Source organism: Fodinibius saliphilus, assembly GCF_005869845.1.
GTDB lineage: Bacteria > Bacteroidota > Rhodothermia > Balneolales > Balneolaceae > Fodinibius > Fodinibius saliphilus.
Genome location: NZ_VAWF01000001.1, coordinates 1,441,786 through 1,499,456, shown reverse-complemented (window position 1 = coordinate 1,499,456; position 57,671 = coordinate 1,441,786). Strand labels below are relative to the sequence as shown.

Here is a 57,671-nt window from a genome sequence, read left to right as displayed (position 1 = left end):
ACATCTCGCCCGTGAATGTCATTTGAAAATGCCTTCCGCGTGGCAGAACTGGCCTTCAAATCTACCGGGGTTATTTCAGAACCATCATCCCATTTAGTTTTGTTTTTAAGAAAGATTCGGGATAGTTCTTTTTTCGATACAGACTCCGTCTCATTCGCTTTATTGACAATCACTTTAAATGATTGTGCTGTTGCTTCCGTTGCAAAAGCAAGCAGAAGTATACCTAAAGTTGCTATTAGATTTTTCATATTACTATAACCTTATACCTTTTAGAATGAGTAAATTAATGTACCAACAAAACCGTTTATATCACCACTGGAGTGTTCGTAACGCAAGTACTCAAGCTTAAATGTTTTTCTAAAGCTTGGTTTATAGTTAACCCCTGCAGTATATCGTTTATAGTCAACGTCTGCCGTCTTTTGGTCCTCATATCTAATGTAGGGAGTAACCTTATTAATGCGATGGTTCAGTTCTACAAATCCACCTTCTAAGTCAGTATCGCTGCCATCAATAACCAGATCGGCTTTCCAATATTCACCTACTAACTTAGTGTTTTGGTACTGCAACTTTACGTTAATACCGTAACTGAACTTTTCAAATCTGCTTTCTTGAACTATTTGAGTAGCTGGAGAACCGGGATATAAGCCATTAGCCGGGACATTTACCAGTAATGGTACATCCTGATCATTAGGTTTAAAGGCGCTAAAACCAACATCAATATTTGATTTGTAGGAAAAGCCTAATCTACCACCAACTCCAAAGTTATAAGTCTCATTATAGGACGGATCTAACGTCGCTGAACTGTTAATTTGCTTTTTGAAGTAATTGACTTCATCTCCGAAAAAACGTACAGCACCGGTTCTGAGCCAAGTAGAATTATTGAAACCACCTGCAAAGAAGTCATAGTTTACTTTAAATTCTGACCCTATGGATCCGTTTATCGAAGCTCCATCAATGGTAACGGGATAAAACTCATGATTTGTTACCAGTATAGGAAGAGTTGCACTAGTATTTACAGGGGCATAATAAAATGTATTACTGGGGCTTAATGGTAAAAGAAAGCGCCCTGCTTTGAACTTAGCTTCTTCAGATAAAGTAAGTTCACCAAAAGCTTCGTTCAACATTTGGTCAATTTCGAACTTGGGACGATAAACAAATACCCCTTTTATTCTAAAATTAGATTTTGGTTGGTATGAAATTAAAATACCTGCTTCAGAAACTGCTGCAGAATAATTTAAATCATATCCGTCTAGTTCATCAAAGTAATTAACTTCGGTCGAGATATATCCCGTAATATTTGTTTGAGGTTCCCAATTGCTCTGTGCGAATGTAACCTTTGCGCCGATTAAAAAAACAAAGATTAAAGTTAAGATTGGTATTCTTCTATTTACCATGGTTTTATATTTATGTAGTTATCCTTAAATGCGAAGTGTACTGTAATATTTTTTTCGTACCCAACTAGTCACAAGCTGTTATCGCCATTTTCCCTTTTTACTTAAGCCAGAATGAATTGAAAATGTATTAATAGGGAAGCCTGTGACGTTATTAGGGAAGGCCGGGAGGTAATTTTCCAAAAAGCCCTTATTAAGCTCTTAATGTCTCTTTTTATTTAAAAACAAACATACTTGCGACTAATAGAAGGTAGTAAGGAAGTGATTCATTGAAAAAAAAGGAGGATTATTTTTAAAACACTCGACTTTATCTGCAAAGGATCTTTTTCTGGTGCGAATTCCAAAAATGAATAGATATTTATTTAATAATATATCGTTTCTTTCATATTTAGCTGTTATTCTTACTTTTTAGAAAACTTTTTTTGTTACTTCTTTTTTAAAAATCGATTGCCTTATGAGTTTACGCATAATTGAATTGATTGCCGCTTCAGAATCATTATTAGAAGCACGCAAAACGGTTGAGGAAGAAAATATTCTGGGGGCATGGACTGACAGTGTTGATGGCGGGCGGGGTATACTCCGGGTACTGGTAAATGTAGATCAAACAGAAACCATTTCGGATATACTAAGCGAACAGTTTGGAACTGAAGAGGATTTTAGAATAATGCTGTTTTCAGTGGAGGCGACTTTACCCCAACCAGAAACAGAAGAGGACGAGCCATCAGCCGAAGTTGAAAAGGAAGGACCGGGGAGGGTTAGCCGCGAAGAGTTGTATGCTGATGTCACTTCAGATGCAGAGTTGAATTCTGTGTACTTGGCAATGGTCGTTCTATCTACTCTGGTTGCCGGCATCGGTTTAATACTTGATGATGTTGCCACCATTATTGGGGCGATGGTAATTGCCCCGCTACTAGCACCTAATGTTTCATTGGCACTAGCTGCTACCCTGGGGGATCTTGACCTGGGATGGCAATCGATTAAAGCAAATGCCACCGGCCTAATTGTTGCTTTGGGCGTGGCTTTCATAATGGGGCTTATATTCACAGTAGACCCACAGTCAGATGAGCTAATAAGCCGGACAATGGTTAATCTTAAACACATTATTATTGCTCTTGCGGCGGGTAGTGCAGGAGTATTGGCTTTTACGCGAGGAGTGCCGGCGACTATAGTGGGGGTAATGGTAGCAGTTGCATTACTACCGCCACTGGTGGTTGTGGGATTGTTGCTTGGCGCTGGCTATATGCAGCTCGCGATTGGGGCCGGCATTCTGACACTTACGAACCTTATTTGTATTAACCTGGCAGGTATATCCACTTTTCTTATTCAAGGTGTTCGTCCCCGGAGCTGGTGGGAGGAGAAGAAAGCCCAGAAAGCATCTCGCATAGCGCTTACAACGTGGTTCATTTTGTTGATTATTTTTGCAATTATTATCTGGTATTGGGGACAATTCAATGTAAAAGCGATGATTGTTTCATAAATTACCATTTTATTAACGCCAAAAAGGAGGGGGTAATGGTAAGGTTTCACGAAAGAACATTTCCGGGAGAAACAAAGGAATACCGTCAACAACGCGATCAGCTACTGGAAGCAGAAATAGCGTTGCGAAAGCAGCTTGAAGAAGTCGCCCGCCGCAGAAGGGTATTGCCCAGAGGGGGAGCAGTACCCGAAAGTTATATTTTTGAGGAAGGGGCTGCTGATTTAGCTGATTAAGAAACCATAAACAGGGTTCGATTCTCAGAATTATATGAGGAGGGAAAATCGAGTTTATTTATCTATAGCTTTATGTTTGCCCCTGAAGCAGATAAACCATGTACAAGTTGTACATCTATATTGGATGGGCTAAATGGGCAAGCAAGACATATTCGAGATAGGGTGAACTTTGTCGTTGTTGCCAAGGCGCCCATTACAAAGCTTAGAAATTGGGCGCGTCAAAGAGGATGGAACCAGTTGCGCTTGTTATCATCTCACAATAATTCATATAATAATGATTACCATGCAGAGACGGAGGAGGGGAGTCAACTGCCTGCAGTAAACATTTTTGAAAAAACTGCTGATGGGATTTATCATTTTTATAATACTGAGCTTTTATATTCGCCTACTGAGGGAGGACAAAATGCACGTCATGTTGATTTGATCTGGCCGCTTTGGAATATTTTTGATATGACTCCGGAAGGGCGGGGCTCTGAATGGTACCCCAAACATGAATATGAATAAGATTAATATATTTGGAAAAAGATCGGTGCAATAAAAAAAGCCCAACCATTTCTGGTTAGGCTTTATAAGTAATCTATCTCTTATCCTATAATTAAGCTAAGGAATAAGAGGGATTGATATTACGAATTTTTATCTTCTTCCGGGACGATAGAGATCTTATCCAAAGAAAGTCCGTGCATGATGGCATCGTAGTTTGTTACATCTTTAGGGATGATAACATCATTTTTATCATTAGCTAATTTAGAAAGCTGGCTAATATATTTTTCTGCTAGCCGCATCTGCATGGCTTCTTTCCCCTTTTCATGGGAGAGGGCATCCGCGATCTCTTCAATTGATATAGCTGTTGCTTCTGCCAGTGATTCAATCTCTTGAGCCACCCCCTCGGCTTCATTGATCTGACGCTGCATTTCACCTTCCGAAACGTTAATAATCTCTTCTTTTTCTCCTTCGGCATCGTTAATTGTCGATTGCATAATCCCTTCGGACTTTGCTATCGTTGCTCGGCGCTCACGTTCTGCGGTCATCTGGCGCTCCATAGCATTTTGGATCGTCTTAGGCGTGTAGATGTTTTTGATCTCATACCGCAGTACGCGAATGCCCCATGCTTTTTCCATTTCACTAAGTACCTCGACCACTTCTTTATTGATAATCGCTCGATCCTCGAAAGTATCATCCAGGTTCATAGTACCAATAATAGAACGGGTCGTTGTTTGGGCCAGTTGTACCGCAGCAAAACGGTAGTCAGTAACACCATAACTGGCATTGACCGGATCTATCACTGCTAAATAAATAACACCATCCACTTCCACCTTTACATTATCTTTGGTAAAACACTCTTGAGGTTGTACCTCAATGGTTTCTTCACGCAGATCTTGTCGGTATTTTACGCGATCAAAAAACGGAATAAGGGCATGGAAACCGGGTCCCAATGTTTTATGGTAGTTTCCAAGCCGTTCAACAATATAGGCCTTTTGGGTAGGTACCAACTGAATGGATTGTATGAATTTAAATAATACATAAATACTTAAAAGTCCGAGTACACCTTGGCTAATTAGTTCAATCATTGTGCGCCTCCCTTAGTATTGGTGGTTGAAGTGGGGGTATGGTCACTGACCTTTCCGACCCCTTCGAAAAATGTTTTTAAATTGGCAGTTTCTGTAGGCAGTACTGATACATTTGAACGTTCAATAACATTGCCCAACTGCCCGATAAATTGTTCTATAAGCTTAGTTTTAACGGCTAAATCACCGCCCGGTTTGGCAATAGCTTCAGAAACCCGCTTAATGCCTTTAGAAGTAGCTTTTGCAATAAGTTCTATCTCTTTAGCCTTCCCTTTAGCTTCGTTGATACGCTTTTGGCGTTTAGCTTCAGATAATAGAATTGCTTCCTGGCGTTCTCCTTGAGACTCATTAATTTTGAAATCACGCGTTCCGGTAGATTCGGTGATTTCTGCACGTTTATCCCGTTCGGCCTCCATCTGTTTTTCGAGCGTGTTAATGAGGTTGTCAGAAGGGCGAATGTTTCGTATTTCATATCGGAGCACTTTTATGCCCCACGGATCAGACGCCTTGTCAATTTCGCGGACGATATTTTCATTCATCTGTTCGCGTTCCGAGAAAGTATCATCCAGTGTAATTTTACCAATTTCGCTACGCATAGTTGTCTGTGCCAAGTTAATGGCTGCCAGTTTATAATTGCCGATTCCGTAGCTTGCTTTGTACGAGTCCATAACTTTAACATAGACCAATCCGTCAACCTCAACTTCAATATTGTCTTTGGTAATACAGGTTTGGCTGGGTACATCGATAACCTGTTCACGCATTTCTTGACGATAAGCTGGACGGTCTACGAATGGAATTAAGAAATGAAGACCCGGTGTAAGAGTTTTGATATATTTACCCAAACGCTCCTGAATGACTTCTTCGCGCATCTCTACGATGATAAACACCTTTGTAAAAACAAAGACGCCAAGGGCTATAATAATTAATAGGGTTGTCCACATGGCACTAATAGCTTGATTAAAAAGTTAATAATAAAGATGTGTGTTAAAATTTATTGTTCAATTTCGTCGAGTGGCTCTACAATCCAGGTTACATTATCTCGGTAGCGAATTTTCGCCTTTGATCCGGCGGGAATTTCTCCCTCTAGTGTTTTTGCCTTCCAAGAGATTCCTTGAAACCGTACTCTTCCTGACTGGCTTTCAGCATCTACTGTTTCAATAACTTCCACAACCTCATCCATCGCCTCAACGTCTTCATTAGCTAGTTTATAGCTACTTTCACCGCCCCAATACTTCATTAATATAGGACGCATTGCAAGAATGAGTGCTACTGAAGTGAAAAGCCAAGTGATGACCGAGGTAGCTGGACTGTCCAGAATCCCAAACCAGCGGAGTGCGCCTACAATAAGTCCGCTTACGCCCAAGAAAAAAGAAACGCCACCTGGGATCATGGCTTCTACAATCATGAGTAGAATTCCGCCAATGAAAAAAACCATTGTCAGTGTCTCTGCATCCATCTCAACTTTTTTTAATAAATATTTCTTTCTCGAATTATAGATAAAATTTTTACTACCACAAATTCTATCAATGCAGTAAGTAAGTTAAGTTAAATAATAAGGATATTACTCAAACAAATGTTTATAATTCCTGTTAATTATTTCTAATAGAGTTCAATTTGTTGTGGAAGGGTAAAAAAAAGTTAATCCCATTTTGTAACACCAAGCAGTTTTATTACTCTTGCAATCACAAACTGTTAACGAGAAATATTTGTTTGGACCGTTTTTCTGTATGGAAACAAAGAAAGTATTGATTGTAGAAGATGAGTTGATTATATCTATGCTTATAGAGCGCATGGTCGGTAATATGGGGCATGAGGTTGTAGATAAAGTCAGTTCTGGTGAAGAGGCTATTACCGCCGCTTTTGATTATGAACCTGATATCATTTTGATGGATATCCGACTCAAGGGAAATATCAATGGTATTGAAGCAATGACAAAAATACGTGAAAAATTAGATACCCCGGTTATATATATATCTGGCAATACTGATAAACTACATATGGATCAGATCGAGTCCAGTGATTATATTGATTTCTTGTCTAAACCGATTACTTTTTCAGAGCTTAATAGATCCTTTAATATGGCCTCATAGCTTTTGAATCTTTTTCTTTTGAGGGCCGTATATAGTAATTGCATGTTTATGTAATAAAAAACCAACTAATTATGGCCGCTAAGTTTCAAAAGCTTAAAGAAGAGCTCAAATCACTGGAGCAAGGAGAGGTTTTGTCTCGCCCGGTGGCAAAGAAAAATCGATCAAACGGATTATTTCAATTTGGATTATCTTCTCCGGGATGGATAAAAAAGATATTATTTGCCGGTTTTTTAGGTAGCTTTTTGCTTTATGCCGGGGCTAACTACCTCCAGTTCAGTGATTCTCCTTCGGTAGAGGATTCGGTAACAGCTTTTCAAAATTGGGTAAACCAGCCTAATGAAGAGTTGTTACAAGGTATGGGAGAATGGATGGAAGAGATGGGTTATACCGACTTAAGCAGAGAAGAGTTAATTGAGTTACGTGAACAGGGGGTGACAGCTACTTTTACTTCCAGGATACGTGACCTTGGCTATACCGACCTTAGCTTAGATGAGGTTGTAAAGCTACGCCAGAATGATGTTTCCAGTACTTTCACTGCTATGATGAAGGAGTTGGGGTATACTCTTACCGTGGATGAACTTATTGAATTGCGACAACATGATGTTACGGCTTACTTCACCAGTAATTTACATGATTTGGGGTATACTGATATAACAAAAGAAGAGCTAATCCGCTTGAAAGACACAGGGGTCTCTACTCGAGAAGCCAAAGCATTTATTGAACAAAAAGGGGGAGAACTCCCCTCCATAGAAGAGCTTATTCGATATCATATCAGTAATCAGTAACGTGTTCTGTTGTTAGTAATCTTGTTAGGTCTTCTTTTTAACTTTTATTCCGGTATTGTCTCTTTGATCTCAATTCCGCTTACCTTTGCTTGGAGGAATACGTGATAGAACCGCTGTCTCAATATTTGATAACGGCAGTATTGCATCTCTAATAAAAAGTCAGGTTTATTTGTGGTTGCCGAGTGGACGGATTCTAAAATCATATATCACAGGGACAGACTATAACCTAATTTGCTTTTCTAATTTGAATAAGAGGAAAACAAAATACAGTTTTTACTCTGCCAATCTTATATAGTATTAGGTGAATAGTATTGTTTCGATTACTTACAGAAATCCCCTATAGAACCCGTTAATTAGATTTCAAAAATATTTTACTTTGCGGTTGTTTATTTGGCTGAAGCTTTACAACTTCAAAGCCATTTAAATTAGTTCTAAATAAGATTTTATTTTTACGTTATGTCCGAGATTAAGCTTCCGGAAGTTGAATTGAATATATATACCCCCCGCGAACCTGTGGAAGTTCCAGTTGTGGAAAACAGAATATGTAGTAAGGCCAGTAGTCCTAATTACGTGCGTCACATGACTTTTGATATAGGGGGAACGGAGCTTGAAAATCATGTGCGGGTTGGGCAATCTATTGGTATTCTCCCTCCTGGTAAAAACGAAAAGGGTCGTGATTATAAGTTGCGATTGTATTCAGTTTCTTCTCCCACAGAAGGGGAAGGGGGAGAGTCGAACTTGGTCTCTACTACTGTAAAACGTACGATCGAAGAGTTGGACGATAACACACTATATTTAGGGGTCTGTTCTAACTATTTGGCTGATTTATCACCGGGAGATACCGTAAAAATGACCGGCCCCAGTGGACGACGGTTCTTGCTGCCCGAAAACAGCCAAGACTTCAACTATATATTTTTTGCAACGGGTACAGGGATCGCACCATACCGTGGTATGATTAAAGAGCTTATGGATGCAGGTTTTGAAAATGAAATTGTACTCGTTTTTGGATGTCCTTATCGAACAGATTTACTGTATCCTGATTACTTTGAGGAGCTGGATTTGGAAAAGGAAAACTTTCACTATCTTCCCCGTGTTTCTCGTGAAGATCGGCGCGAAGATGGTTCTAAAAAATATGTACAAACAGCTTTATGGGATGATACCGAATTGCTGGATCCCTTATTAGAGAAGGAAAACACATTAATGTATATATGTGGTCTGAAAGGTATGGAACGAGGAATTTATACCGCGTTGGCACAAAAGGGACTACATCAGTATCTGGATTTGAGAGAACCGGCAGCAGGCAAAGAACCTACTGATTGGGATGACAGAGACATGAAGCGTTATGTGAAACCTTCACCTCGTACTTTTGTAGAGGTCTACTAAACGGTCTTTCTACCTTGTTTTGTGTTTTTCAAAGGGAATAGATGCATAGTCTATTCCCTTTCCTATTATAATCCCATAGGAGTTACCTTCTATTTAACGGGTTATCCTACCTCTTCTTTTGAGTCTAGGTTTCCGCAACCATAATTGTACATTACTGCTTAAAAATAGGGCTAACCGCTTTTTTGAGGATCAAAATATTAACAGGCTTTTAAAGGTGAGTTCAACGGGAATTTTTGCTATTTTCAACCGTCCGAAGAATCCATAACTAAGAATTAATGTTTGATGTCCCACAAGAGTTCTGCTGAAATTCGACAGGAGTTTTTTGATTTTTTTAAAAAGAAAGAACATTTGCATGTTCCAAGTGCACCAGTTGTCCCTCAGAATGATCCAACACTATTGTTCACCAATGCAGGGATGAATCAGTTCAAGCCTATTTTTATGGGCGAACAAGCTGGTTATAAAGAGGACGGAGAAATATGGCAGCGAGCAGTAGATACCCAGCGTTGTATTCGCGTGAGTGGTAAGCATAATGACCTTGAGGAAGTTGGCCATGACACCTATCATCATACCCTGTTTGAGATGCTTGGGAACTGGTCGTTCGGTGACTACTTTAAACGCGAAGCGATTCGTTGGGCTTGGGAACTCTTAGTGGATGAGTGGGGACTGGAGCCTGACCGACTGTATGCAACTGTTTTTGAGGGAGATGAAAATGATGGAACCCCTGTAGATCAAGAGTCTATTGATCTGTGGAGAGAAGAAACTTCGATTAATCCCGAACATATCTTAAAGTTCGATAAAACAGATAACTTCTGGGAGATGGGCAATACCGGGCCTTGTGGACCTTGCTCAGAAGTACATGTGGATATTCGTCCTGATGAAGACCGAAAAGAGAAGGATGGGGCGGAGTTGGTGAATATGGATGACCCGCGCGTGATTGAGATCTGGAACCTGGTATTTATCCAATTTAACCGCCAAGCCGATGGGTCCCTTGAAAAGTTGCCCGCTCAGCACGTTGATACCGGAATGGGTTTTGAACGGATTTGTGCAGTTCTGCAGGATAAGAAATCGAACTATGATACCGATCTTTTTGAGCCCTTGCTTAGTAAAATTGGTGAACTGGCGGGTGTCAGATATGGGCAGGATGAGGAGACGGATATTGCAATGCGAGTGATTGCCGACCATATCAGGGCGGTAAGTTTTTCTATTGCTGATGGTGCTTCCCCCGGTAATGACGGACGCGGCTATGTAGTTCGTCGGATCTTACGACGTGCTATCCGCTATGGTTGGGATAAGTTGGATCTTAAAGCCCCCTTCTTCCATAAATTGGTACCTACTTTGGCCAAGCAGTTTCAGAATGTATTTCCCGTGCTGGTACAGCAGGAAGATTATGTAGAAAATGTTGTTCGTTCTGAAGAGAAAAGTTTCTTAAATACCTTGGGGCAGGGGATTGAACTCTTCAATGAGATGATTGAAGGTAAAGATGAAATCTCTGGTGAAGATGCCTTTAAGCTGCATGATACCTATGGTTTTCCTATTGACCTTACCCAGCTGATGGCCCGTGAGCGCGGTGTGGGTGTTGATGAAGAAGGATTTAATAAGCGGATGAAGGAACAGAAAGAACGAGCCCGTGCTGCTGGAAAGTTTGACATCGATCAGAGTGGAAATGCTGATTGGATTACCGTAACCGAAAGTAATGAGTTTGAATTTGTAGGATATGATTTAATATCTACTAAAAGTAGTATTAAAGCACTTCGGAAAGAGGAAGATAAAAATGCGATTATTTTGGATAAAACCCCATTCTATGCCGAAAGTGGGGGACAAGTTTCCGATACTGGAATTATCAGTAATGGAAATGAGCATCTGCGTGTTTTGGATGTTCAAAAATCGACTGACGGGTATATCCATTTTGTAGATCAACTCCCTGAGGACCCCAGCGGAGAATGGGAAGCAACTGTTGATGTTGAACGACGAAAGGAGATTAGAAAGCATCACTCAGCTACCCACTTGGTGCATGCCGCACTAAAAGAGGTGCTGGGAGATCATGTGCAGCAGAAAGGGTCACTGGTCGATGAGAATCACCTGCGATTTGACTTCTCTCATTTTGAGCAAATTACGTCGAAAGAGTTACACAGAATTGAAGAGATCGTAAACGATCGTATTCAGCAAAATATCCGTAAACAAGAAGATCGTAATGTGCCTATTGATGAGGCTAAAGAGCGCGGCGCGACTATGCTATTTGGTGAAAAGTATGGTGATAAGGTACGAGTGATTACCTTTGATTCTGATTATTCTATGGAGCTTTGTGGTGGTACACATGTGGATGCTACCGGTGAGATCGGTTACTTTCGATTCCTTGGTGAATCATCGGCCGCTGCCGGAATTCGTCGTATTGAAGGGATAGTGGGTAAAAGTGTAGATAAATATCTGCGTTCCGAACAAGAGCTGGTTCAAAATATTCGAGCCGAGCTGGGGCAGAGTCAAGACCTGGTACGAGATATTCACCAGCTTGTTGAAGAACGTAAAGAGTTGGAGAAAGAAGTTGAACGACTGCAGCATCAACAGAGTGCTTCTAAGCTACAAGAACTTTTAAGTAATGCCACTGAACTGGATAATGGTATTAAATTGGTAGCCGGTACTGTTTCTAATGCTGATATGGACCTGTTGAAACAACTCGGTTATGAATCCCTGGAAAAAAGTAAGAAAGAGACCATTACTGTTCTTGGTGCTAAGGATATGGATGAAGGAAAGGTGTATGTAATGGCTGCTATTACAGATGATTTAATCCAGAAGAAAGATATTCAAGCCGGGGCATTAGTCGGTGATCTTGGACAAATGCTCGGCGGCGGAGGCGGTGGACAGCCTAACCTTGCTACAGCAGGGGGACGGAGGCCTGAAAAACTGAATGAGGTGTTTGATCAGTTACCGTCTATAATCAACAAACATTTAGAGTAAGGGAAAACCTGTAATCTTCGAATATTTTAGGTATATTTCCGGACTCTGATTTTTTTGAAATTCCAATTGAAACGTTGTAACAGCAACTTGCTGTAGATAGATATTATGGCTGATAAAAAGAAAGAAACAGAAGAAGTTACTTTTACCCCAACGGGAACAGGTATCCGTACGAACGGAGAAATTATACGCAGTACCGAACTACCTGAACCCACTGATAAAAAGCATGATGAGCTTGGGCTTTCCGATGATGATGTGATAGATATGTATGATCAGATGTATTTGCAGCGTCGATTTGAAGAGCGAGCGATGCAGATGTATCAAAAAGGAAAGTTCGGAGGATTCCTTCACCTTTATATGGGGCAAGAAGCTATCTCAACCGGAACGGCATATGCGCTGAATGATGACGATGATATTATAACAGCCTATCGTGACCACGGCTGGGGCTTGGTACGCGGCGTATCGCCTAAAGAGGGTATGGCAGAGCTTTATGGAAAAGAAACAGGCTGTTCCAATGGTAAAGGCGGGTCTATGCACTTTGCTAATATCGAAGAGCATTTTTGGGGCGGTTATGGTATTGTAGGTGGACATATTCCTCTTGGTGGGGGAATTGCTTTTGCTAATAAGTATAAGCAAAATGGTCGGGTAACAGCATGTTTTCTTGGGGATGGTGCAGTTCCTCAGGGCGCATTACACGAGACTATGAATATGAGCCAAAACTGGGGGCTGCCTTGTATCTACGCGGTAGAAAACAACGGCTATGCCATGGGAACAGCTGTACATCGACATTCAACCGGCGAAATTGTTGATCGGGCTGATGGCTTCGATATGAAGAAGATGGTAATGAATGGTATGGACGTGTTTACCGTCTACGAAAAAATGAAAGAGATTGCCACTGATATCCGTGAAAACTCTCAGCCTTGGTTTGTTGAGATTCGAACATATCGCTATCGTGGTCACTCCATGTCTGATCCTATGAAATATAGGACTAAGGAAGAGCTTGAAGAGTATGAGAAGCTTGATCCGGTTGAACGTATGAAGAACTACTTGTTGGATGAGGATATTATCGACGAAGATAAGGTGGAAGAGATTAAAAGTTCTGTCGAAGACACGGTAATGGAAGCAATTGAATTTGCTGAAGAAAGTGACTATCCCGAAAAAGAAGCGTTATATGATCATATGTTTGCGGAAGATGATTATCCTTTCCATACCTAAGACTGAATGTGGATTAATTACGAATCAACAATTTTTGAAATAATTACATAGAAATGGCTGAGTTACAATTCAGAGAAGCAATACGGGCTGCAATCGATGAAGAGATGGCCCAGGATGAAGATATTTTTGTAATGGGTGAAGAAGTCGCCGAGTATGACGGAGCCTATAAAGTAACCGAAGGTCTGCTTGATAAATATGGATCGAAGCGGATGATTGATACCCCCATTTCGGAGCTTGGCTTTGCCGGTATTGGGGTAGGAGCTGCAATGAATGGGCTGCGACCTATCGTGGAATTTATGACCTTTAACTTTGCAGTGCTAGCAGCTGATCAGATTATCAACCATGCTTCAAAAGTAAAATATATGACGGGCGGGCAAGTTAATGTCCCGATCGTCTTTCGTGGTCCCAATGCTTCTGCGGGGCAGTTAAGTGCTACACACTCTGTTTCCTATGATGCAATGTATGCACATTTTCCTGGGCTCAAAGTAATTTATACTTCCGAGCCGGCTGATGCCAAAGGATTACTAAAATCTGCAATACGAGATGATAATCCTGTGTTATTTATGGAGTCGGAACAGATGTATGGGCTAAAAGGGGAAGTACCTGAAGAAGACGATTTTACGATTCCTATCGGAAAAGCAAAGGTGAAGCGTGAAGGTGGCGACGTTACGGTGGTTGCTCATGGTAAAATGTATCATGTTGCCACACAAGCAGCCCAGAAATTAGCTAAGGATGGGGGGGTGGAAGTCGAAATTATTGATCCCCGTACGGTGAAGCCGCTGGACATAGAAACGATTGTTAAGTCGATTAAAAAGACCAACCGCTGTGTAATTGTTGATGAAGCACATCCATTTGGTGGATTGGCTGCCGAGGTCGGGTATTTAATACAGCGCGAAGCTTTTGACTATCTGGATGCCCCTGTACAGCGGGTTACCCTTCCGGACACAAATGCCCCTTTTGCTAAGAATCTATTTGATGAGTGGTTACCCAGTCCGGATCAGGTTATCGATGCAATTAATACTGTTACTTATCGCAAGTAATTTAAATATTAAAATTAAGAACTGTTACTATGGCAATTAAGGTTGAAATGCCCAAACTTAGCGATACAATGGAAGAAGGCGTTATTGCTAAGTGGAATGTAGAAGAAGGAGATGAAGTTAAATCCGGTGATATTATTGCTGAAGTGGAAACTGATAAGGCAACAATGGAAGTAGAAGTCTTTGATGCTGGTACAATTCTTAAAGTACTCGCTGAAGAAGGGGATGCTGTTCCGTTGGGTGGTCTTATGGCAGTTATCGGAGAGGAAGGCGAGGATATCAGTGATATTCTAAAAGAAACAGAGTCTGGGCAATCAGCTGAGGATAGTAGTACGGCAGAAAATGCTGATACAGCTGCTGAAGAACAGGATGATGAAGCTTATGATCCTGTATTTAATGAGTTGGATAGAAATGAAAACGGACAGACTGGTGATGGTCGTATCAAGGCGTCACCATTGGCTCGAAAGATGGCCGAAGAGCAAGGTATAAGTCTTGCAAAGGTGAAAGGCTCTGGCCCCCATGGGCGTATTATAAAACGAGATATTGAATCGTATGAGCCTTCCCAAACTGCACCTGTTGTTACTGCTTCAAGGGAAGATAAGGAACATCGTGTTAGTCAAATGCGTAAAACAATTGCACGACGTCTTTCTGAGAGCAAATTCAGCAGCCCGCATTTTTACGAAACTATTGATATCGATATGCAGCCGGTTTGGGATGCGCGGAAGCAGATTAATGAGATTAGTGATACTAAGATCAGTTTCAACGATATTGTTGTGAAAGCATCTGCTACGGCTCTGCGGCAACATCCGGATATTAATAGTTCTTGGCAGGGAGATAAAATCATTGAACATGGTGACGTAAATATTGCGGTTGCTGTAGGTATCGATGAAGGATTGGTAACCCCGGTAATTGATAATACAGACCAGAAAGGGTTACAACAGATCGCTGCCGAAGGACGAGAGCTTATTGATAAAGCCAAAGACCGCAGTTTACAGCCCGAAGAGATGGAAGGCAGTACCTTTACTGTCAGTAACCTTGGTATGTTCGGAATTGAAGAATTTACTGCAATCATCAATCCTCCCAATGCCTGTATTTTAGCGGTTGGAGCTATTCGTGAAGTCCCTGTGGTTGAAGACGGAGAAGTAGTTCCCGGAAAACGTATGAAAGTTACGCTTTCCAGTGATCACCGTATTGTTGACGGTGTTAGTGCTGCTAAATTTTTAAACACATTAAAAGGTATGTTAGAGAATCCGTTAGGTATGGTTCTTTAAAATCTTTTGCTAGTAATCCATTTTAAGGGTCTCAAATCTACTGGTTTGAGACCTTTTTTATTAATTCAACTCTCGTTTAATTCTAACTTTTGTAAAAGTACTCCTTGTCGGTTTTCCTGTGGTATATAATGTGTTAGAAATAATTAATCAATATTAGAATTTATTAATCTTATAAATTTTTAATATATTGGGAGCAGAGTTAGATAACAGAAAAGAAAATGGACTCCCACCATGTATAAGCGTCTATTCATATTGTTTATATTTGTAGCAGCAACTGCTGGCATTTCTTATGGACAAGCAGCAAAAGCTACAATGAGAGTAAGTGTTAATGTAGTAAAAGGTAACAGCATCGAGACAGTTAGTAAGAATAAAATAACTTTGTCGGAAAAGTATGGCTCAGAAATTGGTTCGTTAAAACTGACTGGTATCCAAAAAGATAATGCTCTTATTAATACACCTGAGGTTATTACTTTAACGAATTCGGAAGGAAATGAAATTTCATTGGAAGTTATTCAAGAGGTGCAACAATCAGGTAGAAATACTTCTCTTTTATCCTTGTTGGGGTTTTCCCGAGGTGAACTAAAGGCTGGAACGTATAAAGGTAAAGTTAGTACAACAATTCAGTACCATTAGAAGAAAAGTTGGTAAATGAGAGAGCTGAAGAAGATGCCGTTCTTATTTCTCAATGAAAATGACAATGGGATGTCCAATCACTGAGTCTTTTAGGAGTTTTTGTTGAATTTTTTGGGTTTGTTGCCATGAAGAAACATGGTCGAAAACTACAAACTTTTCCTTATAGGTTTGTATATTTGTTTTAGTATTTGAAGAATTTAAAAGCGATGCCAGATATGATTTATCCGATTCCGTAATTGAGTCTTTTATATATATTTGATAGGAAAAATTCATTTTCTCCTGAGTGCTTATATTTACTACAGGTTCATTATCAAAAGAAGTAATAAACGCATCTCTATATATATCTGCTTTATCCGTTATTTTTTTTAGATAGGCTTTTTGTTCATCTTTATTTTTAAAATCCTTAGCTATAGTAATATTAAAATGCTTATTGGGTTTATCATGATAAATAGAAAGCTTTTCTTGCAAGATTTGTGATGCTGCAGTATTGAAAGCTTTTGCTTTTGAATGTTTATTAAAGGCAGCAATCTGAATATTATTCCTTTCATTGATATATGCATTTTGAAAAGATTTTTCATTTTTAACAATAGTGAATTGTCTCTCTAAGTTATTGTCTTTTTGATCTATCTCATTAACGTAAACCTTATAAAGGTCACTTTTGGGGTGATAAGTAAGGGCTGTTTCTTTATCTAATTTAAGCGATGATTTTTTCGCAAATACTTCTGCCTTTTGATGTGATTGGAAGGCTCCAATCTGCATAAATTCTTTTTGCTCGGTATTGGGATTATTGTCTTTATGTTTAATGACAACGATAGCGGCACTTTTGTAATTATTTTCATGGTAAGAAAGAATGGTTTCGATGGCTTGATCTTCTTTCAATAAAGAAGTGTTACGAATAGCAAATAGGTTTGTAGCAGCGTTTTGTATAACACAAAAGGCTCCCCCCAGTTTTTGACTTGCTTCAAGTGCAACTTTTTTTGCTTTCTTTAGAGTTGTAAAGCTGGCTAACTGTATTTGATACTCCGATTTCGGGATACGGTTTGACCGTGTTTCATCACTTTGAGGTAAATTATTAGTTTTTTTACCTATTAACGTATCTTTTTTTATTTTTTCAGAGTTTCGTCTTTTAGTAACAATGAAGTTCAAATTTTCTTTAAAGTCACCTTCTGCCAGTGCCTTAATCGTGACATCCAATGTATCCGGTTTTGATACCGAGTTTAAAAAATCAAGCTGATTCGGATCTATATAGAGGTCATATTTACCTGGTGGAATTTCATAAGCATAAAATGATCCATCAGAAAAAGTACGTACCTCTTTGTTAAATGAATTATCATTATTCTTGTCATCTTTTGATTCAAGGTAGATTCTAACTCCACTCAATGCGACTGTCGTACTATCCTTTTTTTGTTGAACCTTTCCGGAAATAACCCCCGACTGATAAAATGGTATTTCAATTGTTTTATATTGATTGGGATCAGTGACAATAGAGAAATTTTCAACTTCAGGAACCAATAATGGATTACTAATAGCTCCTTTGTTTATTTCTAAATTGTACTGATAATAGGGAAGGAGCTGAGTAATATAGTTAACCCCTTTTTTAACAAAATTTCGTCCACCTGATCGGTTAAGTCGAACTGCGGGTTCATCAATTACCCGGTCGGTTTTTTGTTGGTAGCTGCCATCGTTATTGTTATCAACAAAGAGTCGTACAGCTGCTGAAGATTGCCCGACTTGTTGACGATTGTTTAGCAGCAATTGATTGGCGCTGGGATCATAGCCAATGGATCCACGCAGGTTTTGAGTAAATGAATAGTTTGAATTTGTAAGCCGTGCCGTAGAATTACTGCGAACATTATTGAAATCAATAGTGATATTTAAACTTAGTGAATTGAAGCCTCCTAAGAAGTTGTGTCCATAGTTAAATTGAATACGGCCTTGTTGAAAAAGTTCTCGAGATAGTTGAAATTCAACTTCTTCAAACTCCTCAATTCCCGGCAGATAGGTAAGTTGACCCCGTATAAACATCCCGCGTAGCAGGCGAGGAGTATCTTGATTTCTACCAATGGAATAGGTGTATGAGTTGGTAAGTTGAGAAGAAAAAGTCGGATAAAAAGAAAGTGATCCCGTTTGCTGATCTCGATAGCCTACACGTATATTGAGACGACCAATACGGGAACTTAAATCAGCGCGATACTGATAGATAGTATTGAATCTATTTTCTCTATAGGTAGTGCTCCATCGTATATTTAAAGGAATAATTCCAATTTGAAAAGGGGTGAAAAGACTTGCTCGAAGTTGTTGTTTGCCTCCACCGATATTATAAAGTTGACTGTCTCCAGGATTATAATTGTAAGAAAGGTTCCAGCTAGCACCGCTACTATATACTACACTTGAAGTAAGGCGATAAAAGTTTTCGGAATTAACGCTTGCACTTACTAAGTAATTAGAAAATAACCGCGCATTTAAGGTACCCGTGAAGGCAGGAATACCGGTGTGGTAAGCAGTGAGATATTCTGAAGATAGATTAGCAGTTAGCCAGTTTGAAACACCAGCAGAGATTGACGCTGCTCCTGTATAACCACGTGAATTAGTCCCGATAAGGGGATTCTGCAACCGACCACCACTAAGAGTGTAGTCAACCTCTCCCTTGGGAACAAAATCAAATGGAATTTGAATACGGCTCGATTGTTCAACTGTTTGTCCGGAAGGTTTATAAATCTGAATAGAATAATTTGTACTCCCATACGTCAGGGGAACCATAAATCGGTAGTTACCGGCTTGATCGGCCTCTTGATAATCTACCAGCCTGTTGTTAAGATATAATTCTACTTCTGATTGGGGCACTACATTACCATCAATTACGTATCGATCGAACAACAGGCGAGGTTCAACCGGTTTGTTGGATATTTTAAAGCCGGTAATGGATCTGTTTGTAATACCTTCAGTATTTGTTTGGCCAAGGATTCCACTGCTGAAAAAGTTGTTATTCCGTTGAACATAGCGCCAGCGGAGATTGGTTGTCGTAAATGAGGTTTGTTGTTGAGATAGTGAACCAAATAAGCTTCCTTGAATATCTCCTCCGGCAAGTTCAGCCCCAATAGCATTACTAAAGGTGAATAAGCGTGAGCTGTTGGTGTATACTCCTGAAAAGTTATAATCGACAAAGGTACCGTCAAGGGTTGCATAATTCCGATCATAAAGAAGAGGATAATAGTCGGAGTCATAGAGGGATTCTTGACGACTTAGTCGTTGACGTTGCTGTTGTCGTTCGTACTGAGCAACAACAGGCATTTTATCTTCTGTATTTAGATCCAGAGTGAGGTTATTGAAATTTGACTCAAATGACAGCCCAAATAATTTTTTAAAGAATACCGGCCGCACGAAATAGTCGATCTGTTTTATGAGAAAATTTTCCTGCTGAAGCTTTACTTCAGTATCACCTGCCTTGGCAATTAAATTCTTAAAATCAAAAAGATATGGTCTTTGTCCCAAATAATTACCGGATATGGTAAGGTTCCCTTGATTAACCTCGTGTTGAACCTGTAACTGGTCAAAGAGTTCATTGACGGGTAAAAAGAATTCCCCATCTTTATAATAGCTTGTAATATAAACACTGACTACTCCCTCATATTGAAAAGAAAGAAAAACTTCTGTGGCCTCTGACGAACGATCTTGAGCTTGAGCCAAGTGAGATGTGGTAAACAGCAGCATTATGGCTGCTCCACCAAGAAAAAATTTTGTCTTGCGCCAGAGGTTCACTCAATCAGTACCTTTTTTTCAAAATTGACTGGTTCTATTTGTAACAAGTTTTCCTGACTAATATCACGTCTTTCAGAAATAATACGACCTGAAATCTGATATTGCCCAGGTTTAACATCAGTAAGATCAATAGTGAAATTTCTTGTAAGGGAGGTAAAAACAGAAGTTGTAGCTCGTGTTTGATAAACAGTATTCCCTTCTTGATCTACTAATGAAAAGCTGATAGAACCGACAAAAGGTGCGTCCCCGGTTTGTTCCATACTTAAGCTAACAGTCCCAGTGTCTGTACTGTCAACTTGAGTGAAACTGACTGAAGGAGCACTGATAATGGTTTGCGCATTGGGGGTATGATAAAATGCGTTAATGATTTGATTGACGACCAAATTGATTTGGGCTCCTACTTGATCTTCGGCAACTGATTCAATAGGTGGGGAGACCGGATTAGACTGAATTTGAACCCGTGCCCAATATCCACCTGTTTCTAAATTGTTTGGCGGGCGGACTACAAAACGTACAATTTGTCTTTCTTGAGCTTGTAACGTAAAGTTTTTTGGAAATACTTTGATCCAATTCGATATTGATTTCTTTTTAGCTAAAGTTGAATCTTTAACAAAGACTAAATTGCCATTTCGACTCGCCGCATAGGCAAATTTACTAGTGATTGAAATCTCCTGTGCTTGTTGTCCACCATTACTTATGGTGAGAGATTGGAATCGATTTTGATTGTCAAAAAATAAAGCAGTAGGTGCAATACTTACCTGTGCAGAGGCAAGGGATGACAAACAAGTAATGTAAGCAATAACAAATAATAGGGCAGCCTTAGTCGTAATTTTTCGTCCAAATATGTTCATAAAGATATACTTTGATCACAAAAAATAAGGCTATAATATATGTAATGTTCTTAGGTATAAAAAAAGCTCCAAGTTAATTCTTGGAGCTTTTGAAATGGTCTTTTTTGAAGAGCTTAATTGGTAGCAATGGTCAATGTTACATTACCATCATAACTACCACCAGTTGCTCCATTAATACTATTTCCTGGGATAGTACCCCCAACATATATATAGTAATTTCCATTACTTGTAGCAGTAGCCGTATCACCAGAACTTAATTCACTGGCACTTGAAGCGTCGTCTGTATCTGATGAATTACCATAAACAGTTTCGTTATATGTAAGAGTATTACCACTGCCGTCGGTGAGGTCTGTAGCCGACCAACTGATACTAAGGCCTTGCCCACCAGAAGTTTGTACATGCACATTACCATTACTAACAGTTCCGGTACCTACATTTGAATTAGAGCCTGTAGGGTCGATTGTAGCGTCAACGTTTTGAGAACTAGAAAAAGAACCAAACTGCACATTACTGTTGACGGTTGCATTAATCGTTGCGTCAATGGTTGCTGAAGCCGTAACTTCTGTTTGTGCAATAGCATTACTACTAAATGCAAGTAGGAACGCTATAACCGAGAGTAGAGATAATGACCGTTTCATATGTATGAATGATATTTAGGTTTTAGAAATAAGTTCTTTCTTATTCTTAACTGAAACTAAATAACTTGAAAGTTATTTAAAATTAAGTTCTGTTAATTAAGAAGCTTCTAATTTGGGTTAATAGCTTATAATATTTCAGATACTCCATTTTGAAGTACAGAAAAAATGAAAATGGATTGTATTTTAGCCGTCGATGATTTTAATAAACCCGATATTTCTTATTAATAATAAAATAGGAATAAAAATGTGATACCTTTAATTAAGAAATTCTAAGAAATAGATTATTAAAATGTTTATGTCTAATCCTTAGATATATTCGACGTTTAGGCTAATGTTATTTGAATACATACCATCAACAATATCGCCTATGTTAACTGACCCATAAATGAAAAGATAAAGGGTATTCCAAGGAGAAGGATCAGCATTAGCTTCTACTTTTATACTTACCACTTCATTTTGCAGAGGAAAAGATTCCTGAAAGTTTTGTTTCGAATATCCATAACGGCTAAATAAACTTATAGGGACCAGATCTGTAACAGAAGGATCATTGTGTCGAAGCTGGTTAGGCGTATTAATCTGTAATAACAGGGTTTGATTTTCCAGCGCTGTAATACTGAAAATACCCATATCGGGACTGCCAAAATCTATTGTTTGTTGCCCGCTATTGGTAGTAATGGTTCCGAAATTTAAAAACTGCTCTGTTTGAGCTGAGATCTTGGTATCAATGTTAAGGGTAAGGTCGACAAATTGCCCATTACTGTAGCAGGGAAACAGTAGAATTAACAATAGAGAAAAGAAAGGCAATATGCCTGTATTTATGGTATTATAAGTGCTAGTCATAATTCACGGTGACATCAATAGTGCTTGAGTAATTACCAGCATCAACGTTGCCTACATTAATATCTCCATATAAATATAAATAAGCTGTTTCTTCGACTTGGGACTGGTCAAAAGCATTGGTTGGGGGAGTTGGGGGTGGCCCCGGCGGTTGATGTTGTCTTTCCAATATGGGAAACTGTTTGATAAAAGAATTATTAGTAATACTGGTGATGAATTTCGCCTGCCCAATGGTAGGTGTGCCTTTGCTGTTAGCATAGGCAGCTTTAAGTGTAAAAGGTATCGATTTTTGAGAATCTCCGGTATGCCCAGGGTTACCATTCAGGTAGAGACTGTTTGCCCCGGTTACCTCTACAATAACATCAAGGTATTGTACGCCTGAAATGGTTAGTACTTTGGCATTATTAATATCAATAGAATGCAAGCCGGATCCACTTATGATTTGCCCATATTCAAGATCATTATTATTCAACTCTCCAACAGTGAGAGTATAATTACCATAGTCACCAAAATTGATTTCCTGTGCATTGCTATCAACATGAATAGCAAAGGCAAGGAAAAGAAATAAGGCTATTTTGCTGACTTTCATATATATTCAATTTCTAAGGTGAATTCTCCTTGGTAACTTCCCGGTGTGGCAGCCGAAATATCAACATTCCCGCCTATCCAAAGGTACAGTTTCCCCTCGTCATTAAACCTAAAATCCCGATTTTCATTACCAAGTATTTCAGCTGTAGCTTGGTCGTTTTGTTGGTTAGCAGCTACTTCATAGTTAAACAATAAGTTCTCGTTACCACTAGCTTGTGTTATTGCACGCTGTTCCAGAAAGCTTATCCGGATATCAGAATTTGGAGTACCCATAGCCATCATTTTGCCGGCATCATTGCTGGTCAGTGGATCGATGACAATGCGTTGATTTTCTTCCTGAGCTTGATTGAGAGTCATCGATTGTAAGGTGACCATCTCAATAGAACTTATAATGCTAGTAGAAACAGAGACCGATACATTAGAATTATTGTTCTGTGCAATCATAGAAAAGACAAGGAAAAAAGAGAATAAAAGTAAGAACCCTAAAGCGCGTATTAATTGTTTCATTAACCTTATTGATCGACTGAAAATTGGGGTTTGGTTTCTCTTATTTATACGAATGAAACCCTGTATTAGATTTATAGCCGCTTTTCTGTATTTACATATAAAAATAAAAAAAGCAGAGGAGAGGTTCCTCTGCATTAGTAAATTTTAAGATTAATAAGTGTGCTTTATAAATACAACGTGAGAGTCAGTTTTTAATAGATTGGGTCTGTTGTAGTGTAACCACACGGGTATACTTATATTGATCTACTGCATCGGAAGCAGCCATCTTTGCATATTCTTCTGCCTGACAGTCGTATTGCAAGTGAATATTACCACTAATATCAACATTAATATCATCTGTGTAGTCCTCTGTATTTCCGATAAGTACAGACCCATTAACGGTGGGAGTACCTTTCCCCTGGAAATCGTATGCATTTTCAAAAATGATGAGGCCGTTAAATTCGAAGTTACCCGCTACTTTTAGCTCACCGTCATATTGCATCTGTGCACCCGATTTTACAACAATAATGCCATACCCTGAACTCTGTTTACCGGTAAGGTTTGTTCCTTCTTCAATAAAGAATACACCGGGATCACTTGCGGTGCCTAATGAGTCTTTATAGTCTGTTCCGACATTTACTCTATCGGGCGAATCTTCGAGGCGTGCAATAAGTTCATCAGTGGGTTGATAGTTTAAATCTTTATCAACTTTTACTTTGGGGCTTCCACTTGTTTCAATGTCATTCATTTCACTGGCATAACTGGTACTATCCATACTCCCACCTGCCTGCTCAGCAATAGTCATTACAGGCTTGTCTTCACAACCGCTTCCAGAGGGAGCATTTCCTGAGATTGAAGCACTACCTCCCGCATTAAAGGGAGCCACTTGGTTTGTTGCAATAGTGAGGGCAGATTTAAACTCCGGAACAAGATTGCTAAAGGGGGCTTTAAGATAGACACTGGTTACCTGACCTTCATATGTTGTGGTAGTTGCGCTGTCTTCAAAAATGGTTTCAGCTTTAGATACTAATCGAATTGAATCGGGGTCCCAGTAGTTAGCCGATTCATGCATATAATCGATGTAGAGTGTGGTTTCTGCTCCGTCTATAGTTGTTTCCCAAGGGTTAGACGAATCATGAGACTTCGCCCAAGTTTTGCCATTATTTTCATTTAGCTTTTGCATGGCAATTTGAATAGCGGTGTGGGCTGCATTTAAAGCTTTGGTTTCGTTGGCATATACAGCTGCGTTCTCAGTCATTGTTTTACCCTGCTCCGAGGTGCTCACCGAAACTATTCCCAGTGCTATAAATAAACCTGCACAAATAATTAACATTGCTCGTCCCATAACAGATCCTCTTTATTTAATTAGATTCCAAATTTCCGGGAGAAAATCGTTTTTCCCAGATACTGGCCACGTATCTGCCATCATCTTTATTAAACTTATAAACCTTTGCATTACTTTCGACAATTAGTTGAATATATAATTGGCGAATATTCTCAAGGTCGTTTGTTGCTACCGGTGTAGACATGTGATTGCTGACAGGTTCGCCGTACTCATCCAGATATTTAATATTGAAATTGGTTACTCCCAGTTTAATGGGCGTTTTTTCAATAGAGCCGGTACTCAGGTTTTCTACTGAACGCAATAAAATATAATCATTGGGGTTTTTAGTGTTTGTCACTGCGGTAGTTGTAAAGTGCCACGTTATCAGTTCAACAGAGCCATCAGTACTATTATCTATGTTGCTGCGAAACTGAATAAAATTACTGTCAGCAGTGACAATAATTGGGTCGGTTTTGTTTGTTCTGTTGTACCCCATTTTTTGGATATCATGTTCTAACACTTCTACAATACCCGAAGCTTTTTCACGAGTGACAGAGGTAAGTGTTATTTCGGTAGAACTATTTGAAACCGACAGGGTCATAGAAAGAATACCTATCAAAATAATACCCCCTACAACATAACTTGTGATCAGACCAAAATTCATAAATACCCCTTCAGTTAATCGGCATAATAGTTTCTTATATATTCCAACTGATATACCGTCTTGTTGCCAGAATTATTTTTTAAAAATTCAGAGGTAATTTCAACCTGCATCTTTTTGAAAGTAGTACGAGAACCGGATTTGTCATAGGTTGAAGGGTCGGCGTAGAAGACCTCAGCACTGATATTAAATACTCCGTGTTCTGTTTCAATTTGGTCTTTCCAGCCATCGTAGTCATCAAAATCGTCAAATTCTGAACGTTCAATTGTACCGTTGCCATTAGCATCATCATTTTCTACATCGGCAGAAGTTATTGTAGTTGCTTCGGGACCTAATGATGATGGGGCGGTAAAGTCGTCGGGAATTTTTGCGGGTGGAGCTGATCCCTGGCTTCGTTCATCAAATTCTTTTGTTCTTCCTTCTTCGATAATATCTTGAGCCAAAGCAATTACTTCTTGTTCCAATTCTCCCTCTATCTGCATGAGAGTGTTTCGTTGGATCATGCTATTGGCACTAAGCAAAATCATTGAAAAAATGATCATTGCTCCTATCGTCTGTAAGAGTTCACCGTAACCTACCATAGTTATTGATGTTTAGTGAAAGACAGTATGCAAAGTATTAAAAATTTTTAATATTCCAATATTAATTTTTTTGCGCTTCATGGGAGACCGAGGAAGTGCAAGAGCCTATAAATAATAGTTTTGGGGTAAATTACCATGCAAATGCATTAAAGTAAATGGCATCTAACTCTATCTCTTTGCCCCGCAACCGTATGCTTCGGGGCCTCTGTTCTTGCATAAGATTGTCTGGGGTATATATATAGTAATTGTATTTTACTACTTCGCCATTAGATCTTGAGGGGAAATCAACTGTTGCCTCATAAATACTGTCAATTGGTGCAACATCTTTCAGATAAACATTCTTTGTTTTTGAGAGGGGAAAGGTATTTCCCTTCAAATAAACCCGATCCCTGCCAGGTATATATATGCTATCTTCTAGCTGAGGTTTCAGATTAACCTTAAAAGTAACTTCTGTTTGGGCATGCCCGTTAGTATTCATTGCCAGAAGAAATACCACAGTTGGTATTATTATCTTGCCAGAAAATCTATTTATAAACGAGAAAAATGCATTTAAACTAAGCACGTAAGAATTCATTGTAAGTATTCAATTGGTTTTTCTTTCCAGTATTGTTTTGAATAGAAACTTTCCCTGGGGTAAAATGGTGGAAACTGAGTGGCAAGACGTTTATCGTAGGTATAATCTTTATTATAACCTGATGCAACTGAACCACCACTAAAAGTACCAACTGCTCCACGTTCTTTTTGTTGAAGCCCTCCATGTACCTTCAATGTCCCCCGAGGGTTACCGCTGTTATAGTCTTCAACTTTAAAAGATTTATTAAGTGCCATTATTGAGGCGTGGATATTGAGGTCATAATCATCTGAAGGGCCTCCTGATTTATGAGCATCATCATCGACTACTACATTATTTTCACTAACAATTCCTAACATATCTTTTGAAGTTGAATCACTGTTGAAATAGGTTAGGTCCCCCATAATTTCAATGTCATTTTCGGAATGAAGGGTGACTTGACCCTTAAGTGTTCCTTCAGTATATACCTTTTTAGAAGAGGATATTACTCCGTTAATTTTATCCAGGTCATAATTTTGAGCTTTACTCCAGTTGGAATAATAGTTGGCACGTGTAAAAATATCTACGGTTCCATTTTTTTTAAATTCGACCCTAAGTTGGTCATTGAACCGTAACCCACCATTAGTACTTTTATTTTTTAAAAGGTTTAGCTTGCTGGCATCAGGCATTTCATTTTCTTTTGACTGAAAGTCTTTTCCGCCATTAAAATGTGGGTTATTATTGTATGATGGATGTCCTTCCCATTTATTGGGACTGGTTACTTTACCATTGAAAATGGGTTCTCCCGCTACATGCATTGTCCCATTTGTATGAACAGGGCCGTTTAGTTCATCCCCATCATAAAAGTAAATATAATTAGGTTCATAGTCCGTAAAATAAGTGTATTTAGAAAAGGCGTCTTTGGTGACTCCTACTTCTGTGACAGCTTTAGCATTATTAGTTTTTGCTTCACTTACCAGAAGTAGGGTATACTTATCCCAGTTTTGGATGTTATGATCGCTTGGAATATCAGGGTTATTATTTTGGAAGTCAGTGAAGGTAAAGACTTGAAGCGAGACCTCGGCCCCCATAAAGTCGTTATCTGTGTAGCCGGCTTCCCAGTTTTGGTTATTCGTAATTTCACTGATCCCATATTCCATAAGACTGGTAGAAATATTCTTTGCCGTCATTTCCTGGTGGTATTCTGTAGTTCGCTCGGGAAAGTATTTCAGGCTATCTAATATAGATTTTTGAACAAGTCCAACGATAAGTACAAATCCGGATACTAATATTAAAAGGCCACGTCCCATAACAGTAAAGTTATTGAGTTAAAAAGTCTTGAACTGTAAGTTGCTTGGTACAAAGAGCTTACGCCAAGTAGATCTTGAGTATTGTGTACCATTTGTTTTTTGGGTAACTGCTTCAGGTGATTCATAAATCACTTCTACTAAAATGCTTTTAATATCATTTTTATCTGTAGTAGTATTTTCCCCATTAGCATCACTGTATCCTGTAATTGAAAAGTCAACAACATGGTATTTGTTTTTTACTCTTCCATTCGAACTATCCATAGGTGCATGCCGAAGTAGAACATGATCATTTGGGTTAGAAGTACTATTTACCGGTTTGTTGCTTTTGAAATGCCACTTCACTTCTGCAGCGGAATTGTTACCAGTTAAATCAGCATTAAAAATTATAAGATGAGGTGGATTGAAATTTTTTATAACGTCGTTTGGACCATTGCCAAAGCCGATACGACTGAAATCGTGTTCTATGATTTGACGGAGGGTTACAATATTGTGTTTATCATTCATATCCAGAGTAATTTCTGCAGAGTTCTGAAACACATTGCTACTAAATTGAAGTATTGCCAGTAATAGCAATCCACCTACGATAAAACTAGTTGTTATGCCGGCATTCATAGTTTGCTAATTATTTAATTAGGTATCAAAGCTTTTAAGAAACTCCAGCTTAACAGCGCGAGAGCCGGGGGCTGCATTGGGGCGGTTCTTCATGAATTTATTAGTGACGCTAACAGTTATTTTATGGCTCTCAACATCTGCATTCGGTAAAATCTTCTCAGATACATTAATGCTGATGTTATAATCAAGGGTATCACTTTGGACGGGTACAGAAATAGTTTTAGGGAAATTGTCAACGTATGTATTAAAGGCAGGCTTATTTGGTAGCCAACGGATTTGATCTACTTGATCTTGGGCTATAGCAATAGCATTATATTCCACTTCTCCATTTATTTTTACTTGGTTGTTCATTTGAAATAAGCGAGAAGTTTGGAGTGTAAGCAATGAAAAAACAATCATTGCTCCCATCAAAAATATTATATCAGAGTAGTCATTCATATCTATCTGCAGATGATTATAATACCGTCCCTTTATAACAAGAGCTTTATGCGAGCGAGATGTTACAAGTTTTTGGATTTTATTTCCAAGCCGTTTTAAAGATGCACTTTCCCATACTTCTTTAAATCGAACTATTTATCCATATATAACATAGCTGAATCAGAATCTTCATTAAAAAGCAGTAACAAAGATTATAGTTATTTTATATAAGTCATTTTTTTTGTGATGGCTCGTTCTTGAGTACGAATCCTATACAGATAGATGCCACTTGCCAGGTTCTTAGGTGTCCAGCTAATTTTGTGGAAGCCTGCAGGATAGGTTTTGTCTTTTGCCAGTGTAGCAATTCGTCGTCCCAAGATGTCGTAGATTTCGATCGTTGCACTACTTTTTTCAGGAAGTCCAAACTCGATTTTAGTTTGGGGATTAAAGGGATTGGGATAATTTTGTTTTAGTTTAAACCGCTGAGGAATTTTTGCCTCAATTTCTTCTGTAGTAATGACCAACGAGAAACGGGTATTAGATTTATGCTTTTTTGTATGGGAGCGCGAAGCGGGGTCAAAAAGTACAATGGGTTTATCGGGAGTGGTATTAACCTTTTTTGCTGTTTGTACTTTCTGTTTTGAACTTTCATGCGTGAAAGAGTAGAAAGACTGCTTTCGTAAGTCAACCTCATCGCCGGTGAGGTTGTCTTGCAATTTTATTATCCATTTTGAGGGCAGATTTTCCATTACGGGCCAGGTTAGGGTAAGCTCACCATCCATACCTTGCCCCTTTGTTATGCCTCCCACTTCTAAGGCAAGTTCATACCGGTGTTTAAACTTGGGAGGGAGATTTTCAATGTTAAGTTGAGCCCCGTTACTTTTCTTAAAGTATAATTCTAAAAAGTTTTCTCCGAAGGGGAACATTCGGTATCCGTCTTTTCTATCCAGTCCGCGCTTGGCATTATCTCCGAACATTATATAAGCTTTTTGTTGGAGACCTCGCTGTTCTTCGGCTTCCAGTTTGAACGTTATACGAGGAAGGGTGGGTTGTTCTTTACGCCTGAATATACCATCGGTTGTTTTGTTTTGCTCTGATACTTTTAAGGATGGGGTGCTACCATTAGCCTTAACCCAGAAGCCCTGAAAAGGTGCAATAAGTCCACTACCCAATGACCCAACTTGTCCATTCCATGTTAGGAAATTACCATTTCCTCCATTAGCATTCGGATCCCAAACATATATAGTTTGATTTACATTTGTTTTAGTCCAAGTGCTTTTGTTATCCCAGTTAAGGGTAGCGCCATATGGGTTGCCAACTAAATTCCAACCGGTATCGGCCGTGGCGGTATAGGTGATTCCGAAATCAATTTCATTTCCATTACCGTTGAATTCAGTACCGGAGACCTCCAAAGTATCGGGCAGCTCTTCATTGTATCGAGCATCATTTTGATCATCCCCAAAAACATAAACGAACAGTCCTTTTGCTTCTGAAAGAGCCTGCGAGTCGCTGGATGGTGCTCGCCATCGCTGATTATCGGTACCTTGGTGGGTTTCATCGTACCAAAGTACATTGGGCTGGAGTGTATCATGGGGCGCTACGTCAGCATCGTAATGGGCGCCGGAATAGCCTTGTGTAATAGTGCCGTCAAGAAGGTCCCCATATGTTGAGGCTACGGGAGAGGATATCATGCGCCAGCCTTCAACTCCCGTCAGAGCTCGCTTAAAAGTGAGTGCCCCTGCGGTCACAGATTGATTGTTGGCAATTAAATTATATCCGGAAGGGATAATTAGGTTTCCGGCTGTTAAGGTGAGGGTACCATCAACAAATGTATTTTGGTTAACCTCTATATTGTTGGTATTATCAATCTCAAGATTCGTAAATTGACTCGTATTTTCTATTTGTTGTAATGAGCTACCATTGAGTAGAACGTTACCCATTTGAACATGATGAATTGTTAGATTGCCGCCCACTTCGAGGTTAGCACTATTACTGCCATTTATTTCGCCTCCACCACTTAGGTCATTTTTTATTGTCAGGGTTTGTCCACCCGCTACAGATACATCAGCACCATTTTCGACAATCAAAATGTCAACGGTTTGATCCGCATTTTGTACAATTGGATAAAGGTTTCCGGTAGCAGGATCTTCAGGCACTAATACAGCATCTCCCGATTGTGGAACGGTTCCGGTATTCCAGTTTGCGCCGTTACTCCATTGTTCAGCAGAAGGATCTCCCCCCAATGTTCCTTCCCAGATGGCGTCGAATTGTGTAAATGTTACTTCAGCATTATCTGTAATGGTTTCACTGTTGAGGGTAGCCGTAATAGTAGCGGTCTCATTTGCAGTAGAAGAGGTGAGGGTAGCAGTATAAGTTCCATCCCCGTTATCGGTAGTACTGCTGAGTGAGCCGGCATTGGTAGTAAGGGTGACATTGGCTCCTCCCGATTGCAGATTATTACCTTCACTATCTTTCAGTTTCGCTGTTATGGTAGCAGTTGAAGAACCATTATTTGTGATATAGGCCGGACTAGCTGAAACTGTGGATGTTGCTTTGTTAGCCGAACCGGGATTTACGGTAAAAGTGTTACTATTGCCATCTTCACTGCCATTGGAATTGGAGGCTGTGATGGTAAAATCACCGGTATTGGAGATTGTGATACTGTGTGAGGATAGCACGCCATTAGTAAATGTTGGGGTTGTGCCTCCGCCATCACTTAATAGGGCAGAAGAAGAAATATCTACGCTACCATTGAAATCGGTGTCAATAGATCCTGTACCATCAATAGCCGAGATCTTAATATCAAATGAGATGCCTGCTGTTTGTGGAGGAATTATGCCGCCTCCAACTTTTTCAATGTCAAAGTTGGCCAGAGCTCCTGGCAAGTTAATATCGAATGGACCACTTTGATTATCAGGCAGCCCCGATGAGCTTATTGTTAATTTTTTTGAACCTGTTTGATCTATTACGAGGTCATTAAAATAGGCGATACCATTTACATTAGTTTGTTGCGTAGTAGTACCCGTAAGATTGCCTGTTCCGGAACTCAAAGTAACGGAAATATTGGAACCACTTTGTTCAATGGTGTTGCCAAACTGATCATTAATCGTTGCTGCTATGGATGGTGATATGGCTTGGTTAACGGGGCTATTACTTGGCAGCTGTATATAGTTGAGGGTTGCCGGGGTACCGGGAATCATAACAATATTCCCATAATTGGTAGTACCACCGGGACCTGTAGTGCCACCGTTGGTAATAGTTCCGGAGTTGGGTAAGGTACCTGTGGTAGGACGGATGCGTAATCCACTGAATAGTACTTCACCTGGTTTACTTGATGAGTTAGATTCTGCATCAATAGTAAAGGTGATTTTCTGTGCTGTTCGGCTGGTATAAGAGATTGACAGGTTTGTGTTATTTCCATAGGCAGGTTGGATGCTTACACCGGGATTAGATCCGCCTGTATCCCATTCAAATCCATTGGGTGCTTCAAATACTATAGTGTTACCTTGAGTAAGTTCACCGCGAAAATCTTCTCGTAGTCGTGGTCCCGAAAGGGAGGTGTAGCTCCCCGAATTATAGGTGTCGGCAGAGATGTTTTCACCACCGGTTGCCTTGCCAATTAAGCGGATAGAAATACCATATTTCTCAGAGAGATAATCTTCTATTGATTTACGCTCACTATCATTTAAAAACCGATCGTATAAAATAGCTTCTGCTATATATCCATCCCAACTAACAGATGAGCCGTCTTTTGCTCCTTTACCGATTAGTGCTTTTGAAGCATTCGATATGGTGCCTGATGGAGGAGAACTTATCGCACTTGGATTATTGAGTACACCATCAACCACCAGGTTATATTCTTCATTACTTTTCCAATCATAAGAGAGTATTTGTCCCTGGGTTGTTTGGATGTCAGAAAAACTTTCAAGCTGATTATCGGGGGTGTCATTTAGAATACCTGCTTTAATAAGATTATTAGCTCCGGCATTAGCTCCTGAGGCATCATACCGAATAGTAAAAACTTCGTCTTGACTATCTGGGTTTTCGGTATCCCAAAACCCCCGGTTCACATTTAATTGATTGGATTGAATGACAAAGAAAAGAGTAAATTGGGTTAAGCCATTGATATAGTTTTCACCGTCCGGATCTTCGAGGAAGTCGCCTCCACCATCAAATTCAACAGCTGATTGGTTGTTTAGGCTTGAAATATTTGTTGCCAATTGAGGTTTGTTAGATGCGGAAGAAGATGAAAAGTGTCGATTATTACCGCTCTGATCTTCCCAAGTGCTAACATCGCTTCCATTTAATATTAGTCCGGTGTCGCCTTTGAGCCAAAGTTGCAGGCCCGAAATAGAACGGACAGCGCTGAGTGCAATGTTTCGACTTGCAAAACTGCTGTTTGCGTCACCATCATTAATGGTAATGTTAACGGTACGTGTAGCCGGAGAGGGAGTAGAAGAAGTGTTGTCGTAGGTAATTGAGCGAAGTGCTGTAGTGTAATTACTTTTGCTGGCAGTGCCGGTGAGAGTAAGCGTCCCTGTACTAGAGTTCCAACTACCGCTAATACCCAGAATGTCAGTGAAATCGAGGTGATCTTCTCCATTGATGTAGTTGTCGGATATTTGAATGGTAGCACTTTCAATATTTTGGTCATCAGCATCATCAGCAGTAATCGTTGAGGTGATTTTTGTAGGCGGATCACTTGCGTTAACCTGAAGCAGCGTTGATTCTAAGTTGTTGAGTACAGGGATGTCGTTGGTAGGGGTTATCGATACGGTGCGATTTTGACTGTTACTTGGATCCAGACCATCATTGACGGTAAATGTTATGGTACGATCAGTGGTGGATGGAATCGGACTCAGGTTGTTATAGGTTACATTTCGTAAAGCAGATTGATAATCTGCCTTCGAAGCACTGCCTGAAAGGGTTAAAGTGCCTGTTGAACTATTCCAGCTACTGCTGATCCCGTTAGCATTCATAAAATCTAACTGGTCTTCTCCCTGTGAATAGTTCCCTGTAATCTGAACTGTAGCATTTTGCATTATGCTGTTATCGGTATCGCTAATAGTTATGGATGAAGTGATAGCAGTTTTGCCATCACCTTCGGTATAGGCGAGGGTTGTTGTTTCAATATTACTTAATGAAGGGAGGCTATTGTTTGGGGTAATAGTGATATTTCTTGTCAATGTATTACTCGGGTCATCCCAGTCATATATTGTGAAACTTAGTGTCCGTGTGTTTGTCGAGGGATTGACATTATTGGTATTTTCATACGTGATAGCTTGCAGAGCTGCCTGGTAGTTGCTAACTGAGCTTGTGCCGCTTAAGAGGAGTTCCCCGGAAGAACTATTATAGGTACCGCTAATACTGTTGGCATTCGTGAAGTTGAGCTGATCTTCAGATGCAACAAAGTTATTGCTAATGTTGACTCGAGCACTGTCCAGAACAGTATTATCACTATCTGATGCTGTAATAGTTGAGGTAAGGGAAGTGGCCGGATCTTCCTCAGTGTAATTAATACTGCTACTTTCGATATTTGAAAGTTGTGGTGATTCATTACTCCATCGTTGGTCGAGTAAATTAAAGACCTCAGAGAAAAGAGCGTTGGAAAGCGATTGATTCCACGAGACCAATTCTGCAATGTATCCTTCGAAGTATGCACCTGTTATATTTTGAAAATTTACCGGGTCTAAGGCTCCGTTTGAGGCGCCTATTTCTGGAGCGCCTGAATGTGATTTCTGACCGTCAGTGTAATTTAAGACCTGTATGGGCCCACCGTTAACGTTGGCCGACCAGCTACGATCAGAAAGAGAGCCCGCTGTGGCATCATGACTGGCGATGACAATATAATTTGTATATGGTTGTACTGCTCCTAAATCTATGGATTTATCCTGGTCACCTGCCGCCCAGCCGTTGTGGTTCCAGGCATAGGCATATAAGTGACTGTTAAATATTCCGATTAGATATCCCCGGCTTGTTCCACCCTGTTCATAAATAACTTGATCAGTTGATATGTTATTTCCAGTTCTAAAAACAACGGCAAATGACTTTTGATCAAAGTTGCCTTTGTTGATTGTATTTTCAGAACTGCGAGAATAGGAGTCGTCAGTACCATCGTATAACATTCCTCCCCGTTCCCCCATTGCTGCACTGTTAGCAAAGAACAGCGACTGTTCAGCCGTTGTGCTATTATTGAAAGAAAAGTTTGTACTACCTGCAGCACTGGTAGAACGATCGTTCCAAGGGTTTATACGGGTGTTATCTGCTGGCTGGTCGTTTGTATCTAAATCTCCATCTATATCTAATGCAGAAAAATGAAATACAACATTATTAATATCGGCAGAGAGATCGTTGACGGATGGAATATAAATTTGTCTGTCCTCGGTATTACTTTCATCAGTACCGTCATTGACTTTGAATTCGATGGTTCGGGGTGATTGACTGGGAGAACTACTGGTGTTCTCAAAAGTTACAGAACGTAATGCTGTTTCATAAGCAGCTGGGGCGGCACTGCCCGTTAATGTAAGTGTGCCGGTCCCTGAATCCCATGATCCGGATATACCATTTTGATCAGTAAAAGCCAGTATGTCATTTGTAGAATAGTTGGTAGTTATTTGAACAGTGGCACTTTGAATATTGGCAGTATCATAATCATCCACAGTTAATGCAGAAGTAATCGGGATAGGTGGGGAGCCAAGATTATAGGCTTTTGCAAGATTTTCAATATTTGCCAGTTCTGGGGGATCATTAACGATAGAAAGAAAATTGGCGGGATCGTTTTGGTTGTTATATTCGGTTGCAATCCAATCAGAAGAGCGTACAGTATTTGAAATCCTAATTTCATCGATTCGTCCATCTAATGGGTATGATGAAGTTGAGGCATAAAGCGGATTGGAGGTAGTACCGATGGTATTTGAAAAATTATCGGTAACATCTATGGCACCGTTTATATAGATACTTCGTCCCGATGCACCTTTCGTGAAGGTGAGGTAATTCCAAACTCCGGAGTTAATAGTGCTATTAGTGGTAATTGTATTACTCGCGTCGATATTAAAACGGACGGCACCATTATTTCTAATCCAGGTTGAATACGATTCTGTATAGGAGCCTTTGGTTAGCAAGTCGGGCGTATTTGAATAGTCATCTACTAGCACCCACATGGAGATTGTAATATCTCCGGTGATATTCAAGGATACATCATCAGGGGTTTCGATAAAGTCATTGGAGCCATTAAAATCACGAGAGCGTAGAATTTTACCTTCACTATCACTGCTTCCGTTATTTGTACCAATATTATTATTAGCGGTAGCGTCCAGAAAATTATTATTAAGGTGATGTACGAGCTGATAATTAGAATCCCAAGTACCCGATGCAGAAGGGTCTGAATTTATATTAGAGTTACCATAGTAGATATAGACATATGAATTGTTTTGGGCTGCAAGGGAAGGGATTTGAACCCAAGCTGAAACTTCACCTGTGTTGGCATTATAAGATTCTAACTGATGGTCTAGCTTTGTGCTTCCATCAGCCGATGTAAAGATGATATCATAGCCGTTGCTATTTTCAACAAACCCACCATTGGTCGCAGAGCGAAAGTCGTTGTTAGTTATATTTACTAAAACGGGAAAGTTAGAGAGGGGTTGGGTACCAGAAACGTTAGCACTATGTATCTGGATACGTTTTCTAAAACTATACCCATTATTAAATTGTGCAGAAACGGTATCAGTTATCAAGAGTATTAAGAATATAAGTAGTACCCCTTTATATAAATACTTCCAATACCGTTGGTATAAACGTTTGTTTATTTGCATCAACGAGTTAGTAGGCCTAGATGTGATTTTGATGATTAATATAAAGAAGAGAGACCTACAGGGAGGTTATAATCAGCTAATAACCATTTGTTTATTTTAATATTTTAAGAGAGGCTTATTTGATATACGTTAATTTCTTGGTGAACTGTTTTCCACCAGCACGCATTACCAGTATGTATACTCCGCTGGCTAATTGGGTGGGGTCCCATTTAACATCATCATGGAAAGCAGCTTTGCGACGCTCATCAAGGATTGTTTTTACTCTTCGTCCTAATATATCATATACCATAATTTTCACTTTCCCTTCCACGGGAGTATCAAAGCGGATCTTAGTGAATTCTGTAAAAGGATTGGGATAGTTGGTTCTTAAAGCATATTTGTCGGGAATACCGGCCCCATCTGCACCGGGTTCTATGCGTATTGCAAATCGGCTATCGCCAGAACCATCTTTCATTTTACCTTTTGCAGGAGATTTTTTAGTGAGACGAAAGTTCTCTATGGCGTTCTTAGATATACTTTTCTTCTTTGATTGAGACAGATCAAAACTGTAAAAAGTGTTTTGACGCAAATTAATTTCTTGGCTTTTGTCTCTATCTATAAGTGTAATGGTCCATGCATCGGGGACTTTCCCAAAGTCGGGCCATGAAATTGTGTACTCGCCGTTAATGGCATTTCCATTTTTAAATCCTCCTACATGCAGCGGTATAGTAATCGGTTTACCAAAACTACGAGCCAGGTTATTGATCGCCAGTTCTGTTCCATCATCAAGAGTAGTATAAAACTCCAGATAGGTATCGGTATCAAAAGGCAAAAGGCGATAGGCATCGCGAGGATCATACCCTTGACTGCCATCAGGAGTTAACGTTAAGTGCATTTCATTAGAAAGACTGTCTGCCTCAAGAAGGAAACCGATAGAAGCAGGCTTTTTGCCAGATTTTCCATGATAGCTTCCTCCTGTAGTTTTAACAGATTTATCGATAGATAGTACCGGACTACTACTGTTGGCTTTTACCCAAAATGCTTGGAAGGGTTTGATTAATCCATCGTTAAGGGAGCCGTCTATACCGTTCCAGGTCAGATAGCTGTTGGTGGATGGATCCCAAACATAAACGGTATTGTCAACATTGGTTTTAGTCCATCCCGAATCGTCCCAATCAAGGGTGGCAGCCCATGGGTTACCAACTAAATTCCACCCGGTATCTGCAGCAGCAGTATAGGTTACAGAACTGAAATTAAAAGAGCTATTGGCATGCTTATACTCCTGTCCGCTAACCTCTAAGGTTATAGGGAGTGTGTCTGTATAGTCACTGTCGCCGGATACATCCCCAAAAACGTAGAAGAAAAAGCCCCGCCCGGTAGAATCAGGGTCTTGTATTGCACTGCTCATTGACGAAGGGGCCCGCCAACGCTGGTTGTCAGTACCCGGAATAGTTTCATTGTAGTATAATAGGTTCGGTTGTCGGTTGGGATATGTAGAACCGGTGATACCCTGAACAGTAAGAGTATCAGATCCCGAGAAAAGGTCGTTGAAATCGGTGTTGATAGGAGAGCTTATCAGCCGCCAGCCCTGTTGTGGGCTTATATTTCGCTGTAATTTTAAGGTACCGTTGTTGTATAGCTGGGTTGGCGCAATTAAACTTTGCCCCGAGCTGATAAGAAGCGGCCCATTTTCAAGTGTTAGTGTACCATCGACCACAACATCAGCATATGTTTTGACGCCATGACTGTTATTAATTATGGCATTTTTCATCTGATCTAAGTTTGAGATCTGTTGTTCAGACAAAAAAGAACTGCCCGGATCTTGTCCGGGGCGTACCCCAAAGATCACGGTACCCTGAGAGGCATCGATATCGTTTAGATTAAAGTTGCCGCTCATTACAATGGCATTATCGTTGATTATAAGAGTTCCGTCACCGGTAATCTCTTTTGTAACATCAAGCGTGTCATTGGCACTTGTATTGAGCTCCAGTGTTTTTCCGCTGTCAATAGTTAATACGGATGTATCGATGAGGTCGTTGCCTGAATTAACATTGATATCATTTTGGATATTTAAATTTTGGGCAAGAAAATTAACTGATGAAATAATCTGTGGGCTACTACCGCCAAGCGTAATCTCTGAACCAGCAGTACGGGCTAAAAAACTGGGCAGTGAGATATCTCCGTCTATTTGTATGTCAGTTGTTTGCCCGGCCGAGAATGACCCTGTACCTGAAAAGTTACCCCCGACAGCAATTTCGGTATTATCCTCAATATCAAGCACTCCGTCTACGTTAAGGTTGCCCGAAAGGGAGATGGCATTTCCCCCAAATAAAGTGAGGGAAACACCTGACTGAATTTCGAAACTTCCTACATCGATATTTAGATCCAGTATAGGTAGGTCGCTAATATTTGGAATAATGACAAAGTCAGTGCTGTCAGGGACCTGGTTTTGGGACCAGTTCTCGGGGTTTGTCCAGTCGGTACGGTTGCCGCTGGGCCCCCCGGCACCTGCAGTCCAGGTATTAGGCACCACAATATCAACAGTATCTGTTTGACTAATATTTATAGAAGGTGAATTGCCAAAGCTAGCCGTTATTTCTACAATTTCGATTGTTGTAGTTGCTGTAAGCGTATCTTTATACACCGCTTTTGAACTGGTAAATGGGATGTTAGAACCATTTGCTAATGAGGCCTGCGCTACCCCATCGGAAGAACTACTGTTATTTTCTTCGAGCTGCGTAAGATCCAACGATACCGGTTGCTGTTGGTATATCCTGTTGTTGTAACTGTCATTAAGTATAACGGATACCGTTGACTCAAATGTATTATCATTCTGCAAGACATTTGGTGTAGCTACTAGTGTGGATTGAGAAGCGTCCGGACTATTCGGCTGGACAATAAATGACGCACTTGTACCCTCAATATTATATAAGTTCTCTGCTTTAGCAGTAATAGTAACATTGGAATCTGCTTTGGTGAGGGTAATGGAATGGTTTTGTAGCTGGCCGTTTGAAAAAGTAGCAGAACCTCCGGCAACGAGTGTAGAGTTGCTGTTAAGGCTTACCGAACCATTGAAATCAGGAATGGTGTTTCCATTGGCATCGATGGCATTGACATCAATATCAAATGAGATTCCTGCAGTTTGTGTTGCAGGGGTTCCTCCATTTTGTGGTAATTGAAAAGCAAAAGAAGTTATTTCACCTGCTTCGAATGTGACAGTTGCCTGATCTGTTATTGATCGGCTATTTACCGTTGCACTTATATTCGCAGTAACGCCGGCGGTTGTAGAGGAAGTAAGGACTGCACTATAGGTACCATCCCCATTATCGTTTGCGGTTATTGATTGCACCCCACCGTTAAAGGTACCGGTATCTGTTGTTAGTTGAACAGTATCGCCTCCACCCAGATGGTTATTCCCAAACTGATCCTTAATTTGTACTGTGATAGTGGTAGTACTACTGCCATCGGCGGTAATTTGAGTAGTCCCTGCTGAGACCGTCGTTGTATTAGTGTCAATGGAATCAGCTGGCGTTACATTGAAGCTGTTGCTTTGTCCGAAAATAGTTTCACTTGAATCGGCATAAAGGTGAGTGTTACCGCTCGATTTAAATGTTAATGTGGTATCGACACTACTATTTCCACTTAAAATAGTAACATCTGAGCTCCACCCTTCGAGGACATTATCTGCTGTGATGGTTAAAGTGCTGTCAGATGAAAAGGTAAAGGGGTTTCCGTTACCGTTAAGAGCGGTAATTCGCACACCGAAGGAGCTACCGGCTTGTTGAGTAGTGATATCGGTCTCTGATAAATTAGTTATGCTATATTCTGCCAAGGCATTTTTATTGATAATCCTAAAAGGTTTACTGTTGACAGGAGATGAAGCGGAAAAGTCGGCAGAAAGCTGTACTGTATCGGGGGCTGTTTTATTGGCTACATTAAGATCATCAAAGGTAGCAGTACCGCTGTTATCGGTTGTAGAAGTAAGCGTACTATTTTGCCAGAAGGGTTCATTATCAATGGATACCGAAACTCCACTTTTTGGAACTTCATTTCCAAAAGTATCCAGCAGTTGTACTACTACTGGTGGGGCAATGGTTTTGTTTTCAGCAGTGTTGGTAGGCTGTTGAATATATTTTAGATCTGAGGCCGCTGCTGGTTCAATCACGATAGAGTTTGATGTAGCTGTAGTTAAACTGCTGTTTTCAAACTGTAAGGCGATGGTATTGGCAATATTGGTAGATAACCCTGAAAAAGTAATTTCTCCCGAGGAAGCGGTACGGCTCAGGGTTCCCGAGAGTGTGCCAGTACCCGAAGATATGCTTGCCGTAACCTGAGTACTGTTATCGGTAGTTACCTTGTTCCCAAACTGATCGCGTAAATATATGACAGGAGCGGTACTGAAAGGTGTCCCCGCCGTTGCTGTATTGGAGGGTTGGGTATTTATTGTGATAGCATCGGCAGGGCGGGGAAGCACAGTTATGAGACCAGAAGTGACATTCGTTGCTCCGCTATAGGCAGTCTTTATTTTAGTGGTGCCGGTTGTTTGGGATGAAAAAGTGGCACTTTTGCGATCATTGGATGAAGTGATTGCTGTTTGAGGTACGTTGCCGTTACCGCCGACAAGCGTCCAATCACTGGTATTCGTGAGAGCAACATTTTCAACAAAGTTATCCCCTACATCACGACCAATGGCATAAACAGTAAATGAGTTTCCTGCCAGTATATTTTGTGTTGGTACTGCTTGGCCGCTGCCATCAGAAGCAGTTTCTACGCTAACTTGGGTAATAGCACCAACAGCTGTGCTGAGATTTCCATAGTTTCTATCAGGGCCGGTAGAACCGGTATTGGTAATTTGTTTTTCATATGGAACTTCCAGAGTATCTGGTCTTAGCTGTAAGCCCTGTATTTCTACTCGACCGGGTCCTTGTCCCTTACCGTTTGTGGAGCTTTGTTGATCAATGGTAAATGTTGCTTCAGAGGCGGTAATAGAGGTAAAGCTCACTTGCAGTTTTGTATTAGCTGCCCCTGTTGGCTCAATAGTAATGGTTATATCACCGCTGGTTAAAGCTGTATTCCATACAAAACCATCAGGAAGTGTTAATGCTATGGTACCATTTTCGGCAAGTTGTCCGGAAGCTGTTTCACGAATAGTGGGTCCGCTTATGCTGGTAAACCCTTGTGTGGCAACAGAGTCAATAGATAGGTCGGTACCTCCGGAAGCTTTAATAACATCAGTAGTTTGCGCCTTTGATGTAGCAATGCCAACGAATAGAATACTTATAATTATAAATACTATACAACCCCGTTTTCTCACTGATCTACTTATGAAATACCTTTCTTTAGTTTTTAAACCGTCTTGTAGAAGTAAATGACTAAATAACCCTTTAGCACTATCGTATACCAATAAAGTACAATCATTATAATTCAATTAAAATATTTTTAATTGAGTTGAATCTATAATTATCAAAGGTCACAAAATATGTAAAGTACATAGGAGATTTTGCTCTTTAAATAGGTACTACGTAATAATATCTTCATTAGATTGGATATAGTTTGGTGAGTACCTGGCGGAAAGGGCATAAGTTATTTTACGATAATCATTTTTTTGGGGATATGACTTACCATCGATATTTAACCTATAGATAAATGTTCCATTCGCTATTCGTAAGGCTTTGGTTGTTGTTAACTGTGAGTTGACCGCTACTATAGTTTGATATATGGATATCAGCAACAGTTATATTTGCACTGGGAATGACAGTAAAGAGATTTTTACGATCGGGTTCAATAGTAACGGATGCATTACTGTCAGGTACCTCATAGGGATCCCAGTTTTTAGGCGTAAGCCGGTCTGAATCTGTTGTTTCAACCCATGTTTTATTTTGTGCAACTGTTTGGGATGAAAAAGAAATAGCAATTACCCAAAAAGGCCATAGGTGAAATGTATTAGTCTTTTGTTGAATGGATGCTACTATGTTAGCATTGATTAATCGTATAGTGGATTTTGAAGAACTCTCACGTAATAATTTTTCAACTACTTTTTTAAAACGGTAATAATATCATTAGTATTCGGTTTATCGGAGTATCTAAAGAAAACTAAATGAAGTTAGGTATAGTCTAATGAAAGGAATTATCTTAGCTGGCGGTACTGGATCACGCTTATATCCACTCACGAAGGTTACCAACAAGCACTTATTGCCCATTGGAAATAAACCGATGATCTACTATCCCATTGAAAAGTTAATAGCCGCTGGAATAGATGAAATTCTGATTGTTACCGGTACAGAACATATGGGGGATGTGGTGAACCTGCTGGGATCGGGAAAAGATTTTGGGTGCCGGTTTACTTACAAGGTGCAGGATGAAGCAGGGGGGATTGCTCAAGCACTGGGATTAGCAGAAAACTTTGTAGGCGATGATAGTATGACCGTTATTTTAGGGGATAATATTTTCCAGACCTCACTAGAGGAGGCCGTGAATGCTTATCCCGGGATAGGAGCTCAAATTATGTTAAAGGAAGTAGAAGATCCGGAACGTTTTGGGGTTGCTGAAGTGGATAATGATCGGATCGTAAGTATTGAAGAAAAGCCAGACCAGCCTAAAAGCAATTTGGCAGTAACGGGTATGTATATGTATGATGCAAAGGTGTTTGACTATATCCGTACATTGGAGCCCTCAGATAGGGGAGAATTGGAGATTACAGATGTCAATAATCATTATGTGGCAGAAGATGCAATGCGTTTTTCGGTAATGGATGGTTGGTGGACAGACGCGGGAACGCCCAAATCATATAAGAGAGCTAATGAACTTGTAAGCAGTGACACAGAATGAAGTTAGTTTTATTGGGGGCCTCAGGACAATTGGGCAGAGAGTGGCAAACATTTATAGAAGAGAATGGAGTAGATGATATTGAGTTGTTGAGCTATACCTCATCGCAGCTTGATATTACGCACTACCGGGAAGTCTCAGATGAGCTTCGAAAACAAAAACCTGATGTGGTTGTTAATTGTGCTGCGTATACAGATGTAGACGGGGCCGAAAAGAACCGGAAACAAGCTCATAAAATAAATGTTGAAGCGGTTTTATATCTTGCTGAGTTAAGTAAGCAGTTTGAATTTAAATTAGTTCATTACTCAACAGACTATGTGTTCCCCGGCTCTAAGTTCGATATGAAAGAATGCCCTAATGGTTATCCTGAGAAACACCCTGTTGATCCTATAAACTGGTATGGAAAGACAAAGTGGGAAGGGGAGCAGGCGATCCGAAATACTACTGAAAATCATCTTATTATTCGGGTATCGTGGCTTTGTGGACAGTTTGGTAACAATTTTGTTAAAACGATGTTGAAACTGGCAAAAGAACGAAATAGTCTGCAAGTCGTAAACGACCAGTGGGGCAGCCCCACCTTTACCGAAGATGTGGTCCAAAAAAGTTTGGCCCTTTTAGAACGTGATGCTAAAGGTACCTACCATTTATCTTCACAAGGGGTGATTAATTGGTACGATTTCGCCCAAACAATTTTTACCTTAAGTGAGATTGATATTGCAGTTGAAGCAGTCGATTCATCAGCTTTTCCAATGGAGGCTGAACGTCCTTCTTTTTCAAAATTAAATACACAAAAGCTGGAAACAGAATTTGGATTTGAACCGGTCGAGTGGAAAGAGGGGCTGGCATCATTATTAAAACAGCTGGGAGCCAAATAAGGTAATTATAGAAATAACTGTATAATCTTTTTAGTAGTTAAGGAATGGAAATTAAGGCGAATAACATCCCTGATGTATTACTTTTACAACCTGAAGTTTATAGGGATGAGCGAGGATTTTTCCTTGAAACGTATCGTGAGGAGCATTTAAAAGCCCAGGGATTAGATATAAATTTTGTGCAGGATAACCTTTCCCAATCGGAACGGGGGACAGTACGCGGCTTACATTACCAAATTGAGCAACAACAGGATAAGCTCATTATGGTGATGCAAGGTACAATTCTGGATGTAGCAGTAGACTTACGGCGCGATTCGGATACCTTTGGAGAATATACGACAGTTGAACTCTCTAGTAAGACCAAAAAACAACTGTTCATTCCCAAAGGTTTTGCACATGGGTTTTCTGTATTATCTGAAGATGCGCTCGTTTATTATAAGTGTAGTGACTATTATTTTCCTGAAGGGGAACGCGGGCTTTTTTGGAATGATCCTGAACTCAATATTGATTGGCAGGTTGACGATCCTATTGTTTCTGAAAAGGATCAGCGCCAGCCATTGTTTAAAGAAATTGCAAAAAAAGATCTTTTTTAAATGGATAAACGTATTCTTGTTACGGGCGGAGCTGGTTTTATAGGTTCTAACCTGTTGTTGTATTTACATGAAAAATATCCGAATTGTCATTTTTTAAATATCGATAAATTGAGTTATGCCTCAGATTTAGAATATCTGACAGATATTCAAGACTCCAATCGGTATACCTTCAAGCAGATCGATATTGTTGATCGTGAAGCTGTTCGAGAAGTAGTCAGAGGTTTTAAGCCTGAAGCTGTTTTTCACCTTGCGGCCGAGTCACATGTTGATAATTCTATTAAAGGACCTGAACCCTTTATCAAATCAAATGTGTTGGGAACCTTTAATTTGCTAGAGGAGTGCCGCCAACTGTGGCAAGAAGATGAAGGGGCATGGGAGCAAAATAGATTTTTACATGTATCTACCGATGAAGTGTATGGTGAACTTGGTGATGAAGGTGCCTTTTCGGAAGAGACGGCCTACGCTCCCAACTCTCCTTATTCGGCTTCGAAAGCGGGTAGCGATTTTATTATCCGTTCTTATTTTCATACTTATGGCATGAATGTGGTAACGACCAATTGTTCTAATAACTTTGGTCCGCACCAGCATGATGAAAAGTTAATTCCAACGGTTATTCGTACGGCGTTGAACCATGATGATATTCCGGTTTACGGCAAAGGAGAAAATGTTCGGGATTGGCTGTATGTAAGGGATCATTGTGCAGCCTTGGATCTTGTTTTTCGGGATGGTCGTTCAGGTGAAACATATATCGTAGGTGGTGACAATGAGTGGAAAAATATCGATTTGGTAAAGGAAATATGTGATATTCTTAATGAAGAGGTCGGAGATGCTCCCGAATCTGATTTCAAAAGTTTAATTACTTTCGTGAAAGATCGCCCCGGGCATGATTTCCGCTATGCCATTGATGCCTCAAAAATTAAAGAGGAATTGGGCTGGCAGAAGCAGCACTCCTTTGAAGAGCGGCTGAAAGAGACGGTTCGGTGGTATATAGAACGATATAAAGCATAGCAAGTTGATATTTAATTTATTTGCAATTCGCTCCAGACCCCAATTTGTTTAAACCCAAACCTCTTCTCATCCTACCCGTCGTCTGGAAGATCAGGATCTTGTAAACAAGATATAAAAAGAAAACCCCGGAAGGTTATAGAACCAACCGGGGGGAATGTTATTTTCAATAAATGCTTATCTGATTATTCGGGAATGTTATTACCGAGAGGTACAAAAGCCTGGATGTCAGTAATTTCTCTCCCTAAGATGAGACCATGAATATCGTATGTGCCTTCATACGTATTCACCGACTCAAGGTTCATAACATGGTGGATAACTCGATACTCCCCGGTAATGCCGTTGGCACCGTGCATATCACGAGCAATACGGGCAATTTTGAGGGCCGTACCGCAGTTATTACGTTTAGCCAGAGAGACCATCGAATGGTGAGAGCGTCCTTCATCTTTGAGCTTACCCAATCGCCATGCCAGCAGTTGCATCTGGGTAATATCAGTCAGCATATTAGCCAATTTTGTTTGTGGTAGCTGGTTAGCTGCAATTGGTTGTCCGAATTGCTTGCGTTCTCCCACATATTGGCGAGCTTTTTGATAGCAAAATTCAGCGGCTCCCACAGTACCCCATGCAATGCCATAACGCGCACTATTGAGGCAGGTGAAAGGTCCTTTAAGTCCTTGGATATCAGGAAATGTATTTTCGTTGGGTACAAAAACATCTTCAAAAACCATCTCCCCGGTTTCGGAAGCTCGTAACGACATCTTATGCTTCGTCGACGGGGCACTGTAGCCGTCCATACCTTTCTCTACAATAAAACCACGTATGACGCCTTCATCATTTTTGTCTTCTTTGGCCTTGGCCCAGACAATACCTACATCGGCAATAGGGGAGTTGGTGATCCACATTTTAGCCCCATTGAGGATCCAGCCACCATCAGTTTTTACCGCGGTAGTACTCATAGAGCCGGGATCAGACCCGTGGTCCGGTTCTGTTAATCCAAAGCAGCCGATTAATTCACCTGTCGCTAGTTTAGGCAAGAAGCGTTCCTTTTGTTCTTCGGTACCAAACTCATTAATGGGTAACATAACCAACGATGATTGTACCGACATAAATGATCGGTAACCGGAGTCTACCCGTTCCACTTCTCGGGCAATAAGTCCATAAGCCGTTTGGCTGGCGCCGGTACCACCATACTTAGGATCAAGATAGGAACCGAGCAGTCCCAGATCTCCCATCTCTTTAGCAATTTCAGGATCAAAATATTCTTCTTGGTTCCCTTTTAAAGCACGCGGTTCTAACTTGCTCTGAGCATAATCACGAGCAGTTTCCATGATCATTCGATCATCTTCACCAAGCTCAGATTCAAATAGAAAAGGGTCGTCAATATTAAAGCTGTTACTGGCCATAGAGGTAATAATTTTCTGTGTACATTTTTCTTGTAGCTAAGGTAAGCGCTTCGTCAATAAATGTAAAAAGAGTTCCGTAAACAGTTGAGTTTTTCTGCCTTGGAGAAAGAGATACTGTTAATTGGTTACAGCAATATATTATCTATCCCCAGAACTCTTTTTTGAGTTCGCGAGCAATAATCATACGCTGAACTTCGGAAGTACCTTCACCTATGGTCATTAATTTCGCATCCCGTAAAAAGCGTTCGGCATGGTATTCTTTAATATATCCATAGCCACCGTGAATTTGTACGGCTTCATCAGCAGCCCGGACCGATAATTCGGAGGCAAAGAGCTTTGCCTTCGATACTTCCTGAGTAAAAGGTTTGCCCTGATCTTTAAGCCATGCAGCACGGTGCACCAACATGCGAGCGGCATCAATTTCTGTAGCCATGTTTGCTAATTTTGTTTCAATAGCCTGGAAATCACCAATAGGAGAGCCAAACTGTTTTCGTTCACCGGAATATTTCATCGACTCTTCAAGTGCACCGCGAGCAATGCCAACCGAAAGGGCACCAATACCAATACGTCCGCCGTCAAGCACTTTCATAGTATCAACAAACCCTTTACCCAGCTCGCCAAGAAGGTTTTCTTTCGGTACTTTTACATCTTCAAAAACGACTTCCGTAGTATCACTGGAATTCATTCCCAGCTTTTCCATTCCTTTTCCGGGTTGCACACCATCCCAATCTCCTTCGACAATAAAAGCACTAATGCCTTTGGTTCCTTTGTCAGGATCGGTCTTTGCCAGAACCACATAAATATCTCCCACTGAGCCCTGTGTAATAAATATTTTTGTGCCATTCAGGATCCAGTGGTCCCCCTTATCTACGGCCGTGGTTTTCATTCCGGAAGCATCGCTTCCTGATCCCGGTTCAGTAAGACACCAAGCACCTAATTTTTCTCCTTTGGCCAAGGGGGTTAAATACGTTTCTTTTTGGGATTCGTTCGCTGCCAGGGCGATATGTCCAGACCCAAGAGAAGTATGTGATGCTACAGTGAGGGCAAGGGAAGCATCCCAACGGGCGATCTCTTCAATAGCGAGACAAAAGCTTATATGGCCCACTCCACCACCTCCGTATTTTTCGGGATGGACCATTCCCATAAAACCTTGTTCGGCAAGCTTTTTTACAATTTCATGCGGAAATTCCTTGTTCGCATCCCGTTCCTTTACGCCGGGAGCCACATGGCGCTCAACAAAATCTTTGATGCTGTCTCTGATCAGTTGTTGTTCTTCAGAGAGTTGAAAATTTAGACCGCTTGACTTCTGTAATACTTCAGTGCTCATAGGTTGATATCAATAATAGGTTGGGAAGTTTTCCATAAAGATAAAAATTTTTCAGCAAACAATTGTGGCTTTAATAGGGGCGGAGGAAAACATCCCCTGAATAACAATAGCACTTCACGCACAACTAGTTTTAAATAGTTTATAAAAAGCTCATCAGAGTTTGTTGATAGGGGAACAAAAAAATAAGTCCCAAGGTATGAATAATTGAACGTTGATGAGCAAAAACTAATCGCTCACAACACTACATAATAAATAACAAAAATAGATAGAGGCGATATGTATTTATTCAAGAAAAAAATTCTCTTTTCAGCGCTTATGCTTGTTTTAGGAGTAGGGTTGATTAGCAATCAAGCTACAGCTCAGGAAAAGGAGAATGGCAAACTATATGGTAAGGTCGTAGATCAAGCTACAAACCAGGCACTTTCTGGTGTTGAAGTAATGTTACAAGGAGCCGATACAAAAGCTACTACGGGAGATAAAGGCATGTATGCTTTTAAATCTTTAGAAGCTGGTTCTTACACTGTTGTTGTAGAAGCTGACGGATATCAAAAATGGGAGATGGAAGTGAATGTGACAGCAGAAGGAAAACAGCTGATGATTGAGCTTAAACCACAACAAAATGAGTAAAATCATTTTTAGAAAATATTATAAACAGGAGGCTGCCCCAAAAGGGCAGCCTTTTCTTATTTAATCACTTTAAGTATATGGAAAAGCAGTGAGCGTGCTTTGATGGAAAGGGGCTGGTTCCAACGTGGAGCATCGAAACCGTGTTATATAGGAAACGTTTCGAGACGGGGAGTTATCCAAAGTTCCAAGTGACGCCCCGGCCAATTTCCGGATCCGGATAGTTCCAGTCTACTGCACCTTGGTCACAAGCATACATGCAGGTGCCGCATTCGATGCAGTCTTCCACCTGGAAATGCACTTGCCCATTATCATCCATCGTATAGCAGTTAGCCGGACATACATAGGTAGTACACTTATGGGGGCAGGTAGAGTTGCAGATATCCGTATCAACCTCAATATGAGGCTTGATTTCTGATTTAGCTTGGTTTCGATAACTGACTAAGCCCAGGCGTTTTGGTAGATCGAGTAATTTCATAATGATTTTGCTCCTTTAAGTCCTATTTTAATCAGATCCCAGTACGAAGAGTGTTCCTTGATAGATTCGGCCATCATTTTACGCGACTTCTTAGTAGGCTCATTGTCAATGGTAAAGAACTTGCGTCCGAAGTCACAAATCAGGTTCGGTACATCCTTAAACATCTTGGGATTGTGCAACATATGTACGGCATCCTGAAAATTATTGATATCTTTCATCACATAGCTTTTGGCCAGTGCTTGTTTATACTCTTTGAGTGTTTTACTGCTATAATCGTCTCGTTCCTTAGCTTTAACGATGGTTTCAGCTCCCAGAATTCCTGAGCGCATGGCATAATCCATTCCCTGTATCGCTTTTCCTGCATTCATAAGCAGGTTTGCTGCCTCCCCACAAAGTAAGACCCCATCTTTATAAAGCTCTTTAGGCATTACGCGTTTATCGCCAGAAGAAACCACGTGAGCAGAATATTCAACAACTTCGCCGCCTTTGATAGTATCTTGAATAACCGGATGGCTTTTAAAAGTGTTGAGAATATCCTGTGGACTCTTTTGCTTCTCACGCATGTCTTTAATGCCTGCAACCAATCCAAGAGAGATAGTATCGCGGTTAGTGTAGAGGAACCCTCCGCCTTCAACACCGTCAGTGGCATAGCCGACAAATTCATTTGACATGCCACTGAGCCCATTTAGCTGGAAACGATCTTCCAGTACTTTTTGGTCAAAGCGGATTACTTCCTTGATGCCCGTCAGCATATGGTCGGCCGGCACATAATCATCCTGCAGGCCAACCTGACGCGTAAGAAGATTATTGACTCCTTCAGAAATAATAACACTATTGGCATGAAATTCTTCTTCGCCGGTACGAATGCCAACCGCTTTATCATCTTCCATCAGAATCTCATCCACCTTAATATTAGTGGCGATGAACGACTCCATGGCATAGTCGCTCTTATCAATCTCTTCCTGAACCTTACCGGCAAGCCAGCGATCAAATTTAGAGCGCAGTACTACAACGCCGGAATAGGGCGGTTCATTAAAATGAGATGATTTAAAATCGACTGAAAAAGTTGATTGATCATCCATAAAGGTAAGGCGCCGGTGATTGATAAAGCGTTCCCAGCCTCCATCTTCCTCTTCCCAGTATTCAGGAACGAGCTTTGCCAGATCATGTCCCCAGAGTACGCCCCCCGAGACGTTTTTAGAACCGGCAAATTCACCTTTTTCGATAAGTAGAAACTTCATGTTATTGCGAGCCAGCGTCATTGCAGCTGCTAAGCCTGCAATACCGGCACCCACAATAATACAATCAAACTTTTCGTCCATCATAGTATCTTATATGTTGTTAGATAAAACATACGTTAAGAGGGCTTTACAACACTATCACCATCTTGCTATTCTGAATTTTTTTTCAAAATGACAAGCTAGGCTTCGCAAAGCCTTATTTAAGAGTTGCGCTCTTTTGGTTGGGCGTGCAACTCTTTTCTTGTGAAATATTTGCCCAGTTACGTTAGCCCTTAATTTTTTTAAGTTCCTCAATAAATGGAGGAAGTACTTTATAAAGGTCTCCAACAATGCCATAATCGGCAATATCAAAGATTGGGGCATCAGGGTCTTTATTGATAGCAACAATAACTTTACTATTGGTCATCCCCGCAACGTGCTGGATTGCTCCTGAAATACCGACAGCAATATAGAGCTGTGGGGAAACAACTTTCCCGGTTTGTCCAATTTGCAGGCTGGGGTCCATTATTCCTGCTTCTGTAAGTGCACGAGAAGCCCCGATACCGGCATTAAGAACAGCAGCCAATTCATTAATAAGGTCTTGTCCTTCTTCATCTTTGGCACCACGTCCGGCCGCTACAATCGTTTCGGCTTCAGCAAGATCGATCTTATCGCCGGAAGCACCAATAATTTCACGTAGGGTTGCCTGAACGTCACTGTCGTCAATACTGAAATCAATATCCACAATATTCGCCTCAGCATCAGCTTCATCCAGATCATATGAACCGGAACGTACAGATACTAAAATGGTATCTCCTTCAGCAATATTATCAGACAATATTTTAGCTGCCATTACGGGACGTTTGGCTTTAATACCCGCATCGGTGAGCTCAAATTCTGAGACATCTGAAAGTACAGCCGCATCTTGATTGGCTGCCAAGGCACCTAAAATATCTTTCGTACTTTCGGTAGATCCAAATCCAACAATATAGGGATCTGCCTCATCCATCACTTTACTTAACGCTTTAAGGAGCGGGGTATTCATATGATTTTCAAAGATAGGGTCTTCCACGGTATATATCGTGGAGGGGCCATACTTTTTAACTTCATCAACATAGTTAGAGGCCTCGGCATCAATAATGACCGCTTCAGCAGTATGTCCGTTCGCTTCAGCAAGTTGACGCATGTGAGATAAAACTTCCAGCGAAGAACGTTTGATCTTTCCGTCGCTGATGGCAATATGGGTTAAAAGAGTACTCATTATAGGAAATTATTTAGCGTTCTAAATTCTTGGTAAACGACTGATGAGTAACAAGCTAGCGCTCACTGGTCGCTGTTCATTAAATTACGTTTTCTTCTTCATCAAGAAGGGTAGCAACTTTTTGAGCAAGCTCTTCAGCTTCGCCCTCAAACTTTTGCCCGGGCTCACGCTCGGGTTTTTCCATATGTCCGGTAACCTTTGTTTTAGGTTGCAATTTGGATTCATCTATATCCAGATCGCCAACGTCAATACTTTCTACCGGCTTACGCTTTGATTGCATAATTCCTTTAAGACTAGGGATACGGGGCTCATTCATGTCGTTAGAGCACGTTACCAGGCAGGGCGTAGGCAATCCGATGATCTCTTGTCCGGCATCACCTTGACGCTTAACTACGAGCGTATTTTCTTCTGCTTCAAGACCTACAGCATTCGTTGTATAAGGCAGGTCCAGGTGTTCTGCCAGCATACTTCCTGCCAGCCCGGCATCGGTATCTTGCGATTGCTTACCGCATGAAATAACATCGTATTCCTTATCAGAAAAGAAGGTAGCTAAAATGTTGGCATAGGTGGCAGAGTCATAATCTGTGTCGCCATTGGTAGCAATGTGTGTGGCCTTATCGGCGCCCATTGCCAGTGCTTTTCGAATAGTTTCCTGGGCTTTTTCGGGGCCAACGAGTACCACTTCGACTTCGCCACCGTGTTCTTCTTTGAGTACCAGTGCCTCTTCAACAGCCGAAGCATCGTAGGCATTCAGCACCATACGGTCGGTATCTTGGATAAGTTCGCCATCCTTAATCTGGATGGGTGCATCTACATCGGGAACCTGTTTAATACAAACGTAAAATTTCATGCGATGAAAATATTTTCAGTTATAATGGGAAAAGTTTCAAATCATCAGGCGAGGAATATACAAAACCTGAGCTTAAATGTTCAGTAGTGAGTATAGTATTGGTTTTAATCACATGTTCACCTGAAAAAGTTTTGTCTTAATGTATTAAAAAGAGAGTAAAAAGTCTCTTATGTTTTGCTTGGCCCAAATTATCCACGAAATATGATACAATATGCGGTACGTGTTTGATATTACCTTATATATGGAAAATTGGTTGTAGCTGGCATTTGAGTGTTTGTCAGAAGACTGCAAAAATTAGTTTTGTATGGCGTTGAAGTGTGGATGGCTTACTCTGGGTACAACAGTGTTCTTCTGTCGCCATTTCTACTTCGCCTTGTTCAGAACAAAGTATTTTTCCTGAATTATCCGGATTATTGCAATTTTTGGTATTCACCGAGATGGCCCTGGTCAATATCAGAGAGTAAATTGTAGGCCTCGAGTCGTACAGAGGGAGCAGCATCTTCGAAGATAGAGACAATCTCTCGGTATTTGGCATTAAAGAATGTATCAAAAGCCAGGCTTGTTGAGGTTCTTCTTTGAGATTCCCTGATTTTTTCCAGGGCATCTAACACATTTTGCCGAGCTTTTTCTGGATTGTCAATAAAAATATCGAGTCCTTTTCGATGATATTGGTATATGGCCTCGCGAAAAGATTCATAGTTTGCGCTGAGTAGGCTGTGAATAAGCTGAACCCGATTTCGCCGATTGTTACTGCTGCGTGACCAACCACTAGCAGAGGCACTTTGAGCCAAAGAGGCGATATCTTGTGCCTGGGTAAAGTAGGGGGTGCCGCTTAATTTTTGGAAAGAATCAAAATCGTATCCCAAAACGGTATACATATAGAAGTCCAACAGGCTGGTTAGGCGATCGAATTGTAGTTCGTCATGAATAAAAGTACTGTTGGGCCTATAATTAAATTCCCAATTACTGTCATTAAAAATAAAGAGCGCTGTTTTCTGAGTCGTATTATAAATAGGACGTCGGGATTGAATAATAACTTGAGCTTCAAAGTTAAAGTCGCTGTCCACGCTGAGCAGGGTGATTTGAATATTAACACCGATACGTTCTTGCTCCTTAAACTCGGCATCTATCCAGTTATACTCATTAATATAAACCTCGATTTTGTTGGGAAGATCATTTAGGTAGTTCAGAGAAGTACTGCTGAGCTGACTTCGATCTATGGATACTTCGGCATTAATTTCCTGAGCATGACCAATACAGGGTAGAAATAAAATAAAGACAAGCAGATAATATTTTTTTAATAGGAAAAATAGCCGATAAATACTCATTTTAAAGATCTTAGTTAAGAAACATATGGTAAGTGGTAATCTGTAATGATACAAAAGCTGAAAATATTCAACAGTAAAAATATACTAATCGCTTTTATCTGCTTCCTATTTATACAAAGTTATGGTAAGCAATTAAAAGCACAAGCCGTAATTGGTGCCCGGGAACTGGCGATGGGACAGGCGTCAACAGCATTGCAAGAAACGAGCTGGTCGATGTTTGCCAATCCGGCCATGATGTCTGCTGAGAAACCGACAGCCTCTTTTTTTGGCGTGCGTTACTTCGGATTTTCCGAGATTACAGATATGGCCGTTTCGGTAACTTATCCTACCCAACTTGGGGTAATTGGGGCGGCGGCTCATCGCTATGGCTTTGATCTGTTTAATGAAAATAGGCTTCGCCTGGGGTATAAAAATGAGTTTATGGGATTTCACTATGGTGTTATCCTAAACTATAGCCATGTTGCACAAGATATTGACAATGGATCGGCTGGAGCAATAGGTGTTGATGTTGGCGTGGCTACGCCCATTGCTTCAAACCTATGGATAGGTGCCAAAGCCACCAATGTCAACCACCCATCTTATGGTTCACGTAATAATGAAAAGTTGCCCCGGGACCTCAGTATAGGCCTATCATACTACCTCTCAGAAGTAGCCTTGTTTTCCGCTGATGTATATAAAGATGTACAATTTCCTATCTCATATCGGGGCGGGATAGAGGTCGCTATTATTGGTGGGTTGACAGGACGTGCCGGGATAACCACCTCACCACAAACTTTTTCAGCAGGTATTGGTTATAAAGGATCTTTTTGGAGTACGAATATTGCTGTGCAACGTCACGAAAACCAGGTGTTGGGTTATAGTCCGGCTTTGGATTTTAAAATTACTTGGTGATGAAACGAAGCTTCTACTATATAGTCGCAGTCCTGTTATTGGCGCCTTCGGTTATGTTGGCCCAGCAGCAAGATTCTACTCAATCGGACGTGCAAGATGACCTTGAAGAAGCACTGGAGGTTTTTGATCCTGAAAATTCTGGGGAAGATGCTGAACAGTTAACGCAACTATTACAAGAGCTTGCAGCGAATCCTGTAAATTTAAATACTGCCCGTATTAATGCCCTATTACAGGTGCCCGGCTTAAATTTTAAAACGGCTCGCGCTATCATCGATTACCGTTCTTCTGTTAAACCTTTCGAGACGGTTAATGAGCTGCAGGAAGTTTCCGGGATTGGTCGGGTAACCCTTGAGAAGGTGCGCCCCTATGTAACTCCGGGTCGGGGATTGGAGTTAAGTAAGACCCTTTTTACGGATTATCGGTATTGGACTGCTGATGGACGTTTTCAGGCATTTTCCCGTTATCAACAGGATATCCAAGAAGCAGAAGGCTATAAAAAGCACCCTGATGAGGGAGGATATGTGGGAACACGCATCAAATATTACCAGCGATTCGGCTATCAAAGTGATCATATTTCACTGAATTTAACCCAGGAAAAGGATCCAGGAGAACAGCTGGAAAGTCCGGTGAAGTTTGATCATCGGAGTTGGCATATTGCACTAGAGGACAATGGGAATCTGCAGATGCTGGTGGGGGGAGATTACAGCCTTGCCTTTGGGCAGGGGCTAGTACTATGGAGCGGGGCCGCTTTTGGTAAGGGCAGTGATGTTATTGGGGCGGTAAATAGAAATGGTCGCGGAATCAAGCCTTATACTTCGGCCCAGGAAACAAATTTTTACCGGGGTGGAGCTGTCACATATGGTGGCAAGTTGCAGCTTACGGGCTTTTATTCGAATCGGCGGCGAAGTGCCAGTGTGATAAGTGAAGATACAACCCGATATCCGGGAACAGACGGGTATAAAAGAACGGCCAATGAATTTCGTAAAGAAGATAATTTAGGTCAGAAACTCTTCGGCGGACATATACAGATGGAGTTGCCCTTTGGGATTATCGGTGCTACCGGTTATCAAACTACTTTTGATCATGTTATTGCAGCAAGTGAACGAATATATGCACAATATGACTTTGAAGGGCGGTCGAATTCAGCTTTTGGCGTTGATTATACATTTTTATTGGGTTCGGCATTAGTGTTCGGTGAGGCAGCACGAAGCGAGAATGGAGGATTAGGATATATAACAGGGATTGAAAGCGAGATTGGGAAAGATACTGAAATGACCTTGGCCTACCGCCATTACCAAAAGGATTTTCAATCGATTTTGGGGAACGGCTTCGGAGAAATATCGGGACAGCCTAAAAATGAACAAGGTATTTATCTGGGGTTACAACACGCTATCGGTGAAAATATTACGCTTTTTGCTTATATGGATCAGTTTCGTTTTCCTGGTGCTCGTTTTGGGACCAACCAGCCTACCCAAGGATATGAATGGCTGGGGAAGGCCAATGTAGAGATGTCATCAGATCTTAATTTTTACTTGCAGTTTCGAAGTGAAATTGAAGATGACGAGTTTGAAATCACCGATAGGTATGGGCGAAAGCAACGAAAACTCGGGTCGTCGCGACGAAGTACTTATAGGGCACACCTAGAATATCGGGTAAATCCGAAAGTACGTCTGCGGAGCAGGGGAGAGTTGGTGCAGAGTAAAAAGGCTGGGGAAAGCCTGGAGCGTGGTTATTTGATCTATCAGGATATCCGATTGCAGTTAAGAGAGAACCTTCAGCTTGATGCTCGTATATCGATGTTTGATACTGAGAGTTTTAGTAGCCGTGTGTACCAGTTTGAAAATGATTTGTTATATGTTTTTGCCAGCCAGGCCCTGTTTGATAGGGGACAACGAATGTATGCTTTGCTAAACTATGAGCCTTTTGAGTATCTGGAGTTATGGGCAAAGTTTGGAGTTACGGTCTATGAGAATAAACAGGTAGTGGGGAGTGGATTAAACCAGATTGAAGGGGATACACGCAGTGAAATTGGGATTCAGGCGAGAATATCGTTTTAGTTTTTCTTTCGTTCTACTGCCTCCATTAGAATGAGATGCTTTCGGTGGAGTTCCCATATTTTAAGTTAGGTATCGTTAATATGTCTATTTTTGCATGCTATCATTTGGGATGTTCCTTTTGTATCAAGACAAAAGGAATACACCATAAGATTTATCAAAAAATGGATACAGTAACTATCAAAGGGAGGTGGACTGGTAACATCCTTGTTATCCTGTACACGGTCCGGCGAATCAGGTCCTTTTCGTATTGGTTCGCATAGAAGACGAAATGTTTGCAAGAAGTGCTCTATTGTGGCTCTAATGATGATAGCGCGACAATGAGATCCGAAAGAGGTGTAGGAGGATAAGCATCAACGACTGTAGTTCTTATCCATTGTTCAGATACTGATCTATACGCCATTCATAAAATGTTCTGTATAAGTTTGAAAACATCGGATAATTCATTTATTTGAGTATGATATTTAAGCGGTATCACAGTACGATCAATGAGAGGGTATTTTAGGA

General features: G+C 40.6%; 43 protein-coding genes and 1 pseudogene (1 of these 44 running past the window's edge). 17 read left to right on the top strand and 27 right to left on the bottom strand.

What is annotated here, in order from left to right; all coding sequences use genetic code 11:
- Both FCN14_RS06290 and FCN14_RS06285 read right to left on the bottom strand, forming a co-directional pair.
- Positions 1-248, bottom strand: the 5' portion of a protein-coding gene (locus FCN14_RS06290; RefSeq protein ID WP_138430362.1) for a substrate-binding domain-containing protein. The gene continues 175 nt to the left of window position 1, outside the view; only the first 248 of its 423 coding nucleotides appear in the window; it begins with the start codon at positions 246-248; the stop codon falls past the left edge of the window.
- A gap of 21 nt (positions 249-269) precedes the next feature.
- Positions 270-1,394, bottom strand: a complete 1,125-nt coding sequence (locus tag FCN14_RS06285; RefSeq protein WP_138430361.1) for a hypothetical protein — start codon at positions 1,392-1,394, stop codon at positions 270-272.
- A gap of 451 nt (positions 1,395-1,845) precedes the next feature.
- On the opposite strand from FCN14_RS06285, the gene FCN14_RS06280 reads away from it, so the two are divergent.
- Together FCN14_RS06280 and FCN14_RS06270 are read left to right on the top strand one after the other, a co-directional pair.
- Positions 1,846-2,868 (top strand): TIGR00341 family protein, encoded by a 1,023-nt coding sequence (locus tag FCN14_RS06280; protein WP_138430360.1) that lies wholly within the window; start codon positions 1,846-1,848, stop codon positions 2,866-2,868.
- A 35-nt stretch (positions 2,869-2,903) separates the two neighbouring features.
- Positions 2,904-3,605, top strand: a pseudogene (locus tag FCN14_RS06270) (DUF899 family protein).
- 119 nt (positions 3,606-3,724) lie between these two features.
- Here the strand turns inward: FCN14_RS06270 and FCN14_RS06265 are convergent.
- From FCN14_RS06265 to FCN14_RS06255, 3 genes are read right to left on the bottom strand one after another with little or no spacing between them, the layout of a single operon-like run.
- Positions 3,725-4,669, bottom strand: coding sequence for an SPFH domain-containing protein (locus FCN14_RS06265; RefSeq protein ID WP_138430357.1), 945 nt, complete (start codon positions 4,667-4,669; stop codon positions 3,725-3,727).
- A complete protein-coding gene (locus tag FCN14_RS06260) occupies positions 4,666-5,607 on the bottom strand; it encodes an SPFH domain-containing protein (protein ID WP_138430356.1) in 942 nt (313 codons plus the stop codon). Before FCN14_RS06260 ends, FCN14_RS06265 begins: the two co-directional genes overlap by 4 nt.
- Positions 5,608-5,657: 50 nt before the next feature.
- Positions 5,658-6,122, bottom strand: coding sequence for an NfeD family protein (locus FCN14_RS06255; protein ID WP_138430355.1), 465 nt, complete (start codon positions 6,120-6,122; stop codon positions 5,658-5,660).
- Positions 6,123-6,393: 271 nt separating this feature from the next.
- Between FCN14_RS06255 and FCN14_RS06250 the strand changes: the two genes are divergently transcribed.
- From FCN14_RS06250 to FCN14_RS06215, 8 genes are all read left to right on the top strand, one after another.
- Entirely contained in the window at positions 6,394-6,756 is a 363-nt protein-coding gene (locus tag FCN14_RS06250; RefSeq protein ID WP_138430354.1) for a response regulator, read from the top strand.
- Positions 6,757-6,827: 71 nt separating this feature from the next.
- Complete coding sequence (locus FCN14_RS06245) at positions 6,828-7,541, top strand: hypothetical protein (protein ID WP_138430353.1); 714 nt, start codon at positions 6,828-6,830, stop codon at positions 7,539-7,541.
- A 456-nt stretch (positions 7,542-7,997) separates the two neighbouring features.
- Positions 7,998-8,924, top strand: coding sequence for a ferredoxin reductase domain-containing protein (locus FCN14_RS06240; protein WP_138430352.1), 927 nt, complete (start codon positions 7,998-8,000; stop codon positions 8,922-8,924).
- Positions 8,925-9,206: 282 nt separating this feature from the next.
- Positions 9,207-11,876 (top strand): alanine--tRNA ligase, encoded by a 2,670-nt coding sequence (gene alaS, locus FCN14_RS06235; protein ID WP_138430351.1) that lies wholly within the window; start codon positions 9,207-9,209, stop codon positions 11,874-11,876.
- 105 nt (positions 11,877-11,981) lie between these two features.
- The gene (gene pdhA / locus FCN14_RS06230) at positions 11,982-13,088 is read left to right on the top strand and encodes a pyruvate dehydrogenase (acetyl-transferring) E1 component subunit alpha (protein WP_138430350.1); all 1,107 of its coding nucleotides are present in this window, start codon (positions 11,982-11,984) and stop codon (positions 13,086-13,088) included.
- A gap of 53 nt (positions 13,089-13,141) precedes the next feature.
- Positions 13,142-14,128, top strand: coding sequence for a pyruvate dehydrogenase complex E1 component subunit beta (locus tag FCN14_RS06225; protein WP_138430349.1), 987 nt, complete (start codon positions 13,142-13,144; stop codon positions 14,126-14,128).
- A 29-nt stretch (positions 14,129-14,157) separates the two neighbouring features.
- Positions 14,158-15,396 (top strand): pyruvate dehydrogenase complex dihydrolipoamide acetyltransferase, encoded by a 1,239-nt coding sequence (locus FCN14_RS06220; RefSeq protein WP_138430348.1) that lies wholly within the window; start codon positions 14,158-14,160, stop codon positions 15,394-15,396.
- A 231-nt stretch (positions 15,397-15,627) separates the two neighbouring features.
- Positions 15,628-16,029: a hypothetical protein gene (locus tag FCN14_RS06215; RefSeq protein ID WP_138430347.1), complete on the top strand. Its 402-nt coding sequence runs from the start codon at positions 15,628-15,630 to the stop codon at positions 16,027-16,029.
- Positions 16,030-16,071: 42 nt separating this feature from the next.
- Here FCN14_RS06215 and FCN14_RS06210 read toward each other — a convergent pair whose 3' ends face one another.
- From FCN14_RS06210 to FCN14_RS06140, 15 genes are all read right to left on the bottom strand, one after another.
- Positions 16,072-19,788 carry a hypothetical protein gene (locus tag FCN14_RS06210; RefSeq protein ID WP_138430346.1) on the bottom strand — a complete coding sequence of 1,239 codons (3,717 nt, stop codon included), beginning with the start codon at positions 19,786-19,788 and terminating at the stop codon, positions 16,072-16,074.
- A complete protein-coding gene (locus FCN14_RS06205) occupies positions 19,785-20,639 on the bottom strand; it encodes a fimbrial biogenesis chaperone (RefSeq protein WP_138430345.1) in 855 nt (284 codons plus the stop codon). The genes FCN14_RS06210 and FCN14_RS06205 overlap by 4 nt, the downstream gene beginning before the upstream one ends.
- Positions 20,640-20,752: 113 nt before the next feature.
- On the bottom strand, positions 20,753-21,277 hold the full coding sequence (locus FCN14_RS06200) for a hypothetical protein (RefSeq protein WP_138430344.1): 525 nt from the start codon (positions 21,275-21,277) through the stop codon (positions 20,753-20,755).
- Between the two features lie 306 nt (positions 21,278-21,583).
- The gene (locus FCN14_RS06195) at positions 21,584-22,117 is read right to left on the bottom strand and encodes a hypothetical protein (RefSeq protein WP_138430343.1); all 534 of its coding nucleotides are present in this window, start codon (positions 22,115-22,117) and stop codon (positions 21,584-21,586) included.
- Positions 22,110-22,703, bottom strand: a complete 594-nt coding sequence (locus FCN14_RS06190; protein WP_138430342.1) for a hypothetical protein — start codon at positions 22,701-22,703, stop codon at positions 22,110-22,112. The genes FCN14_RS06195 and FCN14_RS06190 overlap by 8 nt, the downstream gene beginning before the upstream one ends.
- A complete protein-coding gene (locus FCN14_RS06185; protein ID WP_138430341.1) occupies positions 22,700-23,209 on the bottom strand; it encodes a hypothetical protein in 510 nt (169 codons plus the stop codon). Before FCN14_RS06185 ends, FCN14_RS06190 begins: the two co-directional genes overlap by 4 nt.
- Positions 23,210-23,393: 184 nt before the next feature.
- Positions 23,394-24,533 carry a hypothetical protein gene (locus FCN14_RS06180; protein ID WP_138430339.1) on the bottom strand — a complete coding sequence of 380 codons (1,140 nt, stop codon included), beginning with the start codon at positions 24,531-24,533 and terminating at the stop codon, positions 23,394-23,396.
- A gap of 16 nt (positions 24,534-24,549) precedes the next feature.
- On the bottom strand, positions 24,550-25,176 hold the full coding sequence (locus FCN14_RS06175; protein ID WP_138430337.1) for a hypothetical protein: 627 nt from the start codon (positions 25,174-25,176) through the stop codon (positions 24,550-24,552).
- 14 nt (positions 25,177-25,190) lie between these two features.
- Complete coding sequence (locus FCN14_RS06170) at positions 25,191-25,754, bottom strand: type IV pilus modification PilV family protein (protein ID WP_138430335.1); 564 nt, start codon at positions 25,752-25,754, stop codon at positions 25,191-25,193.
- 130 nt (positions 25,755-25,884) lie between these two features.
- The gene (locus FCN14_RS06165; protein WP_138430332.1) at positions 25,885-26,250 is read right to left on the bottom strand and encodes a hypothetical protein; all 366 of its coding nucleotides are present in this window, start codon (positions 26,248-26,250) and stop codon (positions 25,885-25,887) included.
- 74 nt (positions 26,251-26,324) lie between these two features.
- Positions 26,325-27,614 carry a DUF4900 domain-containing protein gene (locus tag FCN14_RS06160; protein ID WP_138430330.1) on the bottom strand — a complete coding sequence of 430 codons (1,290 nt, stop codon included), beginning with the start codon at positions 27,612-27,614 and terminating at the stop codon, positions 26,325-26,327.
- Positions 27,615-27,632: 18 nt separating this feature from the next.
- Positions 27,633-28,226: a hypothetical protein gene (locus tag FCN14_RS06155; protein ID WP_138430328.1), complete on the bottom strand. Its 594-nt coding sequence runs from the start codon at positions 28,224-28,226 to the stop codon at positions 27,633-27,635.
- An 18-nt stretch (positions 28,227-28,244) separates the two neighbouring features.
- Complete coding sequence (locus FCN14_RS06150; protein ID WP_138430326.1) at positions 28,245-28,664, bottom strand: hypothetical protein; 420 nt, start codon at positions 28,662-28,664, stop codon at positions 28,245-28,247.
- Positions 28,665-28,861: 197 nt separating this feature from the next.
- Positions 28,862-36,376: a DUF2341 domain-containing protein gene (locus tag FCN14_RS06145; RefSeq protein ID WP_171032831.1), complete on the bottom strand. Its 7,515-nt coding sequence runs from the start codon at positions 36,374-36,376 to the stop codon at positions 28,862-28,864.
- Positions 36,377-36,569: 193 nt separating this feature from the next.
- Positions 36,570-41,747 carry an invasin domain 3-containing protein gene (locus tag FCN14_RS06140; protein ID WP_138430322.1) on the bottom strand — a complete coding sequence of 1,726 codons (5,178 nt, stop codon included), beginning with the start codon at positions 41,745-41,747 and terminating at the stop codon, positions 36,570-36,572.
- Positions 41,748-42,550: 803 nt separating this feature from the next.
- Here FCN14_RS06140 and FCN14_RS06135 point away from each other — a divergent pair.
- The 4 genes from FCN14_RS06135 to rfbB are packed head-to-tail and all read left to right on the top strand — an operon-like array spanning position 42,551 to position 45,731.
- Positions 42,551-43,261, top strand: a complete 711-nt coding sequence (locus FCN14_RS06135) for a sugar phosphate nucleotidyltransferase (protein WP_138430320.1) — start codon at positions 42,551-42,553, stop codon at positions 43,259-43,261.
- On the top strand, positions 43,258-44,133 hold the full coding sequence (rfbD, locus tag FCN14_RS06130) for a dTDP-4-dehydrorhamnose reductase (RefSeq protein ID WP_138430318.1): 876 nt from the start codon (positions 43,258-43,260) through the stop codon (positions 44,131-44,133). The genes FCN14_RS06135 and rfbD overlap by 4 nt, the downstream gene beginning before the upstream one ends.
- A 44-nt stretch (positions 44,134-44,177) precedes the next feature.
- Entirely contained in the window at positions 44,178-44,723 is a 546-nt protein-coding gene (rfbC, locus tag FCN14_RS06125) for a dTDP-4-dehydrorhamnose 3,5-epimerase (RefSeq protein WP_138430315.1), read from the top strand.
- Positions 44,724-45,731: a dTDP-glucose 4,6-dehydratase gene (gene rfbB / locus FCN14_RS06120; RefSeq protein WP_138430313.1), complete on the top strand. Its 1,008-nt coding sequence runs from the start codon at positions 44,724-44,726 to the stop codon at positions 45,729-45,731. It begins immediately after the preceding gene.
- 182 nt (positions 45,732-45,913) lie between these two features.
- On the opposite strand, the gene FCN14_RS06115 is transcribed toward rfbB, so the two are convergent.
- Complete coding sequence (locus tag FCN14_RS06115; RefSeq protein ID WP_138430311.1) at positions 45,914-47,131, bottom strand: acyl-CoA dehydrogenase; 1,218 nt, start codon at positions 47,129-47,131, stop codon at positions 45,914-45,916.
- 142 nt (positions 47,132-47,273) lie between these two features.
- Positions 47,274-48,458, bottom strand: coding sequence for an acyl-CoA dehydrogenase family protein (locus FCN14_RS06110; protein ID WP_138430310.1), 1,185 nt, complete (start codon positions 48,456-48,458; stop codon positions 47,274-47,276).
- Between the two features lie 276 nt (positions 48,459-48,734).
- Here FCN14_RS06110 and FCN14_RS06105 point away from each other — a divergent pair, with 276 nt between their 5' ends.
- Entirely contained in the window at positions 48,735-49,085 is a 351-nt protein-coding gene (locus FCN14_RS06105) for a carboxypeptidase-like regulatory domain-containing protein (RefSeq protein ID WP_138430308.1), read from the top strand.
- Between the two features lie 172 nt (positions 49,086-49,257).
- Here FCN14_RS06105 and FCN14_RS06100 read toward each other — a convergent pair whose 3' ends face one another.
- From FCN14_RS06100 to porD, 5 genes are all read right to left on the bottom strand, one after another.
- The gene (locus FCN14_RS06100; protein ID WP_138430306.1) at positions 49,258-49,560 is read right to left on the bottom strand and encodes a ferredoxin family protein; all 303 of its coding nucleotides are present in this window, start codon (positions 49,558-49,560) and stop codon (positions 49,258-49,260) included.
- Positions 49,557-50,885, bottom strand: coding sequence for an FAD-dependent oxidoreductase (locus FCN14_RS06095; RefSeq protein ID WP_138430304.1), 1,329 nt, complete (start codon positions 50,883-50,885; stop codon positions 49,557-49,559). Before FCN14_RS06095 ends, FCN14_RS06100 begins: the two co-directional genes overlap by 4 nt.
- 181 nt (positions 50,886-51,066) lie before the next feature.
- Positions 51,067-52,041, bottom strand: a complete 975-nt coding sequence (locus tag FCN14_RS06090; protein ID WP_138430302.1) for an electron transfer flavoprotein subunit alpha/FixB family protein — start codon at positions 52,039-52,041, stop codon at positions 51,067-51,069.
- Between the two features lie 79 nt (positions 52,042-52,120).
- Positions 52,121-52,891 (bottom strand): electron transfer flavoprotein subunit beta/FixA family protein, encoded by a 771-nt coding sequence (locus FCN14_RS06085; RefSeq protein ID WP_138430300.1) that lies wholly within the window; start codon positions 52,889-52,891, stop codon positions 52,121-52,123.
- 410 nt (positions 52,892-53,301) lie between these two features.
- Positions 53,302-54,219: a type IX secretion system protein PorD gene (gene porD, locus FCN14_RS06080; RefSeq protein WP_138430299.1), complete on the bottom strand. Its 918-nt coding sequence runs from the start codon at positions 54,217-54,219 to the stop codon at positions 53,302-53,304.
- A 45-nt stretch (positions 54,220-54,264) separates the two neighbouring features.
- Here porD and FCN14_RS06075 point away from each other — a divergent pair, with 45 nt between their 5' ends.
- A complete protein-coding gene (locus FCN14_RS06075) occupies positions 54,265-55,110 on the top strand; it encodes a hypothetical protein (RefSeq protein WP_138430297.1) in 846 nt (281 codons plus the stop codon).
- The gene (locus tag FCN14_RS06070) at positions 55,110-57,167 is read left to right on the top strand and encodes a ComEA family DNA-binding protein (RefSeq protein ID WP_138430295.1); all 2,058 of its coding nucleotides are present in this window, start codon (positions 55,110-55,112) and stop codon (positions 57,165-57,167) included. The genes FCN14_RS06075 and FCN14_RS06070 overlap by 1 nt, the downstream gene beginning before the upstream one ends.
- Positions 57,168-57,671 lie beyond the last annotated feature (504 nt).

Bases quoted from the DNA above. Each gene is read 5' to 3' on its own strand.
- FCN14_RS06285 (WP_138430361.1), bottom strand. From the start codon at position 1,394: ATGGTAAATAGAAGAATACCAATCTTAACTTTAATCTTTGTTTTTTTA.
- FCN14_RS06280 (WP_138430360.1), top strand. From the start codon at position 1,846: ATGAGTTTACGCATAATTGAATTGATTGCCGCTTCAGAATCATTATTA.
- FCN14_RS06265 (WP_138430357.1), bottom strand. From the start codon at position 4,669: ATGATTGAACTAATTAGCCAAGGTGTACTCGGACTTTTAAGTATTTAT.
- FCN14_RS06260 (WP_138430356.1), bottom strand. From the start codon at position 5,607: ATGTGGACAACCCTATTAATTATTATAGCCCTTGGCGTCTTTGTTTTT.
- FCN14_RS06255 (WP_138430355.1), bottom strand. From the start codon at position 6,122: ATGGATGCAGAGACACTGACAATGGTTTTTTTCATTGGCGGAATTCTA.
- FCN14_RS06250 (WP_138430354.1), top strand. From the start codon at position 6,394: ATGGAAACAAAGAAAGTATTGATTGTAGAAGATGAGTTGATTATATCT.
- FCN14_RS06245 (WP_138430353.1), top strand. From the start codon at position 6,828: ATGGCCGCTAAGTTTCAAAAGCTTAAAGAAGAGCTCAAATCACTGGAG.
- FCN14_RS06240 (WP_138430352.1), top strand. From the start codon at position 7,998: ATGTCCGAGATTAAGCTTCCGGAAGTTGAATTGAATATATATACCCCC.
- alaS (WP_138430351.1), top strand. From the start codon at position 9,207: ATGTCCCACAAGAGTTCTGCTGAAATTCGACAGGAGTTTTTTGATTTT.
- pdhA (WP_138430350.1), top strand. From the start codon at position 11,982: ATGGCTGATAAAAAGAAAGAAACAGAAGAAGTTACTTTTACCCCAACG.
- FCN14_RS06225 (WP_138430349.1), top strand. From the start codon at position 13,142: ATGGCTGAGTTACAATTCAGAGAAGCAATACGGGCTGCAATCGATGAA.
- FCN14_RS06220 (WP_138430348.1), top strand. From the start codon at position 14,158: ATGGCAATTAAGGTTGAAATGCCCAAACTTAGCGATACAATGGAAGAA.
- FCN14_RS06215 (WP_138430347.1), top strand. From the start codon at position 15,628: ATGTATAAGCGTCTATTCATATTGTTTATATTTGTAGCAGCAACTGCT.
- FCN14_RS06205 (WP_138430345.1), bottom strand. From the start codon at position 20,639: ATGAACATATTTGGACGAAAAATTACGACTAAGGCTGCCCTATTATTT.
- FCN14_RS06200 (WP_138430344.1), bottom strand. From the start codon at position 21,277: ATGAAACGGTCATTATCTCTACTCTCGGTTATAGCGTTCCTACTTGCA.
- FCN14_RS06195 (WP_138430343.1), bottom strand. From the start codon at position 22,117: ATGACTAGCACTTATAATACCATAAATACAGGCATATTGCCTTTCTTT.
- FCN14_RS06190 (WP_138430342.1), bottom strand. From the start codon at position 22,703: ATGAAAGTCAGCAAAATAGCCTTATTTCTTTTCCTTGCCTTTGCTATT.
- FCN14_RS06185 (WP_138430341.1), bottom strand. From the start codon at position 23,209: ATGAAACAATTAATACGCGCTTTAGGGTTCTTACTTTTATTCTCTTTT.
- FCN14_RS06180 (WP_138430339.1), bottom strand. From the start codon at position 24,533: ATGGGACGAGCAATGTTAATTATTTGTGCAGGTTTATTTATAGCACTG.
- FCN14_RS06175 (WP_138430337.1), bottom strand. From the start codon at position 25,176: ATGAATTTTGGTCTGATCACAAGTTATGTTGTAGGGGGTATTATTTTG.
- FCN14_RS06170 (WP_138430335.1), bottom strand. From the start codon at position 25,754: ATGGTAGGTTACGGTGAACTCTTACAGACGATAGGAGCAATGATCATT.
- FCN14_RS06160 (WP_138430330.1), bottom strand. From the start codon at position 27,614: ATGGGACGTGGCCTTTTAATATTAGTATCCGGATTTGTACTTATCGTT.
- FCN14_RS06155 (WP_138430328.1), bottom strand. From the start codon at position 28,226: ATGAATGCCGGCATAACAACTAGTTTTATCGTAGGTGGATTGCTATTA.
- FCN14_RS06150 (WP_138430326.1), bottom strand. From the start codon at position 28,664: ATGAATGACTACTCTGATATAATATTTTTGATGGGAGCAATGATTGTT.
- FCN14_RS06135 (WP_138430320.1), top strand. From the start codon at position 42,551: ATGAAAGGAATTATCTTAGCTGGCGGTACTGGATCACGCTTATATCCA.
- rfbD (WP_138430318.1), top strand. From the start codon at position 43,258: ATGAAGTTAGTTTTATTGGGGGCCTCAGGACAATTGGGCAGAGAGTGG.
- rfbC (WP_138430315.1), top strand. From the start codon at position 44,178: ATGGAAATTAAGGCGAATAACATCCCTGATGTATTACTTTTACAACCT.
- rfbB (WP_138430313.1), top strand. From the start codon at position 44,724: ATGGATAAACGTATTCTTGTTACGGGCGGAGCTGGTTTTATAGGTTCT.
- FCN14_RS06115 (WP_138430311.1), bottom strand. From the start codon at position 47,131: ATGGCCAGTAACAGCTTTAATATTGACGACCCTTTTCTATTTGAATCT.
- FCN14_RS06110 (WP_138430310.1), bottom strand. From the start codon at position 48,458: ATGAGCACTGAAGTATTACAGAAGTCAAGCGGTCTAAATTTTCAACTC.
- FCN14_RS06105 (WP_138430308.1), top strand. From the start codon at position 48,735: ATGTATTTATTCAAGAAAAAAATTCTCTTTTCAGCGCTTATGCTTGTT.
- FCN14_RS06100 (WP_138430306.1), bottom strand. From the start codon at position 49,560: ATGAAATTACTCGATCTACCAAAACGCCTGGGCTTAGTCAGTTATCGA.
- FCN14_RS06095 (WP_138430304.1), bottom strand. From the start codon at position 50,885: ATGATGGACGAAAAGTTTGATTGTATTATTGTGGGTGCCGGTATTGCA.
- FCN14_RS06090 (WP_138430302.1), bottom strand. From the start codon at position 52,041: ATGAGTACTCTTTTAACCCATATTGCCATCAGCGACGGAAAGATCAAA.
- FCN14_RS06085 (WP_138430300.1), bottom strand. From the start codon at position 52,891: ATGAAATTTTACGTTTGTATTAAACAGGTTCCCGATGTAGATGCACCC.
- porD (WP_138430299.1), bottom strand. From the start codon at position 54,219: ATGAGTATTTATCGGCTATTTTTCCTATTAAAAAAATATTATCTGCTT.
- FCN14_RS06075 (WP_138430297.1), top strand. From the start codon at position 54,265: ATGATACAAAAGCTGAAAATATTCAACAGTAAAAATATACTAATCGCT.
- FCN14_RS06070 (WP_138430295.1), top strand. From the start codon at position 55,110: ATGAAACGAAGCTTCTACTATATAGTCGCAGTCCTGTTATTGGCGCCT.